58 protein-coding genes and 1 tRNA gene (1 of these 59 running past the window's edge) are annotated in these 55,454 nt (G+C 54.1%); 42 read left to right on the top strand and 17 right to left on the bottom strand.

Annotated elements, in window-relative coordinates; all coding sequences use genetic code 11:
• A protein-coding gene (locus AC2FNV_RS07065) for an OmpW/AlkL family protein (RefSeq protein WP_170608145.1) crosses the window boundary here: on the bottom strand, positions 1-597 show its 5' portion. Its footprint begins 9 nt before the window's first position; 597 of the gene's 606 nt are visible here — the first part of the coding sequence; its start codon is at positions 595-597; its stop codon lies off the left edge, out of view.
• Positions 598-733: 136 nt separating this feature from the next.
• Here AC2FNV_RS07065 and AC2FNV_RS07060 point away from each other — a divergent pair, with 136 nt between their 5' ends.
• The 3 genes from AC2FNV_RS07060 to AC2FNV_RS07050 are packed head-to-tail and all read left to right on the top strand — an operon-like array spanning position 734 to position 4,322.
• The gene (locus tag AC2FNV_RS07060; protein ID WP_170608009.1) at positions 734-2,260 is read left to right on the top strand and encodes an AMP-binding protein; all 1,527 of its coding nucleotides are present in this window, start codon (positions 734-736) and stop codon (positions 2,258-2,260) included.
• Positions 2,257-2,721: a lysozyme inhibitor LprI family protein gene (locus AC2FNV_RS07055; protein ID WP_170608007.1), complete on the top strand. Its 465-nt coding sequence runs from the start codon at positions 2,257-2,259 to the stop codon at positions 2,719-2,721. The genes AC2FNV_RS07060 and AC2FNV_RS07055 overlap by 4 nt, the downstream gene beginning before the upstream one ends.
• Positions 2,718-4,322 (top strand): carboxyl transferase domain-containing protein, encoded by a 1,605-nt coding sequence (locus AC2FNV_RS07050; RefSeq protein ID WP_170608005.1) that lies wholly within the window; start codon positions 2,718-2,720, stop codon positions 4,320-4,322. Before AC2FNV_RS07055 ends, AC2FNV_RS07050 begins: the two co-directional genes overlap by 4 nt.
• Here AC2FNV_RS07050 and AC2FNV_RS07045 read toward each other — a convergent pair.
• Positions 4,257-5,057, bottom strand: a complete 801-nt coding sequence (locus AC2FNV_RS07045; RefSeq protein ID WP_496772820.1) for a class I SAM-dependent methyltransferase — start codon at positions 5,055-5,057, stop codon at positions 4,257-4,259. The two genes, AC2FNV_RS07050 and AC2FNV_RS07045, sit on opposite strands and share 66 nt — an antisense overlap.
• Before the next feature lie 46 nt (positions 5,058-5,103).
• Between AC2FNV_RS07045 and AC2FNV_RS07040 the strand changes: the two genes are divergently transcribed.
• From AC2FNV_RS07040 to AC2FNV_RS06920, 25 genes are all read left to right on the top strand, one after another.
• Positions 5,104-7,035, top strand: coding sequence for an acetyl/propionyl/methylcrotonyl-CoA carboxylase subunit alpha (locus AC2FNV_RS07040; protein WP_170608002.1), 1,932 nt, complete (start codon positions 5,104-5,106; stop codon positions 7,033-7,035).
• A gap of 74 nt (positions 7,036-7,109) precedes the next feature.
• Positions 7,110-7,961 (top strand): hydroxymethylglutaryl-CoA lyase, encoded by an 852-nt coding sequence (locus tag AC2FNV_RS07035; protein WP_170608000.1) that lies wholly within the window; start codon positions 7,110-7,112, stop codon positions 7,959-7,961.
• A gap of 13 nt (positions 7,962-7,974) precedes the next feature.
• Positions 7,975-8,757 carry a crotonase/enoyl-CoA hydratase family protein gene (locus AC2FNV_RS07030; RefSeq protein WP_496772817.1) on the top strand — a complete coding sequence of 261 codons (783 nt, stop codon included), beginning with the start codon at positions 7,975-7,977 and terminating at the stop codon, positions 8,755-8,757.
• Between the two features lie 194 nt (positions 8,758-8,951).
• Positions 8,952-9,317 (top strand): NADH-quinone oxidoreductase subunit A, encoded by a 366-nt coding sequence (locus AC2FNV_RS07025; RefSeq protein ID WP_170607996.1) that lies wholly within the window; start codon positions 8,952-8,954, stop codon positions 9,315-9,317.
• A complete protein-coding gene (locus AC2FNV_RS07020; protein ID WP_120635911.1) occupies positions 9,308-9,841 on the top strand; it encodes a NuoB/complex I 20 kDa subunit family protein in 534 nt (177 codons plus the stop codon). The genes AC2FNV_RS07025 and AC2FNV_RS07020 overlap by 10 nt, the downstream gene beginning before the upstream one ends.
• A gap of 11 nt (positions 9,842-9,852) precedes the next feature.
• Positions 9,853-10,455 carry an NADH-quinone oxidoreductase subunit C gene (locus AC2FNV_RS07015; protein WP_170478955.1) on the top strand — a complete coding sequence of 201 codons (603 nt, stop codon included), beginning with the start codon at positions 9,853-9,855 and terminating at the stop codon, positions 10,453-10,455.
• 3 nt (positions 10,456-10,458) lie between these two features.
• Complete coding sequence (locus AC2FNV_RS07010) at positions 10,459-10,632, top strand: hypothetical protein (RefSeq protein WP_170478957.1); 174 nt, start codon at positions 10,459-10,461, stop codon at positions 10,630-10,632.
• A gap of 129 nt (positions 10,633-10,761) precedes the next feature.
• Entirely contained in the window at positions 10,762-11,985 is a 1,224-nt protein-coding gene (locus AC2FNV_RS07005) for an NADH-quinone oxidoreductase subunit D (protein WP_170479050.1), read from the top strand.
• Positions 11,985-13,088: an NADH-quinone oxidoreductase subunit NuoE gene (nuoE, locus tag AC2FNV_RS07000; protein WP_170607994.1), complete on the top strand. Its 1,104-nt coding sequence runs from the start codon at positions 11,985-11,987 to the stop codon at positions 13,086-13,088. Before AC2FNV_RS07005 ends, nuoE begins: the two co-directional genes overlap by 1 nt.
• Positions 13,089-13,119: 31 nt before the next feature.
• Entirely contained in the window at positions 13,120-13,347 is a 228-nt protein-coding gene (locus AC2FNV_RS06995) for a DUF5337 domain-containing protein (protein WP_170607993.1), read from the top strand.
• A gap of 7 nt (positions 13,348-13,354) precedes the next feature.
• Complete coding sequence (gene nuoF / locus AC2FNV_RS06990; RefSeq protein WP_170607991.1) at positions 13,355-14,653, top strand: NADH-quinone oxidoreductase subunit NuoF; 1,299 nt, start codon at positions 13,355-13,357, stop codon at positions 14,651-14,653.
• 5 nt (positions 14,654-14,658) lie between these two features.
• Complete coding sequence (locus AC2FNV_RS06985; protein WP_170478965.1) at positions 14,659-15,075, top strand: MAPEG family protein; 417 nt, start codon at positions 14,659-14,661, stop codon at positions 15,073-15,075.
• Between the two features lie 514 nt (positions 15,076-15,589).
• Entirely contained in the window at positions 15,590-15,994 is a 405-nt protein-coding gene (locus AC2FNV_RS06980; protein ID WP_170478967.1) for a DUF5333 domain-containing protein, read from the top strand.
• A 3-nt stretch (positions 15,995-15,997) separates the two neighbouring features.
• Positions 15,998-18,019 carry an NADH-quinone oxidoreductase subunit NuoG gene (nuoG, locus tag AC2FNV_RS06975; RefSeq protein ID WP_170607989.1) on the top strand — a complete coding sequence of 674 codons (2,022 nt, stop codon included), beginning with the start codon at positions 15,998-16,000 and terminating at the stop codon, positions 18,017-18,019.
• Positions 18,020-18,070: 51 nt separating this feature from the next.
• Positions 18,071-19,108, top strand: coding sequence for an NADH-quinone oxidoreductase subunit NuoH (nuoH, locus tag AC2FNV_RS06970; protein ID WP_170478970.1), 1,038 nt, complete (start codon positions 18,071-18,073; stop codon positions 19,106-19,108).
• Positions 19,109-19,110: 2 nt separating this feature from the next.
• Entirely contained in the window at positions 19,111-19,605 is a 495-nt protein-coding gene (gene nuoI / locus AC2FNV_RS06965) for an NADH-quinone oxidoreductase subunit NuoI (RefSeq protein ID WP_039524264.1), read from the top strand.
• Positions 19,602-20,012, top strand: a complete 411-nt coding sequence (locus AC2FNV_RS06960; RefSeq protein ID WP_170478972.1) for a carboxymuconolactone decarboxylase family protein — start codon at positions 19,602-19,604, stop codon at positions 20,010-20,012. The genes nuoI and AC2FNV_RS06960 overlap by 4 nt, the downstream gene beginning before the upstream one ends.
• Positions 20,009-20,611, top strand: coding sequence for an NADH-quinone oxidoreductase subunit J (locus AC2FNV_RS06955; protein ID WP_170607987.1), 603 nt, complete (start codon positions 20,009-20,011; stop codon positions 20,609-20,611). Before AC2FNV_RS06960 ends, AC2FNV_RS06955 begins: the two co-directional genes overlap by 4 nt.
• Before the next feature lie 4 nt (positions 20,612-20,615).
• Entirely contained in the window at positions 20,616-20,921 is a 306-nt protein-coding gene (gene nuoK / locus AC2FNV_RS06950) for an NADH-quinone oxidoreductase subunit NuoK (RefSeq protein WP_050602759.1), read from the top strand.
• A 7-nt stretch (positions 20,922-20,928) separates the two neighbouring features.
• Positions 20,929-23,073 carry an NADH-quinone oxidoreductase subunit L gene (gene nuoL, locus AC2FNV_RS06945; RefSeq protein ID WP_170607985.1) on the top strand — a complete coding sequence of 715 codons (2,145 nt, stop codon included), beginning with the start codon at positions 20,929-20,931 and terminating at the stop codon, positions 23,071-23,073.
• Positions 23,073-24,617, top strand: a complete 1,545-nt coding sequence (locus AC2FNV_RS06940) for an NADH-quinone oxidoreductase subunit M (RefSeq protein ID WP_170607984.1) — start codon at positions 23,073-23,075, stop codon at positions 24,615-24,617. Before nuoL ends, AC2FNV_RS06940 begins: the two co-directional genes overlap by 1 nt.
• A 15-nt stretch (positions 24,618-24,632) precedes the next feature.
• Positions 24,633-26,075 carry an NADH-quinone oxidoreductase subunit NuoN gene (gene nuoN, locus AC2FNV_RS06935; protein ID WP_170607982.1) on the top strand — a complete coding sequence of 481 codons (1,443 nt, stop codon included), beginning with the start codon at positions 24,633-24,635 and terminating at the stop codon, positions 26,073-26,075.
• Positions 26,076-26,128: 53 nt separating this feature from the next.
• Complete coding sequence (locus AC2FNV_RS06930) at positions 26,129-26,878, top strand: biotin--[acetyl-CoA-carboxylase] ligase (protein ID WP_170607980.1); 750 nt, start codon at positions 26,129-26,131, stop codon at positions 26,876-26,878.
• A gap of 11 nt (positions 26,879-26,889) precedes the next feature.
• Positions 26,890-27,669 carry a type III pantothenate kinase gene (locus tag AC2FNV_RS06925; protein WP_170607979.1) on the top strand — a complete coding sequence of 260 codons (780 nt, stop codon included), beginning with the start codon at positions 26,890-26,892 and terminating at the stop codon, positions 27,667-27,669.
• A complete protein-coding gene (locus AC2FNV_RS06920) occupies positions 27,666-29,333 on the top strand; it encodes a ribonuclease J (protein WP_170607977.1) in 1,668 nt (555 codons plus the stop codon). The genes AC2FNV_RS06925 and AC2FNV_RS06920 overlap by 4 nt, the downstream gene beginning before the upstream one ends.
• 6 nt (positions 29,334-29,339) lie before the next feature.
• Here AC2FNV_RS06920 and AC2FNV_RS06915 read toward each other — a convergent pair whose 3' ends face one another.
• Positions 29,340-30,041 carry an NUDIX hydrolase gene (locus tag AC2FNV_RS06915; protein ID WP_170478986.1) on the bottom strand — a complete coding sequence of 234 codons (702 nt, stop codon included), beginning with the start codon at positions 30,039-30,041 and terminating at the stop codon, positions 29,340-29,342.
• Positions 30,038-30,436 (bottom strand): DUF983 domain-containing protein, encoded by a 399-nt coding sequence (locus AC2FNV_RS06910; protein WP_170607974.1) that lies wholly within the window; start codon positions 30,434-30,436, stop codon positions 30,038-30,040. The genes AC2FNV_RS06915 and AC2FNV_RS06910 overlap by 4 nt, the downstream gene beginning before the upstream one ends.
• A gap of 222 nt (positions 30,437-30,658) precedes the next feature.
• Between AC2FNV_RS06910 and AC2FNV_RS06905 the strand changes: the two genes are divergently transcribed.
• From AC2FNV_RS06905 to AC2FNV_RS06890, 4 genes are read left to right on the top strand one after another with little or no spacing between them, the layout of a single operon-like run.
• On the top strand, positions 30,659-31,126 hold the full coding sequence (locus AC2FNV_RS06905) for an EF-hand domain-containing protein (RefSeq protein ID WP_170607972.1): 468 nt from the start codon (positions 30,659-30,661) through the stop codon (positions 31,124-31,126).
• 6 nt (positions 31,127-31,132) lie between these two features.
• Complete coding sequence (locus AC2FNV_RS06900) at positions 31,133-31,747, top strand: RNA polymerase sigma factor (RefSeq protein ID WP_496772806.1); 615 nt, start codon at positions 31,133-31,135, stop codon at positions 31,745-31,747.
• Positions 31,740-32,090, top strand: coding sequence for a hypothetical protein (locus tag AC2FNV_RS06895; RefSeq protein ID WP_170607969.1), 351 nt, complete (start codon positions 31,740-31,742; stop codon positions 32,088-32,090). The genes AC2FNV_RS06900 and AC2FNV_RS06895 overlap by 8 nt, the downstream gene beginning before the upstream one ends.
• The gene (locus AC2FNV_RS06890; RefSeq protein WP_170607967.1) at positions 32,087-32,566 is read left to right on the top strand and encodes a periplasmic heavy metal sensor; all 480 of its coding nucleotides are present in this window, start codon (positions 32,087-32,089) and stop codon (positions 32,564-32,566) included. The genes AC2FNV_RS06895 and AC2FNV_RS06890 overlap by 4 nt, the downstream gene beginning before the upstream one ends.
• A 7-nt stretch (positions 32,567-32,573) precedes the next feature.
• On the opposite strand, the gene AC2FNV_RS06885 is transcribed toward AC2FNV_RS06890, so the two are convergent.
• Positions 32,574-33,974: a diguanylate cyclase gene (locus AC2FNV_RS06885; RefSeq protein WP_170607965.1), complete on the bottom strand. Its 1,401-nt coding sequence runs from the start codon at positions 33,972-33,974 to the stop codon at positions 32,574-32,576.
• An 89-nt stretch (positions 33,975-34,063) separates the two neighbouring features.
• Here AC2FNV_RS06885 and AC2FNV_RS06880 point away from each other — a divergent pair, with 89 nt between their 5' ends.
• The 5 genes from AC2FNV_RS06880 (at position 34,064) to AC2FNV_RS06860 (ending at position 38,444) form a co-directional block, all read left to right on the top strand.
• Entirely contained in the window at positions 34,064-34,348 is a 285-nt protein-coding gene (locus tag AC2FNV_RS06880; RefSeq protein WP_170478999.1) for a DUF3572 domain-containing protein, read from the top strand.
• A 14-nt stretch (positions 34,349-34,362) separates the two neighbouring features.
• On the top strand, positions 34,363-35,055 hold the full coding sequence (locus AC2FNV_RS06875; protein ID WP_170607964.1) for an HAD family hydrolase: 693 nt from the start codon (positions 34,363-34,365) through the stop codon (positions 35,053-35,055).
• Between the two features lie 121 nt (positions 35,056-35,176).
• The gene (locus AC2FNV_RS06870) at positions 35,177-36,736 is read left to right on the top strand and encodes a trimethylamine methyltransferase family protein (RefSeq protein ID WP_496772803.1); all 1,560 of its coding nucleotides are present in this window, start codon (positions 35,177-35,179) and stop codon (positions 36,734-36,736) included.
• A gap of 134 nt (positions 36,737-36,870) precedes the next feature.
• On the top strand, positions 36,871-37,458 hold the full coding sequence (locus AC2FNV_RS06865; protein WP_170607960.1) for a heme NO-binding domain-containing protein: 588 nt from the start codon (positions 36,871-36,873) through the stop codon (positions 37,456-37,458).
• Positions 37,455-38,444: a GGDEF domain-containing protein gene (locus AC2FNV_RS06860; protein ID WP_437436829.1), complete on the top strand. Its 990-nt coding sequence runs from the start codon at positions 37,455-37,457 to the stop codon at positions 38,442-38,444. The genes AC2FNV_RS06865 and AC2FNV_RS06860 overlap by 4 nt, the downstream gene beginning before the upstream one ends.
• Positions 38,445-38,514: 70 nt before the next feature.
• Here the strand turns inward: AC2FNV_RS06860 and AC2FNV_RS06855 are convergent, their stop codons facing one another.
• The 8 genes from AC2FNV_RS06855 to AC2FNV_RS06820 all read right to left on the bottom strand — a co-directional run bounded on the left by AC2FNV_RS06855 (position 38,515) and on the right by AC2FNV_RS06820 (position 46,104).
• Positions 38,515-39,210: a CbiX/SirB N-terminal domain-containing protein gene (locus AC2FNV_RS06855; protein ID WP_170607934.1), complete on the bottom strand. Its 696-nt coding sequence runs from the start codon at positions 39,208-39,210 to the stop codon at positions 38,515-38,517.
• A 76-nt stretch (positions 39,211-39,286) separates the two neighbouring features.
• Positions 39,287-40,219 (bottom strand): AEC family transporter, encoded by a 933-nt coding sequence (locus AC2FNV_RS06850; protein WP_170479007.1) that lies wholly within the window; start codon positions 40,217-40,219, stop codon positions 39,287-39,289.
• 43 nt (positions 40,220-40,262) lie between these two features.
• The gene (locus AC2FNV_RS06845) at positions 40,263-41,060 is read right to left on the bottom strand and encodes an MBL fold metallo-hydrolase (RefSeq protein ID WP_170479009.1); all 798 of its coding nucleotides are present in this window, start codon (positions 41,058-41,060) and stop codon (positions 40,263-40,265) included.
• Positions 41,057-41,863: a TatD family hydrolase gene (locus AC2FNV_RS06840; RefSeq protein ID WP_170607933.1), complete on the bottom strand. Its 807-nt coding sequence runs from the start codon at positions 41,861-41,863 to the stop codon at positions 41,057-41,059. The genes AC2FNV_RS06845 and AC2FNV_RS06840 overlap by 4 nt, the downstream gene beginning before the upstream one ends.
• The gene (locus AC2FNV_RS06835; protein WP_170607931.1) at positions 41,860-42,981 is read right to left on the bottom strand and encodes a DNA polymerase III subunit delta'; all 1,122 of its coding nucleotides are present in this window, start codon (positions 42,979-42,981) and stop codon (positions 41,860-41,862) included. Before AC2FNV_RS06835 ends, AC2FNV_RS06840 begins: the two co-directional genes overlap by 4 nt.
• A gap of 10 nt (positions 42,982-42,991) precedes the next feature.
• Positions 42,992-43,615, bottom strand: a complete 624-nt coding sequence (gene tmk, locus AC2FNV_RS06830) for a dTMP kinase (RefSeq protein WP_170479021.1) — start codon at positions 43,613-43,615, stop codon at positions 42,992-42,994.
• Positions 43,612-44,778: a D-alanyl-D-alanine carboxypeptidase family protein gene (locus AC2FNV_RS06825; RefSeq protein WP_170607929.1), complete on the bottom strand. Its 1,167-nt coding sequence runs from the start codon at positions 44,776-44,778 to the stop codon at positions 43,612-43,614. The genes tmk and AC2FNV_RS06825 overlap by 4 nt, the downstream gene beginning before the upstream one ends.
• A gap of 15 nt (positions 44,779-44,793) precedes the next feature.
• The gene (locus AC2FNV_RS06820; RefSeq protein ID WP_170607927.1) at positions 44,794-46,104 is read right to left on the bottom strand and encodes an SPOR domain-containing protein; all 1,311 of its coding nucleotides are present in this window, start codon (positions 46,102-46,104) and stop codon (positions 44,794-44,796) included.
• A 203-nt stretch (positions 46,105-46,307) separates the two neighbouring features.
• On the opposite strand from AC2FNV_RS06820, the gene AC2FNV_RS06815 reads away from it, so the two are divergent.
• A tRNA-Ser gene (locus tag AC2FNV_RS06815) sits at positions 46,308-46,397 on the top strand.
• A 333-nt stretch (positions 46,398-46,730) separates the two neighbouring features.
• On the opposite strand, the gene AC2FNV_RS06810 is transcribed toward AC2FNV_RS06815, so the two are convergent.
• The 3 genes from AC2FNV_RS06810 to AC2FNV_RS06800 are packed head-to-tail and all read right to left on the bottom strand — an operon-like array spanning position 46,731 to position 49,032.
• Positions 46,731-48,386 carry a recombinase family protein gene (locus tag AC2FNV_RS06810; protein ID WP_496772797.1) on the bottom strand — a complete coding sequence of 552 codons (1,656 nt, stop codon included), beginning with the start codon at positions 48,384-48,386 and terminating at the stop codon, positions 46,731-46,733.
• Entirely contained in the window at positions 48,386-48,793 is a 408-nt protein-coding gene (locus AC2FNV_RS06805) for a DUF2924 domain-containing protein (protein ID WP_496772795.1), read from the bottom strand. The genes AC2FNV_RS06810 and AC2FNV_RS06805 overlap by 1 nt, the downstream gene beginning before the upstream one ends.
• The gene (locus tag AC2FNV_RS06800; RefSeq protein ID WP_496772793.1) at positions 48,790-49,032 is read right to left on the bottom strand and encodes a DUF3489 domain-containing protein; all 243 of its coding nucleotides are present in this window, start codon (positions 49,030-49,032) and stop codon (positions 48,790-48,792) included. Before AC2FNV_RS06800 ends, AC2FNV_RS06805 begins: the two co-directional genes overlap by 4 nt.
• Before the next feature lie 338 nt (positions 49,033-49,370).
• On the opposite strand from AC2FNV_RS06800, the gene AC2FNV_RS06795 reads away from it, so the two are divergent.
• Genes AC2FNV_RS06795 through AC2FNV_RS06785 form a run of 3 tightly spaced genes read left to right on the top strand, consistent with a single transcriptional unit; the run spans position 49,371 to position 52,697 of the window.
• Positions 49,371-50,828 (top strand): DNA methyltransferase, encoded by a 1,458-nt coding sequence (locus tag AC2FNV_RS06795; RefSeq protein ID WP_496772791.1) that lies wholly within the window; start codon positions 49,371-49,373, stop codon positions 50,826-50,828.
• The gene (locus AC2FNV_RS06790) at positions 50,828-51,298 is read left to right on the top strand and encodes a DUF5681 domain-containing protein (RefSeq protein WP_496746165.1); all 471 of its coding nucleotides are present in this window, start codon (positions 50,828-50,830) and stop codon (positions 51,296-51,298) included. Before AC2FNV_RS06795 ends, AC2FNV_RS06790 begins: the two co-directional genes overlap by 1 nt.
• Positions 51,273-52,697: a phage terminase large subunit family protein gene (locus tag AC2FNV_RS06785; protein ID WP_496746166.1), complete on the top strand. Its 1,425-nt coding sequence runs from the start codon at positions 51,273-51,275 to the stop codon at positions 52,695-52,697. Before AC2FNV_RS06790 ends, AC2FNV_RS06785 begins: the two co-directional genes overlap by 26 nt.
• 438 nt (positions 52,698-53,135) lie before the next feature.
• On the opposite strand, the gene gntH is transcribed toward AC2FNV_RS06785, so the two are convergent.
• Positions 53,136-54,467 (bottom strand): guanitoxin biosynthesis MBL fold metallo-hydrolase GntH, encoded by a 1,332-nt coding sequence (gene gntH / locus AC2FNV_RS06780; RefSeq protein WP_496772788.1) that lies wholly within the window; start codon positions 54,465-54,467, stop codon positions 53,136-53,138.
• Positions 54,468-54,587: 120 nt separating this feature from the next.
• Between gntH and AC2FNV_RS06775 the strand changes: the two genes are divergently transcribed.
• Positions 54,588-55,160 carry a TetR/AcrR family transcriptional regulator gene (locus tag AC2FNV_RS06775; RefSeq protein ID WP_496772786.1) on the top strand — a complete coding sequence of 191 codons (573 nt, stop codon included), beginning with the start codon at positions 54,588-54,590 and terminating at the stop codon, positions 55,158-55,160.
• Positions 55,161-55,454 lie beyond the last annotated feature (294 nt).

The raw sequence follows: 55,454 nt of genomic DNA, 5'->3' as shown, positions 1-55,454 counted from the left end.
GTGGACGTAGGATACACCGATGAGCCAAGGATCAATTTCGGCTGTACCAATATCGGTGCCATCAAGTTCGACGTCAGTGTCGATGTCAAACCAGCGGACGTTCAGTCGAATTGCACCGCTGTCGGTAACCATATAGTCCAGTCCTGCCTGCAGCGAAACGCCGAAGGAATTGTCGACATTCAGGTCGCCAAGCGGGGAATCTTCATCGTAGAAGATTGTATAATTGAGCCCGGCGCCGACATAAGGCTTCCACGCGCTGTTGGTCGGGAAATGATAGTTCAACGACAGGGTCGGAGGCAGGTGTTTGACGCTGCCAGCGTCGATGCTGCCGCCCAAAGTCACGTCATGCTCAAAAGGCGTGGACGCCAACAACTCGATTCCCAGGTTGTCTTGTATAAAATATTCAACAGTGAATATCGGGCGAGTATCCGAGTCGACGTCGGCATCAAAGCCAGCCAGAGTACCGTTGTCGGATTTGGGGTCGAGGTAACCAATACCCACACCGACTGTCCAATCGCCCTGATTCTGAGCAAGGGCAGGAGCGGCAAACGCGACGAGAGTAGCCGAAAGCGTCAAAGCGGCGAGTTTCTGAGTCATTGTATGGCCTTTGAAATGGTTGATGGCGGCATTTTGCATCAAGCGGGTCGGGCCAACTCTGATCTGTTTCAAGTTCCTTGGGTTTTTTGGCGTTCCACCCAGCGGGCAAGCGCCCAAAAATTAATGAGTCTTTCGCATGCGTACCACTAGCCGCATACCGGGTTTGAACTCAGTAGGAGGCTGGGCGATTCCTGAACGGCTTAACATGTCCCGGCAATGTCTATCGCATCCACGCGATAACGCGGCGATCATTTGTCTGACCGAAAGGGGACAAGAGGAATACACCTACGATCGACTGCACAAGATGACTGACGGCATCGTTCGAACACTTCTGCCAACGGTAAAAGCAGGTGATCGCGTCGGCGTGTTACTCGGCCAGTCCCCTTGGTGCGCAGCTGCGCATCTTGCGATCTGGAAGATCGGTGCCATCTCGGTACCATTATTCAAGCTGTTCAAACATGACGCTTTGGCGACGCGCGTCGGCGACGCAGGCGCGAGAATAGTGCTGACAGATGCAGTAGGGGCTGCTCTGCTGGGCAATCTGGCTGAATCTGTTTTGGTTGATCAGATCGCGCCTTCGGATGAAGACTTTCAGTTTGCAAACACAGGGCCTGAGGACCCTGCGGTATTGATATATACCTCTGGCACAACCGGTCGTCCCAAGGGCGCGTTACATGGGCACCGTGTACTGACGGGTCATCTGCCTGGTGTATCAATCAGCCACAATCATTTGCGAGATGGCGATCGTCTTTGGACCCCGGCAGACTGGGCATGGATCGGTGGGCTTTTCGATGTGCTGATGCCCGGGCTGGCACTTGGCATTCCTGTGGTCGCAGCGAGGCTAGAGAAATTTACACCCGACGCCTGCGCCGATGTGATCGCCCGTGGCGATGTGCGGAACGTGTTCTTTCCTCCAACCGCATTGCGGATGCTGAAGGCGGCGGATCAGGCGATTCCGGGTCTGCGTTCTGTTGCATCGGGCGGGGAACCGCTTGGGGCAGAAATGCTGGCATGGGGCGAGAGGGCTTTCGGTTTAACTATTAATGAGTTCTACGGTCAGACCGAATGCAACATGGTAGTTTCTTCCTGCGCCGTTGATTTCCCGGTGCGTCCCGGGTGTATCGGGAAACCGGTGCCGGGGCACGAGGTTGCGGTTATAGACGCTGACGGCAACGCAACCGACGAAGAAGGTGACGTGGCAATCCGGCGCGGCTCGGCTTCGATGATGTTGGAATACTGGAACCGTGCCGAGGCAACGGTCGAGAAATTTCGTGGTGACTGGCTGATCACCGGTGACCGTGGCGTTTGGGAGGGCGATTATCTTCGTTTCGTTGGTCGCGACGATGATGTGATTACCTCGTCCGGTTACCGGATTGGACCGGCCGAGATCGAGGATTGCCTGCTGACTCATCCTGCTGTGGCAACGGTGGGTGTGGTAGGCAAGCCCGATCCACTGCGAACCGAAATCGTGAAGGCGTATGTTGTTCTGAAACCCGGCGCGGAATCTTCCGCATCGGAACTACAAGAATGGGTTAAAGATCGTTTGGCCCATTACTCTTATCCTCGCGAAGTAGCCTTTTTGAGTTCGTTGCCGATGACGGTAACGGGAAAGGTTATTCGAAAAGAACTCAGAATCTTGGCGGCAGAGGAACAGACCAAATGATACGATCAGCGATGATATTATCTTTATTGCCGACTTTTGTTTCTGCCCAACAAGCCTTTGTGGACAAAGGTTATGTTCAACAGTGTTCTTCTCAAGAATTGGTTGGAAAAAGTTTGCCTGAATGCGTTGGGCAAGCTGCAAACTTATGTCAAACCGTTCCGGGACAAAGTACTACACTCGGAATAACTGAATGTATTCAAGAGGAAACGTTGATCTGGGACGCGTTTCTAAATGAGCAATACCAGCTTCGTAGAGCAGAGCTTGCACAGGAGAGCGCAGAATTGGCGAACCAGCTTCGTGAAGTGCAACGGGCGTGGATCAGTTTTCGGGATGCCGAGTGTGGGTTGCAGTACAGCCTGTGGTCAGGTGGAACAATACGTTCAATCGTCTACGCCGGTTGTGTTTTGAATGAAACAGCCGAACGTGCGCTGGAACTCCGCGATTTGGGAAAGATGCAATGAAACTAACATCTAAAGCCGTACCAACATCAGCGGTCTTCCAAGCGAACCGTGCCGCCCATCTAGATGCGTTGAAGCAGATATCAGAGGCGGCTGAATCGGCCCGAATGGGCGGCGGCGAGAAGTCTCGCGCGCGCCATGAATCGCGGGGAAAAATGCTGCCTCGTCGTCGGGTCGCCAACCTGTTGGATGCCGGATCCCCGTTCCTCGAAATAGGGGCCACTGCAGCGCATGGTATGTACGATGGTGCGGCACCCTGTGCGGGCGTCATCGCCGGTGTTGGACGCGTAGAAGGGCGCGACGTCATGGTGATCTGCAACGATGCAACAGTCAAAGGCGGTACCTACTATCCCCTGACCGTTAAAAAACACCTTCGCGCGCAAGAGATTGCAGAAGAAAACCGTCTGCCGTGCATCTACCTCGTCGATTCTGGGGGCGCCAATCTACCCAATCAGGACGAGGTTTTTCCCGATCGCGATCACTTTGGCCGCATATTTTATAATCAGGCAAGGATGAGCGCCAAAGGTATTGCTCAGATCGCTGTTGTGATGGGTTCATGTACTGCGGGCGGAGCCTATGTGCCAGCAATGTCGGATGTGACGATCATTGTAAGAGAGCAGGGAACGATCTTTCTGGCCGGGCCACCTTTGGTGAAAGCCGCAACTGGCGAGGTCGTATCCGCCGAGGATTTGGGCGGCGGCGATGTTCACACCCGGTTATCCGGTGTAGCGGATTATTTGGCCGAAGACGACACTCATGCTCTGGCGCTGGCCCGCCGTGCAGTGTTGTCACTGAATTTGGGCGAAGGCAGCAAAACAAATTGGGCAAGTCCCGAGGACCCTGCATACGACCCCGAAGAAATTCTTGGCATAGTCCCCTCAGACTTGCGGACGCCTTATGACATACGCGAAGTGATCGCGCGGTTTGTGGACGGGTCGCGTTTTGACGAGTTTAAACCACGGTTCGGTGAGACATTGGTAACCGGCTTTGCTCATGTCAAAGGTTGCCCAGTTGGAATTGTTGCCAACAACGGTGTTTTGTTTTCCGAGTCCGCTCAAAAGGGTGCCCACTTTGTCGAGCTTTGTTCGCAACGCAAAGTTCCCCTTGTGTTCCTGCAGAATATCACCGGTTTCATGGTTGGGCAAAAATATGAAAGCGAGGGTATTGCTCGGCATGGCGCCAAAATGGTGACCGCAGTGGCTACAACTGCGGTTCCCAAAATCACTATGCTTGTCGGCGGGTCGTTTGGCGCTGGTAACTACGGCATGGCTGGCCGCGCCTATCAGCCCAGGTTTCTTTGGACCTGGCCCAATTCGCGCATCTCAGTCATGGGCGGTGAGCAGGCTGCGGGTGTTTTGGCCACGGTCAAGCGAGATGGGATTGAAAGGCAAGGTGGCACCTGGTCCGAAGAAGAAGAAGCTGAATTCAAACGCCCCACTTTGGAAATGTTCGAGGAGCAGTCGCATCCATTGTATGCCTCCGCGCGTCTCTGGGATGACGGCATAATTGACCCGCGAAAAAGCCGCGATGTGCTGGCATTATCGCTGAGAGCAGCATTGAACGCGCCGATCGGGGAGACGCGCTTTGGCGTGTTCAGGATGTGATTCATGACCATTTGTGATTGGTTTGAACCCCGCGAACCTAACGGCACTGCCACCGACAAAGAACTTTACTTTTACTTCAAGCCCCGCGGCTTGGAGCGCGTTCAACACGCTGGAACCTTTGCCAAAGTTTCGTGTGTAGGTGCCGATCATGGCAAAGTCCTGCGCGCCGTTCAAAAAATACCGTTCAACTTGCGGCAAAACGCTGTCCAAATAGATACGGTAAAGAGGTCGCAAATGCCATTCGACGGGATCTGTTGCTTCGATCAAAGAAAATGGCGCTCCCGGTTTGAGGATCCTTTCCAATTGCTGTGCAAAGGTCAGATGTTGCGAAGCGTTGAAAGTCTTAAGACCGAAAGTAGAGATTGCAAAATCGGCAGTCGCACTCGGCAGGTCAGTGGTCAACATATTTGCGCAGTGGTGAGAAATTCGGTCTTCCTTACTTTTGTGAAGGCGGTCTATCGCCTGTTTGTGCATACCAGAGCTTATATCTATGGCGGTGATTTTGCTGATTTTGGGAAATTTGCTGAACAAGTGCGGCCAGACCTCACCAGTTCCGGCCATAAGATCGACACCCGCTGCATTGGTCTCAGGAGGCAATTCAAGTCCTTTTACACAGGCTTTGCGCCAAGCCCTTATCATCCCAAAAGACGCAATTGTGCTCCAGTTTCGGTAGGCACTGGAACAACGATCAAAGACGCCGGCTACGAAGTCGGAATCGTAAATGTTTTCGCTCATAAGTTGAAATTTGAAGCGGTGGGATTCGAATTACAAGGATTCGCTGATGTTCAATAAAATCCTAATTGCCAACCGCGGGGAGATCGCGTGCCGGGTAATGCACACCGCGCAAAAAATGGGAGTCAGTTGTGTCGCTGTTTTTTCGGACGTCGACGCAAATGCCAAACATGTGCAAGTGGCAGACGAGGCCGTGCACATAGGCGGGCCAGCGCCGGCGGATAGTTACCTCAAAGGCGATGCGATTATACAAGCCGCCCTGGATACTGGTGCTCAGGCTATACACCCAGGATATGGGTTCCTTTCCGAAAACCCGGACTTTGTCGAGGCGGTTAAGCTTGCTGGGTTGACCTTTATTGGCCCATCGGCCGATGCAATCCGCAAGATGGGCCTAAAGGACGCCGCTAAAGCTCTGATGGAGAAAGCGGGTGTTCCTGTTGTACCGGGTTATCATGGTGCCAATCAGGACCCTGAGCATTTGACGGGTGCTGCCGAGGCGATTGGCTATCCGGTTTTGATAAAAGCCGTCGCTGGCGGAGGCGGAAAGGGCATGCGGCTGGTCGAGCATCCGAAGGACTTTTCCGAGGCGCTCGAAAGTGCACGTGGTGAGGCTCTGACCGCCTTCGGTAACGACGCTGTGCTGGTCGAGAAGTTTGTAGCCAAGCCCCGGCATATCGAGGTTCAGGTTTTTGGCGACGGTAGCCATGCGGTTCACCTTTTCGAGCGGGATTGCTCCCTTCAGCGGCGCCACCAGAAGGTGATAGAGGAAGCTCCGGCTCCCGGTATGACCGAAGAAATGCGAAGCGCCATGGGACAAGCTGGAGTTCGCGCTGCCGAAGCCATAGGATATAAAGGTGCCGGGACAGTCGAATTCATTGTCGATGCATCAGATGGCCTGCGTCCTGATCGGTTCTGGTTCATGGAGATGAACACACGCCTTCAGGTGGAACATCCTGTAACCGAAGCAATTACAGGGGTCGATTTGGTGGAGTGGCAACTGCGGGTGGCTTCAGGAGAGACTCTGCCCCTGCGCCAAGAAGACCTGTCAATCACTGGGCACGCCTTAGAAGCGCGTTTGTATGCCGAGAACGTGCCAAAGGGATTTCTACCCGCAACGGGAATGCTGACGCATCTAAAGTTTCCCGCAGATTGCAGAGCTGACAGCGGCGTTCGTGCCGGGGACGCAATCAGCCCTTGGTATGATCCGATGATCGCAAAAGTGATAGTTCATGGTCCGACACGCGGGGTGGCTTTGAAAGTGCTGGACCGCGTTTTGCAGGAAACAGAAGTTGCGGGGACAGTAACCAATCTTGCCTTTCTCGGCGCACTGGCGCGACATCAAGAATTTATTAAAGGTGACGTGGACACCGGGTTAATAGGGCGTGATATCGAGTACCTGACCAGTCAAAGTCAGGGATCGGCAAAAATTGGAGTAGCCGCAGCTATGGCGGCGCTTCAACTGTTCGAACCAGGTGACGATGTCGGGTTTACACTGTGGTCGCCTTTGCGCCGTTCGGTTCAATTGGAACAAGACGGACAACAGATTGTGTTCGATGTTCAAGTCAAAGGACCGGATATTCAAGTCTGGAGCGTAAACGACGAAACGGTTGCAGCTGAACGCGTTGATGGCCGTTGGCGTCTGGAGGACACTCCGATGCCGAATGTGGCTGTTTCCGGATCAAAGATCACTGTCTTTTGTGACTACGGCCACAGTTTCGATGTCGTTGACCCGCTTGATCGGGACACTGCCGCCGCCGGTGATACCAACTTGATCGAAGCGCCGATGCCCGGTCTCGTAAAAGCCGTTTTTGTGGAAATGGGTCAAACAGTTAGCAAAGGCGATAGGCTGGTTATTCTAGAGGCTATGAAAATGGAGCATGCTTTGCTCGCCGCGCGAGACGGCGTTGTTGCCGAAGTTTTGTCTTCCGCCGGTGCACAGGTAGAAGCGGGGGCGGCGCTTGTCCGTTTACAAGAGGAATGATCTGTTTCGAAAAGTTTGGCCGTAGTTCTGCTGCCGAGAATTCTGATCAGATTTAATGAAAGAAAGGCTTAGCAATGGCTGAACCGGTCGAGATTTTTGAAGTTGGGCCGCGCGATGGACTTCAGAATGAAAAGCGCCAAATTCCGGTATCCGAGAAAGTGGCATTGGTCGATTGCCTTAGTCAGGCAGGATTTCACCGAATTGAAGTCGCTAGTTTTGTTTCACCAAAATGGGTGCCGCAAATGGCAGGAAGCGCAGAGGTTTTGGCAGGGATTACTCGCAAGGAAGGAGTGCGCTATGCAGCTCTGACACCAAACATGCGCGGGTACGAGGATGCATTGGCGGCTAATGCCGACGAGATCGCAGTGTTTGCCTCAGCGTCCGAAGGATTTTCCAAAGCGAACATCAATGCCACTATCGCGGAATCGATTGAAAGGTTCATTCCTATTGTCGAAGCCGCGAGACACATAGACTTGCCTGTGAGAGGCTATGTGTCCTGCGTTACGGATTGCCCTTATGACGGAAAAACGCCGCCAGATAAAGTCGCAGAGGTCGCGGACCGTTTGTTTTCCCTGGGCTGTTACGAGATCTCATTAGGAGATACGATCGGACAGGGTACTCCGGATTCGGTGGCACAAATGCTGCTGGCCGTGCGGGATCGTGTCCCAGTCACGCGGCTAGCCGGTCATTTTCATAACACCAATGGCAGGGCTATCGACAACATCGATGCTGCACTGACTTTGGGTGTACGGGTCTTCGATGCTGCAGTCGGTGGTTTAGGCGGTTGCCCCTATGCGCCCGGGGCGGCAGGTAATGTCGCGACCGAGGAGGTGGCCGCGCATCTGCACAGGTTAGGGTATCAAACAGGGCTGGACGAAGCAGTTCTGGAAGAAGCAGCGCAAATGGCCCGTGCCATGCGCCAATGATGAAAGGGTTGGAATGTACCAAACAATTTCATTAGCGACCGACGACCGGGGCGTTGCGTCGCTGTCATTGAACCGCCCTGAAAAACATAATGCGATGTCGGCGCAAATGATTGCGGAATTGACTGATGCCGCGATCCAATTGGCGCAAGATCCCGCGGTCCGTGTGGTTGTTCTTGCAAGTACGGGCAAGAGTTTCTGTGCCGGCGGTGATCTAGGATGGATGCAGGAGCAAATGGCGGCAGATGCAAAAACCCGCTTTGCCGAAGCACGCAAACTGGCCGAGATGTTACAGAGCCTCAACGAACTGCCCAAACCTCTGATTGGCGCCCTGCAGGGAAATGCGTTTGGCGGAGGCGTAGGCTTGGCGGCGGTCTGCGACGTTGCTCTTGGTGCAGACAATTTGAAAATGGCCCTGACCGAAACCCGGCTGGGGCTTATACCTGCGACCATCGGCCCCTATGTGATAGCGCGCATGGGCGAAGCGCGTGCAAGACGTGTCTTTATGTCGGCGCGATTGTTTGACGCCGCTGAGGCTGTTGACCTCGGTCTGCTATCCAAGGCTGTGCCATTTGACCACTTGGCAGACGCGGTCGAGGCCGAAGTGGAGCCGTATCTTGCCTGTGCGCCGGGTGCAGTAGCATCGGCCAAATCGTTGATCCGAACGCTGGGACCCAGAATCGACGATAATGTGATCGATCAAACCATCTACGCGCTGGTTGAAAGGTGGGAAACTGACGAAGCCGGCGAAGGGATTGCCGCGTTTTTCGACAAACGGAAACCTAATTGGAATTGCTAGGCTTAGCTAGTTCTTGCAACTTTTTAACTGTGCCTGCGAACCGTGTTAGATACGGGGTTGTTTGGGTTCGAGAATTCGTCCCCTGTGCGTTTGTGTTCGGTTGACCCTATCACCCCACACGGATAGAGAATGTCCAGTCAAACTGCCAATTGACGGCGCACCCATTCGAGGCCTGCGCGGGAAAGGAGCTATTCGTGGAAGACCTGTTGCGAGAATACCTCCCGATTATGGTGTTTCTGGCCGTTGCTATAGGCTTGGGAATCGTACTGATTCTTGCTGCCGTAGTGCTTGCCGTACGCAATCCCGACCCTGAAAAGGTCAGCGCATATGAATGTGGTTTCAATGCGTTCGACGATGCCCGGATGAAGTTCGACGTCCGATTCTATCTGGTTTCGATTCTGTTCATCATCTTTGACCTTGAAATCGCATTTCTTTTCCCCTGGGCCGTAGGGTTCAAGGACATCAGCGATGTTGGCTTCTGGTCCATGATGGTGTTTTTGGCCGTTCTGACCATTGGCTTTGCCTATGAATGGAAGAAAGGGGCGCTGGAATGGGAGTGATGACGGGTGCCAATACCGCTGGTGTTGACAAAGAAGTTGCGACCCAGACCCTGAACGCCGAGTTGCAGGATAAGGGATTTCTGCTGACGTCTACCGAAGACATTATAAATTGGGCACGCACCGGTTCGCTGCACTGGATGACTTTCGGGCTGGCATGTTGCGCGGTCGAGATGATGCATACTTCGATGCCGCGTTACGATGCTGAAAGGTTTGGTATTGCGCCCCGCGCCTCGCCGCGGCAGTCCGATGTTATGATCGTTGCAGGAACGCTGACTAACAAAATGGCTCCGGCTCTGCGCAAGGTATATGATCAGATGCCCGAGCCGCGCTACGTGATCTCGATGGGATCTTGCGCGAATGGCGGTGGATATTATCACTACTCCTACTCGGTCGTTCGTGGTTGCGATCGCATCGTTCCGGTAGATATCTATGTTCCCGGATGTCCCCCGACTGCCGAGGCGTTGCTGTACGGTTTGATGCAGCTGCAACGCAAAATTCGCCGTACCGGCACCATAGTGCGCTGAGGAGAAAGTTGATGAGCGAAGCACTCAACGAACTTGGCACGCATATAGAACTCAAGCGTCCCGATTGTGTTCTGTCCTGGGATGTTACCCATGGGGAGCTGAACATCGATGTCGCCCCGTCAAATCTGGTCGAGTTTGTCGAGCATTTGAAATCCGACCGTAACTGCCAGTTTTCAACTCTGGTGGACATCACCGGGGTGGATTATCCTGAACGCGCCAAGCGGTTTGACGTTGTTTACCATTTTTTGTCGATGTACCGGAACCAACGCGTTCGGCTTCGGGTTTCGATCCGAGAGGAAGACATGGTGCCTTCGATTACCGAAGTTCACCCATCGGCCAATTGGTTCGAGCGCGAAGTTTTTGACATGTTCGGCATTCTGTTTTCAGGGCATCCGGATTTGCGCCGTATTCTGACCGATTATGGTTTTCGCGGATATCCACTGCGCAAGGATTTTCCGACCACCGGCTATACAGAAGTACGATATGACGAGGCGCAAAAGCGTGTCGTATACGAACCTGTTTCTCTTGTGCAGGAATACCGTCAATTCGATTTCATGTCCCCATGGGAGGGTGCGAACTACATTCTTCCGGGAGACGAGAAGCAGGAGTCGTAAATTATGGAGTTTCTGATCTGGCTGGTCATAACCGTGGCAACGATTATCCCGATGATAAAGTTGTTGCCGCATTTCGGAATCCAGAAATTCTGGGTGGTGGTTTGTGTCGTCCCGATTGGAACCTTGGTCCTGCTTTGGGTGATGGCCATGAAGCTGCAAGAAATGGAGCGCCGCTGAGATGCTGGGGGAAATAATTTTCGTGGGTGCGCTGGGCGTATTGCTTGCTGGTGCAGCGGCCAAAGCAGCTGAGTCAAAAAAGGTCCGTGTTCGGGCTGAGGCGAACAAGAAAAAGCGGGGGCGGTAATGATGGACGGCTCTCGATACGATGACGGTAGCGCCGACGCGCTAAGTGGCGAGCAGAAGATTCGCAATTTCAACATCAACTTCGGCCCACAACACCCGGCAGCGCACGGTGTGTTGCGTCTTGTGCTGGAACTGGATGGAGAGATCGTGGAGCGTTGCGATCCGCATATCGGCTTGTTGCACCGTGGCACGGAAAAGCTGATGGAAAGCCGGACCTATCTGCAGAACCTGCCATATTTTGACCGGCTGGATTACGTGGCGCCAATGAATCAGGAACACGCATGGTGCCTGGCCATTGAAAAGTTGACAGGGGTCGAGGTGCCGCGTCGTGGCTCATTGATCCGCGTCCTTTATTCCGAGATCGGGCGCGTACTGAACCACTTGCTAAACGTGACCACTCAGGCAATGGATGTCGGCGCATTGACTCCGCCGCTTTGGGGTTTCGAAGAACGCGAAAAACTGATGGTTTTCTACGAGCGCGCGTGTGGTGCTCGTTTGCATGCTGCTTATTTCCGTCCTGGAGGAGTGCATCAGGACCTGCCGCCGGAACTGCTGGACGATATTGAGACATGGAGCCACGAATTTCCCTCTGTTCTAGACGATATTGATGGCCTGCTGACTGAAAACCGCATCTTCAAACAGCGCAACGCAGATATTGGCGTTGTGACCGAAGACGACATCCAAAAATACGGCTTTTCGGGCGTGATGGTGCGCGGATCGGGCCTGGCATGGGATTTAAGGCGTGCACAGCCTTATGAATGCTACGACGAATTCGAGTTCCAGATTCCCGTTGGCAAGAACGGCGATTGTTATGATCGCTATCTGGTGCGTATGGAAGAAATGCGCCAGTCGCTTCTTATCATTCGTCAGGCAATCGCCAAGATACGCGAATGCCCCGGTGACGTTTTGGCGCGCGGAAAGATCACACCGCCAAAGCGCTCGGATATGAAGACTTCCATGGAGAGCCTGATCCATCACTTCAAACTTTACACTGAAGGCTTCCACGTACCTGCGGGCGAAGTTTATGCCGCTGTCGAAGCACCAAAGGGTGAGTTCGGCGTTTATTTGGTGGCTGACGGCTCCAACAAACCATATCGCGCCAAGCTTCGAGCGCCCGGGTTCCTGCATTTGCAAGCAATGGACCATGTTGCCGGAGGTCACCAGTTGGCCGATGTCGCTGCCATTATCGGCACGATGGATGTCGTATTTGGAGAGATAGACCGCTAATGCTTCGTCGACTGCATCCCGAGCAACCAGATAGCTTTGCCTTCACCGCCGCAAATCGGCAATGGGCCGAAGCGCAGATCACCAAGTACCCTGAAGGGCGTCAAGCCAGTGCGGTTATCCCGCTGCTTTGGCGCGCGCAAGAACAAGAGGGCTGGCTAAGCCGTCCGGCGATCGAGGCCGTCGCCGATATGCTTGGCATGGCCTATATTCGCGTGCTTGAAGTTGCGTCTTTTTACTTCATGTTTCAGCTTCAACCCGTTGGTTCTATTGCGCATATTCAGGTGTGCGGCACGACTTCTTGCATGATATGCGGGGCCGAGGATTTGATCGCTGTTTGCAAGGAAAAGATTTCGGCGAAACCGCATGAACTGTCGGCAGATGGCAAGCTCAGCTGGGAAGAAGTTGAATGTCTTGGTTCCTGCACCAATGCGCCGATGGCTCAGATCGGCAAGGATTACTACGAAGACCTGACGGCCGAAAGTTTTTCCAGCATCATTGAAGATTTGGCGGCGGGTAAGGTTCCGACCCCTGGTCCGCAGAACGGACGCTACGCTGCGGAACCTTTGGGCGGATTGACCAGCCTAATGGAACATGAAGGCGACAAGCCGAAATACAATGCAAGCGTCGCTCTGGCCGCAGATCTGGGCGACACGATCAAAAGAATTGACGGAACTGAAATACCGATCCTTACTCCGTGGCTTGGTAAAGATGGCAAAGCGGCGGCTAACAAGACTTCACCGAAACCGCCAAAGGCGAAGGCTCCGCGGAAGCCTGCTGTAAGACAGGCTGCCGAAGCCAAGGCCAAGGAAACAGATGACCAGCCAGAGATTCTGACGGACGCCCGAAATGGAAAACCTGACAATCTGAAACTTTTGAAGGGCGTAGGTCCCAAATTGGAACAGACCCTAAACGATCTCGGATTTTTCCACTTTGACCAGATAGCGAAATGGACGCCGGAAAACGTCGCATGGGTGGACTCCCGGTTGAAATTCAAGGGTCGGATAGAGCGAGATGGTTGGATTCAGCAAGCGGTCAAACTGGCGGTTGGAGAGGATACAGAATTTGCGAAGCGTGCCAAGAAAGATGGCATTTACGAAGACTGAACAACGGTGCCCATTGAGGCATCAGGGTGAGATGGACAAAGACAAAGAACAGGCAATAGCCCGAAAGGGCCGACATATTGGCGTGGTCATCGCGGTGACTATGCTTTTCTGGCTTGCGATGTCGCTATTTATTGGCCCCGCGATGGAATTGCCGGGGCGTTATGCCTTGCTTTTTGATTTTGCCGCTCTGGCAGGATTCATCTACGCGGGTGTCAATATTTTTCAACTCTGGCGGATGCGTCAGGACAACCAAGGGTAAGCGAGCGATGCTGAAGGATCAGGACAGGATCTTTACCAACGTCTATGGGATGCATGAGCGAACGCTAAAAGGCGCGCAAGCCCGCGGGCATTGGGACGGTACCGCAGGTTTGATCGGCAAGGGACGCGATTGGATCATTCAGACGATGAAAGACTCGGGTCTTCGCGGTCGCGGCGGCGCGGGTTTTCCAACTGGCCTGAAATGGTCATTCATGCCTAAGGAAAGCGACGGGCGCCCTGCTTATCTTGTTGTGAACGCCGACGAATCCGAACCCGGCACCTGTAAAGATCGAGAGATTATGCGCCATGATCCTCACACCCTGATCGAAGGATGCTTGATCGCTTCTTTCGCCATGAATGCGCATACTTGTTACATCTATCTGCGTGGCGAATACATCCGCGAGCGGGAGGCACTGCAGGCTGCGATTGACGAGGCATATGACGCAGGTCTTTTGGGCAAAAACGCCGCCGGATCGGGATGGGATTTCGATCTGTTCCTTCACCACGGTGCTGGAGCTTATATTTGTGGGGAAGAAACCGCGCTGATTGAGAGCCTTGAGGGCAAAAAAGGCATGCCCCGGATGAAACCTCCGTTTCCTGCTGGTGCGGGGCTTTACGGTTGCCCGACCACAGTGAACAACGTGGAGTCGATTGCCGTTGTGCCGACTATCCTGCGGCGTGGTGCTGATTGGTTTGCTGGTTTTGGGCGCCAGAACAACGCCGGAACCAAGCTTTTTGCGATATCTGGCCATGTGAACAACCCCTGCGTTGTCGAAGAAGCTATGTCGATTTCGTTTGAAGAACTGATCGAAACTCATTGCGGCGGCATTCGCGGTGGGTGGGATAATCTGCTGGCCGTAATTCCCGGTGGGTCCTCAGTGCCTTGCGTGCGCGGCGAAAACATGCGCGATGCAATAATGGATTTTGACTATCTTCGCGGCGAGTTGGGTTCGGGACTGGGAACGGCAGCCGTAATTGTGATGGACAAATCCACTGACATCATCAAGGCGATTTGGAGGCTTTCAAAGTTCTACAAGCACGAAAGTTGCGGACAATGCACACCATGTCGGGAAGGCACGGGTTGGATGATGCGGGTTATGGACCGCTTGGTCCGAGGCGAAGCCGAACTCGAAGAAATCGACATGTTGTTTGATGTGACCAAACAGGTAGAAGGTCACACGATCTGTGCCCTTGGCGACGCTGCGGCATGGCCAATTCAAGGCTTGATCCGCAATTTTCGCGAAGAGATCGAAGACCGCATCAAGGCCCAAAAATCAGGCCGTATTGGTGCGATAGCTGCGGAGTAATTCTAATGGAAGTATTTGCTGAATATTCCCACGCGATTGCCTCTTTGGTGATCTTTACATTGATCGTCCTTTTCATGTCGCCTTTCACGGCGTTGGCCAAGCAAGGAAAGGGGCTGGCTCCTGGAGGCACGCCCGAGCAGGATTATTCTGATAAGGCGTATCGACTGAACCGAGCCTATTTGAACGGGACTGAAACCTTACCTGCGTTCCTGACCGTTACGGTCGCCGCGATTCTTTTGGGCGCAAGCCCCTTTTGGGTGAACTTGCTGGCTTCGGTCGCTCTAGTGGCTCGGATTGTAATGCTGGTCATCCACTTGCGCGGTATTGGCAAACCGAATGCGGGTCCGAGGTCGATATTTTATGTTCTGGGTTGGGCATGCATGTTCATTCTGGGACTTATTGCGCTGGTAGCTGCATTCTGATGAACAGTGAAGCGGGACATAGGTTGAAGGTATGGCGCTATGGCGCTTTTGGCACGAGGAAACCCTGGGTTTCCTTACGTGTTCTTCTTTCTGCCTTCCTTTGTTTGGCTATTTTGTCCGGATGTGGAGCAAAATCGTCAAACAATCGTGTCCTGTTTGATGGAATATATTTTCGTGCCAACGCCCGTTCGGTAGACAAACGAGCGTCGCCTGCAGATTTCACTGTTACCGTGAATGGCGTCGGTGCCTCGCTAGATGGTGCTCGTGAGGCTGGGCGCTATGAGGGAATTAGGTTTTGTATTCGGAATTTTGGGTCTTCCAAAATCGAATGGAAAGTGGGGCCTGACTCCGAACCGCAAACGCTGCGCATCGAAAACGACAAACTGACATTTGCGGGAAAGTGTCAGCGGCCATGATCGAGAAAGGTTTTCAAAATAGGTTGGCTATGAAGGTGTTATTGCATAGCACTCGGTTCAGGCTTCGTTCTGTTTTGCACAGAACGAAAGGAAAGCCTATGTCCATTCTGAAAATGCTCCCATTGATAATAGCTGCTAGTGTTCCGGTCGCGGCCGAGGCAAAACCACCTTTGCGCGAAGTGAAAGAAATAGACAACGAACTCTACTACATCGCAGTTGCAAACGAAATTTCTGAATATTGCGAGTCAATCAGCGGACGCCGCCTGAAAGCGATTGGTGTGATGTGGGGGTTGAAATCCAAAGCAAACAGTCTGGGTTACTCGGATCAGGAAATTCGCGCTTACGTGGAATCGGATTCTGAAAAAGACAGAATGCGCGCCAAAGGTGAGGCATATCTGGCTCAGAATGGTGTGTCCTATGATAACCCGAAAACCTTCTGTTCCCTGGGTCGGAAGGAAATTGAAAGAAACAGCGCCATTGGCGTTTATTTGAGGGCGAACTAGACCATGTCTGACCTTCGCAAGATCAACATCGATGGACAGGAAATTGAAGTCGATGGGGCCATGACCTTGATTCAGGCCTGCGAGCAAGCGGGAATTGAAGTGCCCCGGTTTTGCTATCACGAGCGATTGTCGATTGCTGGCAATTGCCGGATGTGCCTTGTTGAGGTTGTGGGCGGCCCGCCAAAACCAGCGGCATCATGCGCGATGCAGGTTCGCGATCTGCGTCCGGGTCCGGAAGGACAGCCGCCGGTGGTCAAAACGAACTCTCCGATGGTAAAGAAAGCCCGTGAAGGGGTTATGGAGTTCCTGCTGATCAACCATCCGCTCGACTGCCCGATCTGCGATCAGGGCGGAGAGTGCGACCTACAGGACCAAGCGATGGCCTACGGCGTCTCTGGCTCGCGATTCAAAGAAGCCAAGCGAGCGGTGGATGATCTGGATCTTGGTCCGCTCGTTGGAACGGCGATGACACGGTGTATCTCTTGCACTCGTTGTGTGCGTTTCACAACCGAAGTCGCTGGGATCACTCAGATGGGTCAGACCGGGCGAGGTGAAGATGCGGAAATCACTTCATATTTGAACCAAACGCTTCAATCGAATTTGCAGGGCAACATAATCGACTTGTGTCCAGTCGGTGCGTTGACGTCAAAGCCATACGCCTTTACCGCCCGCCCGTGGGAACTGACCAAAACTGAATCCATTGATGTGATGGATGCAGTGGGTTCCAACATTCGCGTAGACGCCAAGGGTCGCGAGGTCATGCGGTTCCTACCCCGAAACCACGATGGGGTTAACGAGGAATGGATCAGTGACAAAACGCGGTTTGTGTGGGACGGCCTGAGGCGTCAAAGGCTGGACAAACCGTATGTGCGAGAAAACGGTAAACTACGTCCGGCGACCTGGACCGAGGCGCTGACCAAAGCCGCAAACGCTCTGAAAGGCGCTGAAAAGCCCGCCGGGATAGTCGGTGATTTGGCTCCAACAGAAGCTGCGTTTGCACTGAAGCAACTTATCGAAGGGCAGGGCGGTGTTGTCGAATGCCGTACTGATGGAGCCGAGCTGCCTGCTGGCAACCGCGGAGCGTATGTAGGAACTGCTGCGATTGAAGAAATTGACACAGCCGAACGCATTTTGCTGATCGGGACGAACCCCAGGGACGAAGCTCCGGTTCTCAATGCCCGCATTCGCAAAGCTTGGACCCACGGGGCCGAAGTGGCTTTGATCGGGCCTGCCGTCGATCTGACCTATGATTATCACCACATGGGCGAAGACCGTGCCGCGTTGCAAAAGGTTGTCGACATGAGCGGTGACGACGAAATCAAGGCCAAGCGGTCCTTGATCATTGTTGGCCAGGGCGCCTTGCAAGAGGCTGATGGTAACGCCGTTCTGGCAGCTGCTCAGACAGTTGCAGAAAATACAGAAAGCCGTCTGTTGGTGCTTCACATAGCGGCGTCGCGAGTCGGTGCGATGGACGTGGATGCGACCAACGAAAATGGTATGGAAGCAATAAGTTCGGCTGACGTGATTTACAATCTGGGTGCCGACGAGGTTGAGATCAGTGAAGGCGCATTTGTCATTTATCAGGGCAGCCATGGCGATAGGGGCGCACACCGCGCTGACGTGATCCTTCCGGGTGCCGCATACACTGAAGAAAACGCGTTGTTCGTAAATTCTGAAGGCCGCCCGCAACTGGCCATGCGGGCAGGATTCGCGCCAGGTGAGGCCAAGGAGAATTGGGCGATTCTTCGGGCTCTGTCGGCAGAACTGGACGCAACCTTGCCATTCGACACTTTGGCGCAGTTGAGAACTGCGTTGATCGAAGCTGTCCCACATTTGGCTCAGGTAGACGAAGTGATCGAAAATAAGGTGCAGCATTTAAAGCCGGCGAAGCTTGGCAAGGCCACCTTCCGTTATGCAATCAAGGATTTCTATCTGACGAACCCGATTGCGCGCGCTTCACAACTGATGGCTGAACTCTCAGCGCAGGCTAAGGCGCTCAAGACAGACAGGATCGCCGCAGAATGAAAAAAAATGCCGATCAAAATGTAATTCCGACGATCCATGGTGTGAGGACAAATGGCTGATTTCTTTAACACCCCCGGCGGAATAGCCATAATTATTCTCGCGCAAGTGCTTGCCGTTGTAGCCTTTGTGATGATCTCGCTGTTGTTCCTTGTCTACGGTGATCGCAAGATCTGGGCAGCTGTCCAGATGCGACGCGGCCCCAATGTGGTTGGCGCGTATGGCCTTCTGCAATCTGTGGCCGATGCATTGAAATATGTCGTCAAAGAAGTGGTCATTCCAGCGGGAGCAGACCGTACGGTATTCATCCTTGCTCCGCTGACCTCTTTCGTTTTGGCCATGATCGCCTGGGCCGTAATCCCGTTTAACGATGGCTGGGTGCTATCGGATATAAATGTGGCCATTCTCTACGTTTTTGCCGTCTCATCACTCGAAGTTTATGGCGTGATAATGGGCGGTTGGGCGTCGAACTCAAAGTATCCGTTCCTTGGTTCACTTAGGTCTGCCGCACAGATGATTTCCTACGAGGTCTCAATTGGCCTGATCATCATAGGTGTGATTATCTCAACCGGTTCGATGAACTTTGGCGAGATCGTGCATGCGCAGGATGGTAGGTTCGGTTTCTTTAGCTGGTACTGGCTGCCGCACTTTCCCATGGTCTTTTTGTTCTTCATTTCGGCATTGGCGGAAACCAACCGGCCTCCGTTCGACCTGCCCGAGGCAGAGTCGGAATTGGTCGCCGGTTATCAGGTCGAATACTCGGCGACACCATTCCTGCTGTTCATGGCCGGCGAATACATCGCGATCTTCTTGATGTGCGCACTGACCACGCTGCTATTCTTTGGTGGCTGGCTGTCGCCAGTCCCGGGCTTGCCGGACGGCGTGTTGTGGATGGTCGGCAAGATGGCGTTCTTCTTCTTCCTCTTCGCAATGGTCAAGGCGATTACACCTCGCTACCGCTATGACCAACTGATGCGCCTGGGCTGGAAGGTGTTTCTGCCATTTTCGCTGGCATGGGTGGTTTTCGTGGCTTTCGCAGCGAAATTCGACTGGTTCTGGGGCGCGTTTGCCCGTTGGAGCGTAGGAGGCTGAGCATGACACAAATCGACTACACTCGCGCCGCCAAATACTTCCTGCTGCAAGACTTCTGGGTCGGCATGAAGCTGGGGCTGAAATATTTCTTCGCGCCCAAGGCGACCGTGAACTACCCGCACGAAAAAGGTCCTCTGTCGCCGCGCTTCCGGGGTGAACACGCCCTGCGCCGCTATCCGAATGGTGAAGAACGCTGCATCGCCTGCAAACTGTGCGAGGCGATCTGCCCGGCGCAAGCCATCACCATCGACGCCGAACCGCGCGAGGACGGCAGCCGCCGTACCACGCGCTATGATATCGACATGACCAAGTGCATCTACTGCGGATTCTGCCAAGAAGCCTGCCCAGTCGATGCCATCGTCGAAGGCCCGAACTTTGAATTCGCCACCGAAACGCGGGAAGAGCTGTTCTACGACAAGGAAAAACTGCTGGATAATGGCGAACGCTGGGAAGCCGAGATCGCCCGCAATCTGGAAATGGACGCGCCGTACCGATGAGCGACAGCCCGACAAATCCGTTTGAGCTGATGATGAAGCAGGCTCAGGACATGGCCAAGGCGATGAACCCGGCGATGGAGAATTTCTCGCCCAAAGGGTTCGAGGCGCTGTGGCCGACAATGCCCAAAGAAGTCATGGAGATGATGTTTGGAAACACCGTCAACACCGACGGCTTGGACGCCAAGACCCGTCTTCTGTTGACGTTGGCGGGGTTAACATGTCAGGGCGCACAAGCGGACACTGCCGTACGCCAGACTGTGCGCCACGCGCTTGAAGCCGGGGCCAGGAATCAAGAGATCGTGGAAACGATCGGACAGATGTCGGTCTTTGCCGGCATCCCGGCCATGACTCGCGCCTTGGATTTGGCGCAAGAGGTCATGGGCGGCAACGAGGATAAGGATCAATGACCGTCTTTGCCTTTTATCTGTTTGCCATCAGCGCTATCGCCGGAGGGTTGTTCACAGTAATCAGCCGCCAGCCGGTGCATTCGGTGCTGTGGCTGATCCTTTCCTTCCTGTCCGCGGCGGGGCTGTTCGTACTGCTGGGGGCCGAGTTCGTGGCGATGCTGCTGATCATCGTCTACGTGGGCGCGGTCGCGGTTCTGTTCCTGTTCGTGGTGATGATGCTGGACGTCGACTTTGCCGAATTGAAGGCCGAGATGGCACGATACATGCCACTGGCCCTGCTGATTGGTTTGGTCATCCTGATGCAGTTCGTCATGGCATTTGGCGCCTGGGACAGTGCCCAGGGCGCGGCGGCCAATCTTGCGCAGCCAGTTCCGGCGGATCGCCATAACACCGAAGCGCTGGGGGTCATTCTTTACGACCAATATTTTCTTCTGTTCCAATTGGCGGGCTTGATCCTGCTGGTAGCCATGATCGGGGCGATCGTGCTGACGCTGCGCCACCGTCAGGATATCAAGCGTCAGGACATCGTCGGCCAAATGATGCGCGATCCGGCCAAGGCAATGGAATTGAAAGACGTGAAACCGGGGCAGGGGCTGTGAAAAGATGATCGGACTTGAACACTATCTTACGGTCGCGGCGACGCTGTTCGTTATCGGCATCTTCGGTCTCTTCCTGAACCGCAAGAACGTCATCATCCTGCTGATGAGCATCGAGTTGATGCTGTTGGCGGTGAATATCAACCTCGTGGCGTTTTCCAGCTTCCTCGGCGATCTGGTCGGGCAGGTGTTTACTCTGTTCGTGCTAACCGTCGCGGCGGCCGAGGCGGCGATTGGTCTGGCTATTCTGGTCTGTTTTTTCCGTAACCGTGGATCGATCGCGGTTGAAGACGTCAATATGATGAAGGGCTAAGAGAACTATGGAAACCACCATCCTCTTTGCCCCGCTTGTGGGCGCGCTAATTTGCGGGTTCGGCTGGAAGTTCATCGGCGAGAAAGCCGCCATGTGGACCGCCACGGGCCTGCTGTTTCTGGCATGTTTGCTAAGCTGGATTGTGTTCCTGTCATTCGACGGCCAAACGCAGCATATTGAAATCCTGCGTTGGATTGAAAGCGGATCGCTCTCGACAAGCTGGGCAATACGCTTGGACAGGCTGACGGCAATTATGCTGATTGTGGTGACGACTGTTTCGGCGCTCGTGCATCTATACTCTTTTGGTTACATGGATCACGATCCGCAATGGCGCGAAGGCGAAAGCTATAAGCCGCGTTTCTTTGCCTATCTGTCATTCTTTACTTTTGCGATGCTGATGCTGGTGACTGCGGACAATCTTGTCCAGATGTTCTTTGGCTGGGAAGGCGTCGGCGTGGCATCCTATCTTTTGATCGGCTTTTATTACCGCAAACCATCAGCCAACGCAGCCGCGATGAAGGCCTTTATCGTGAACCGTGTAGGTGACTTTGGCTTTGCGTTGGGAATATTCGCGATCTTCTTCCTGACTGACAGTATTAACTTTTCAGACGTATTCGCGTCGGCTCCTAAGCTGGCTGAGACGCAGTTGTCTTTCCTTTGGGGAGAATGGACTGCGGTCGAGGTTATCTGCGTGCTTCTGTTCATCGGAGCGATGGGAAAATCGGCACAATTGATCCTGCACACATGGTTGCCGGACGCCATGGAAGGCCCCACGCCGGTTTCTGCGCTCATCCATGCCGCGACCATGGTTACTGCCGGTGTTTTTCTGGTTTGCCGCATGTCACCGCTTATGGAGTTCGCGCCGGGTGCGACTGGATTTGTAACATTCCTAGGAGCGTCGACGGCATTCTTTGCCGCCACCGTGGGCTTGGTACAAACCGACATCAAACGCGTGATTGCGTATTCGACCTGTTCCCAGTTGGGCTACATGTTCGTGGCAGCGGGTGTCGGGATGTATTCGGCCGCGATGTTCCACTTGTTGACACACGCCTTTTTCAAGGCGCTACTTTTTCTCGGGGCAGGATCTGTGATCCACGCCATGCATCACGAGCAAGAGATGACTGAGTACGGCGGGTTGCGTAAGAAAATCCCTTACACCTTCTGGGCAATGATGATCGGAACATTGGCGATCACCGGTGTTGGCATCCCGCTTACTCATATCGGTTTCGCCGGTTTTCTGTCCAAAGATGCAATTATCGAGAGCGCGTTTGCAGGCGGAACAGGATACGCGTTCTGGATGCTGGTTATTGCGGCGGTATTCACTTCATTCTACAGCTGGCGCCTGATTTTTCTTACTTTTTATGGGGAACCGCGAGGCGACAAGCATACTCATGAGCATGCGCATGAAAGTCCTATGACCATGTTGGTCCCGCTAGGCGCTCTGTCATTGGGTGCGGTATTTGCCGGGATGATCTGGTACAGCAACTTCTTTGGTCATGCCGATAAGGTGGGTAAGTTTTATGGTATCCCCGTCGCCGAGGCGGCCGAACACGGCGATGCAGCTCATGCGGACTCTGGGCATGCCGATGACGACCATGGTGACAGTACGACCACCGATGAAGGCCATGATAACGACGCCGCGCATGATAAACCGGAAGGACACAGCGGGGATCACCACTACGCTTTTGTTGGAGAACCAGGAGAAGGCGCGCTTTATATCGCACCTGACAATCACGTTCTGGACGAAGCACATGCGGCCCCCAAGTGGGTTAAGGTATCACCATTTGTCGCTATGCTGCTGGGCTTTGTGGTGGCTTACTGGTTCTACATGGTGAACACTTCACTACCGGCGCGTCTGGCCGCGAACCAACGACCGTTGTACCTGTTCCTGTTGAACAAGTGGTATTTTGACGAAATCTACGATGTCGTCTTTGTAAAACCCACCGTCGCTCTTGGGCGTTTCCTGTGGAAACGCGGTGACGGCAACACCATCGACGGATTCCTGAATGGAGTAGCAATGGGCGTCGTACCCTTCTTTACGCGCCTCGCGGGCAAGGCGCAGACCGGTTACATCTTTACTTACGCCTTCTGGATGGTTCTGGGTATCGCGGCTCTTGTCACCTGGATGTCGATCGGCGGAGGCGCGAACTAATGGACAATATCCTTTCCATTGTCACGTTTATCCCAGCAATCGCAGCAGGTATTCTGGCGCTGTTCCTTCATGGCGAAGATGTGGCTGCGCAGCGAAATGCGAAATGGGTGGCTTTGGTCGCGACGACCGTGACCTTTCTGGTCTCGATCGGTATCTACACGGGCTTTGATCCGTCCAACACTGGCTTTCAGATGGTGGAAGAAGGTCAGTGGCTTATGGGCCTAAAGTACAAAATGGGCGTGGATGGTATCAGCGTTCTTTTCGTATTGCTGACCACTTTTATCATGCCGTTGACCATTCTCGCCAGTTGGGAGGTCACAACCCGCGTCAAAGAGTACATGATTGCTTTCTTGCTATTGGAAACCCTGATGCTGGGCGTTTTCATGGCGTTGGATCTGGTGCTGTTCTACTTGTTCTTCGAAGCGGGCCTGATCCCCATGTTCCTGATCATCGGCATATGGGGCGGGAAAGATCGTATTTATGCCAGCTTTAAATTCTTCCTCTATACATTCCTCGGTTCGGTTCTGATGCTGGTTGCGATGGTAGCCATGTATGCAGATGCGGGTACCACTGATATCGAAGCTCTCATGAGCCATCAGTTCTCCTCTGACGGGTTCAGTGTGCTGGGAATTTATGTAGTTGGCGGCCTGCAAACGCTGATGTTCCTGGCATTCTTTGCTTCATTTGCAGTGAAGATGCCAATGTGGCCAGTGCACACATGGTTGCCGGACGCACACGTTCAAGCACCTACCGCCGGGTCGGTGGTGCTGGCTGCGATCCTGTTGAAAATGGGTGGCTATGGCTTTTTGCGGTTCAGCCTGCCGATGTTCCCAGTAGGGTCGGCGGTGATGACCGATCTTGTGCTATGGATGTCTGCGATTGCAGTGGTTTACACCTCGTTGGTGGCGCTGGTGCAGGAGGATATGAAAAAGCTTATCGCTTATTCATCGGTCGCGCATATGGGTTTTGTGACCATGGGTATTTTTGCTGCGAACCAGCAAGGGATCGATGGCGCAATCTTCCAGATGCTGAGCCATGGGTTCATTTCCGCCGCATTGTTCTTGTGCGTCGGAGTAATTTACGACCGTATGCACACCCGCGATATCGAGGCATATGGCGGCCTGGTAATCCGGATGCCTGCCTATGCGCTGGTGTTCATGATGTTCACCATGGCTAACGTCGGTCTGCCAGGTACCAGCGGGTTCATCGGCGAGTTCCTGACGCTCATGGGCGCTTTTCAAGTGAATACTTGGGTAACTGCGGTGGCTGCTACAGGTGTGATTTTCTCAGCTGGATATGCGTTGTGGCTTTACCGTCGAGTTGTGTTCGGCGATTTGATAAAGGAAAGCCTGAAATCGATCACGGACATGAGCGCGCGAGAGAGACTTGTTTTCGCCCCGCTGATCATCATGACCATCCTTTTGGGCGTGTATCCTTCATTGGTGACCGATGTGATCGGGGATACGACTGCAGCGTTGATTTCGAATTATGACACGGCCTTGGCCGCGGCTGAGGCGGCGACCCAGACGGCCGCCTCGCATTAAGGGAGCTTTGGAAACATGATCCAAGCTGATCTAACGATAATTTTGCCGGAAGTTGTACTTGCGGTATATGCGATGGCCGCTCTGATTGGGGCTGTTTATACCACCAAAGACGGACTAGCGCCGGCGCTTATATGGGTCACGGCCGGAATGATGGCGGCTCTGTCTTTCTGGATCGCGACAAACGGCGACGGCACAAACATCGCGTTCAATGGCATGTTCGTAGATGACGGATTTTCCAGGTTTGCAAAGGTGGCGATTCTGTTGTCTGCCGCTGCTGTTTTGGTCATGAGTCAGGACTACATGACGCGCCGCGGTTTGCTCAGGTTCGAATACCCACTTCTGGTTGCATTGGCTGCGGTCGGTATGATGATGATGGTCAGCGCTGGCGATCTGATGTCATTGTACATGGGGCTTGAGCTGCAATCTCTGTCCCTCTACGTAGTCGCCGCGCTGCGCAGGGACAGCGCCAAATCAACTGAGGCCGGATTGAAGTACTTCGTATTGGGTGCCTTAAGCTCCGGTCTTCTGCTGTACGGGGCATCACTGGTCTACGGCTTTACCGGAACAACCTTGTTTTCTGGCATCATCCAAACTGTCCATCATGAAGACGTTTCAATTGGTCTGCTGTTTGGATTGATCTTTTTGATTTCTGGCCTTGCCTTCAAAGTTTCCGCTGTGCCGTTCCATATGTGGACTCCTGATGTTTATGAAGGATCACCAACTCCAATCACCGCCTTTTTTGCAACCGCACCAAAAGTTGCAGCAATGGCATTGTTCGCTCGGGTTTTGCACGATGCCTTTGGGGGCGTGGTTAAAGATTGGCAGCAAGTGATTGTTCTGTTGTCCGTCCTATCCATGCTTTTGGGTGCCGTTGCGGCGATTGGTCAGCGCGACATCAAACGCCTGATGGCGTTCTCGTCCATTGCTCACATGGGTTACGCGCTTATCGGATTGGCGGCAGGAACGGTGTTGGGCATAAAAGCGATGTTAATGTATCTGGCCATTTACGTGACGATGAATATCGGAACCTTCGCCTTTATTCTAATGATGGAACGAGACGGGAAACCGGTCACAAACATCGACGCCTTGAAGCAATATTCCAAACGGGATCCGGGCAAAGCATTGGCGGTACTGATATTGATGTTCAGCCTAGCCGGCGTGCCGCCTATGCTGGGTTTCTTTGCAAAGTTTGGCGTTTGGCAGGCTGGTGTCGAGGCGGGGCTAATTGGCCTTGTGATCGTTTCCGCCATCGCATCGGTGATTGGCGCATTCTACTATCTGCGGATCGTTTTCTACATGTATTTCGGGTCCGATAATGACGAACCGATTGAAACCCACTCATCGCCTGTTTTGTGGGGCGCGCTGATGGGATCGGCTGCACTGATGCTGATCGGAGTTTTTTACCAGTTTGGTATTGAAGGTGCAGCGGCAGCCGCTGCGGCCACGCTTGTCAATTGAATGTTCAGCCAAGAAAGACGCAGGGCCTGGCTGTATAGCTGGGCCTTTTTGACATGAGCGATTGGCCTCAGGGATATGGTCTGCATGTTCTGCAGGAAGTTGACAGCACTCTGAACGAAGCGGCCCGAATTGCGTCTTCCGCTCAAGGCCCTGTTTGGATAATGGCACATAACCAAACTGCGGCCCGCGGTCGAAGAGGGCGCGCCTGGGCCAATCCACAAGGAAATTTGGCTGCGACTTTGTTAATGAGACCGCAAGGCAATCCGGAACAAGCCGCCTTGCGCAGCTTTGTCGCCGCCCTTGCATTGTTTGACGCTTGTGTGGCTGTAACAGGACGGGCATCGGGATTTTCACTAAAATGGCCCAACGATGTTTTGCTGAATGGCGGAAAACTAGCAGGCATCTTACTGGAAAGCACAGGTCAAGCGAACCAAGTGACCCATCTGGCGATCGGTATTGGAGTAAACCTGTCGCAAGCCCCCGGAGCCGATAAGGTCGAGCCTGATGCGTTGCGGCCTGTTTCTCTGCTGTCTGAAACTGGTACTAACGTTACCCCGGAAGATTTCCTGTCCGAGCTTGCCGTCGCATACGCGAAATACGAAACCCAGTTTTCTATCTATGGGTTTGAGCCGATCCGGGCTGCCTGGCTGTCTCGTGCGGCCCGCTTGGGGGAAGTTATTTCGGCGCGTACGACGGCTTCGGAAACAGTTGGAACTTTTGAAACGGTGGACGCGGGCGGTAACCTTGTCCTAAACACCGCCAGAGGTCGCGTCAGCATACCTGCGGCGGATGTATATTTCTGAAGGAGACGCAGATGCTCTTGGCAATTGACTGCGGCAATACCAATACGGTTTTCTCGATTTGGGATGGCGAGAAGTTTCTGTGTACGCTTCGCACCTCGACCCACCATGCCCGCACTGCAGACGCCTATTTCACTTGGTATTCCACCCTTGTGAAACACTACGGTATTGAGGCTGACATCTCCAACGTGATCATCGCGTCGACGGTTCCGCGTGTGGTTTTTAACTTGCGCGTCTTTGCCGACCGGTTCTTTGGATGCAGACCTTTGGTGGTTGGTAAGCCGGATTGCTTGTTGCCGGTAAACCCCCGGGTGGACGAGGGAACAATCCCAGGGCCAGACCGTCTTGCAAACGCCGCTGCAGCGTTTGACCGCCACGGTGGAAATGTGGTTGTGGTCGATTTTGGAACTGCCACGAACTTTGATGTCGTTGCAGCGGACGGGGCATATGTCGGCGGGATAATTGCGCCAGGGGTCAATCTAAGTCTTGAAGCCTTACATCAAGGCGCGGCAGCGTTGCCTCATATCGACATTACCAGACCTGAAAAAGTGATTGGGACCAACACTGTTGGTTGCATTCAATCCGGGGTGTATTGGGGGTATTCCGGGCTTATTGAAGGATTGATATCGCGCATTAAAGCTGAGTTTGGGATGCCGATGAAGGTCATAGGGACAGGTGGTCTCGCGCCATTGTTTGATCAGGCCGATGTTGGCTTTGATGTGATTGAAGACGATTTGACGATGCACGGACTGACCGTGATCCATAGTTATAATAAGGATAATGGCTCAACATGAGCAGTGAAAGACTGATTTATCTGCCGCTCGGCGGTGCAGGCGAAATTGGCATGAATGCATATGTCTACGGTTATGGAAAGCCGGGGCAAGAACGGCTGATCCTAGTGGACTTGGGGGTCGCCTTTCCGGATATGGATTCTTCTCCGGGCGTTGACCTGATTTTTGCGGATATCACGTGGCTCAAAGAACGTGCGGATCAATTGGAGGCGATATTTGTCACACATGCGCACGAAGACCACGTGGGCGCTGTAGCCTTGTGTTATGCAGATCTTGGTGTGCCAATTTACGCTCGTCCCTTCACCGCAAATATAGCCCGGCGCAAAATGGAGGATCAGGGCCACCCGACCGAGGCAGTGCATACCGTGTCTGCTTGGCCAGAACAGACCAAGGTGGGACCATTCAATATTGGTTTTTTACCGGTGTCGCACTCGATCCCTGAAAGCGCTGGCCTTGTAATAGACACTCCGGCTGGTCGCGTGGTTCATTCAGGTGATTTTAAGCTGGATTCGAAACCGGTCGTGGGCGAGCCGTTTGAGGAAACCCTTTGGGCTGAGGTGGCGAAACCCGGGGTAAGGGCTTTGGTCTGTGACAGCACCAATGTGTTTTCCGACCATCCTGGTCGTTCGGAATCAGAGGTTGGTCCCGAGATCGCCAAGCTGGTTCAGGATGCTGACGGCATGGTAATCGCGACAACTTTTGCTTCGAACGTGGCACGGGTAAAAACTTTGGCCGAAGCGGGTCAGAAGGCCGGTCGATCGGTGGTGTTGCTTGGGCGCGCCATGCGACGGATGATCGAAGCCGCAACTGAGACAGGAATATTATCCGATTTTCCCCGCGTAATCAGCGCTGAAGAGGCGGCCGACGTCCCCCGTCAGAATTTGATGCTTATCGTCACTGGCAGTCAGGGCGAAAGAAGAGCCGCCAGTGCGCAGCTGGCCCGCGGGAAGTATCGTGGCTTGGAAGTCAAAGAGGGTGATCTGTTTCTGTTTTCCTCAAAAACAATTCCTGGCAACGAGAAGGGTGTAATCCGCATAATCAATCAACTCAGCGAAAAAGGCGTTGATGTCGTCGACGACAGTTCTGGTCTTTACCACGTTTCAGGGCATGCAAACCGACCAGACCTTGAGAGGATTCATGCTCTTATGGACCCGCAGATGGTTATCCCTATGCACGGTGAACATCGGCATTTACGCGAACATGCCAAGCTGGCTAAGGTTGGCGGACGGACTGGTGTTCTTGCCGTGAACGGAACCATTCTGGACCTGACTGGGAACGCACCTACAGTTGTTGATTACGTTGAAACAGGTCGAACCTATCTGGATGGTACCGTAAAAATTGGTGCTTTGGATGGTGTTGTGCGCGATCGCATCCGCATGGCATTGAATGGCCATGTGACAGTCACAGTCATTTTTGACGAGGACGACGAGCCACTGGGCGAACCATGGTGCGATGCAATAGGTTTACCCGAAATCGGCGCGTCGAATGCGGCTTTGACCGAAATACTGGAAGAGGATCTAAATCAGTTTTTGATGCGTGCTGAGGTCAAAACCTTGCGCGATGATGAAAAACTAGAGGAAGCTTTAAGGCGGATTGTTCGTCAAAGCGCGCGGGTCGAGCTTGGCAAAAAACCCGAAGTGACTGTGGTGATAAGCCGAATGAGATGACGCTATTCAGTCGTGTTGCGGCATCGAGAAACCTTTTAGCTGCAAAAACAGGCTAGCCTCTTCGTTATTCAAAAAGAACGGAACGCTGTCTGGTGGATTGCGGTCCTTGGCGCGTTCAGCAATCTCTGCCAGTACGACCTCGGTTATGAACGGCAGATCAAACTCGCGCGCTTGTCGGATTTTTACCCACTGCAAATGCGATAGCTCGTCTGAGGCATGCGTAAAATCGTCAAGATCCCCCTGAATCGCCTCGGAATCCACCAGAAAAAAACGGGCGTCGAACCGGCGCGGCCGACCTGGGGGTGTGACTGCGCGAAAAACAAACTGCAGTGCATCGGCAGAAGGTCGAAACCCCATGTTTGCAAAGGCTTGCCAATCCTTTGGAGGCTTATCCGGCCACGAACCCGGTTGGCCGAGAACAAGGCCAGTTTCCTCCCAAAGCTCGCGAATTGCGGCAGTGGCCAGGGCATTCTCCAAGCCCTTTTCGGACCTATGGGACAATCGGTTCCGACAAATCTCCGGCAAAGGAGCCGATAGCGGAATATCCGCATCCTCAGGGTCGACGGCACCACCTGGAAAAACGAACTTATTTGGCATAAACGCCGCGGCCGCTCCGCGTTGACCCATCAGGATCGACGGGTCGTCGAACCGGTCCCGTAACACGATTACGGTAGAAGCATTCCGGATCGCGGATTTATCCAAACTCATGCAGATGTTCCGAACCCGTGCATCCGGCGCGCCCATTGATAGGCAACTACAACCCCTTTGAGCCGTGGAAGCAGATACAGCGACAAGGCAACACAGCCAATTGAAAAAGCGATGGCCATTGTCCACGGTTCGGGACGCCAATGTACATAAGAAATGTGCAGTGCCGGGGCAAGCAGATGGCCGACGATCAGAATCGTCAGATAAGCAGGGCCGTCGTCTGCCCGATGGTGAAACAGCTCTTGCCCGCAATGGGTGCATTCATCGCTGACCTTTAGGTAGCTGTGTAATAGTCTACCTTCACCGCAATTGGGGCATTTACCGCGAAAACCTCGGATCAGCGCGGGGCGTGTCGGGCGGTCATCCTCGGCTGTCATGTTAATAGTGTGATCTGTCATAATGATACTCGCGCATTCAGTTGTTCGGGATATTGCGCATTATCGAGCCGTTGGAAAAGGGGGTGCGTCGCTTTGCGGCGGTCGCCTCAAAATAGCATCCAGAGCCGACAACCTAAATGATGCACTTGAGATCCCAAAAAAGTTCGACGGAAATTCGTTCCCTCAGCGTTTTAAAATGTATCAACAATGGCATTGGGCCTGCAAAAGCAAAGGAAATCTGAAATGAAACCTGCAACCATTATTTCAGCAATTGTTCTCTCCGCTGTGGCTGTCACCGGTACAGCTGTACTTGCTAAAGGGTCAAAAGACCGGCAACAGCCGACATTTCAAGAATTGGATGCGAACGGGGATGGCCAAATAACACAAGCTGAAATTGATACACATCGTATGCAACGATTTACTGATGCCGATAGCAACGGCGATGGGCAGTTGAGCTTGGACGAGATGCAAGCCGCTGCGCAGGCCAAGGCTAACGACCGTGTACAGAAGATGTTCGAACGGCAGGATGCAAACAATGATGGTTTTCTCAGCACAGATGAGTTGCCGAAACCGCGCCGTGGCGCAAAAATGTTCGAACGTATCGATGCTGATGGCAACGGTTCGATTTCGGAACAGGAATATGCGGATGCAAAAGATAGAATGGGCCGCAAGCACAAGCGTATGCGCGACAACGACACTGACAGCAACTGATGCAGGATGGAGGATCTGACCTCGTACCTGAATAGGTCGCAAGTCGGGTCCGCTGTTGGACCTGAGCCCAGCGACGAGTCATTGCTGGGCCAGTTCGCCAATGGCGATGCGATGGCGGCGCGCCTTTTGACTGATCGTCTGGGGCCGCGCAGTTTTTCGGTGGCTCTTCGAATGCTAGGTAATCGATCCGAAGCCGAAGACGTAACGCAAGAAGCCATGATGCGCCTTTGGCTAATGGCACCCGAATGGGTGCCGGGGCAAGCGAAGGTCTCCACTTGGTTATACCGCGTGACTATGAATCTGTGCATCGATCAACGGCGACGAAAACGGCCTGAAACTGTTGAAAACGCTCCGGAAGTTCAGGACATCTCTGCCAGTGTTGTGGATCAGATACAAGATGAGGCACGCTCGGATGCGCTGCAGAACGCGCTTGAGCAGTTGCCAGAGCGACAGCAGCAAGCCGTGATTTTACGGCATATCGAAGAGTTGTCTAATCCCGAAATCGCCGGGATCATGGACATCTCGGTAGAGGCGGTCGAGAGTTTGACCGCAAGGGGAAAAAGATCACTCGCCACAATACTGGCCAAGCGGCGTGACGAACTGGGGTACGAAAATGGCTGATGATAATGAGTTGGAAAATCTGTTTGCCCAGGCCCGTCAGGAAAGCTCTGGGATGCCCGATGATTTGGCGGTTCGGATCGAAACCGACGCTGAATTGGTTCGGTTAAAAAGGCTGAAAGCGGCGAAGCGACCTGAATTACGCGCGTGGGGAAAGGTAATTGAAGGTATCGGCGGGCTAAGAGTTCTGGGGGGGCTGGCAGCCGCGTGTGCAGCGGGGATCTGGATCGGCTTTTTTGCTCCTGCCTTTCTACCTGATCCAGCCAACCTCTTCCTGCCGCAAGAAGCGACGTTTTTGATGGCTGAACTCAATTTGGACACCGAGTATCTGGAGGGCACGGAATGAGTGAAATCCCCGTATCAAAGCGCCGATGGATGCCGATCCTCTTAGCGGTCTCATTGGCTGTGAACCTGTTGGTTGTTGGTATCATTCTCGGAACGGCCCTGAGGATAAAGGGAGGAGAGCAGGCAAGGGTGCCGCCCGGCTTTGGGCTAGCGTTGTACCACGCATTGCCAAAAGAGGACCGAAAGGTGCTTAGGGGCGAATTGGCTACATTGCGCAGCAAAGGGTCAGAACGGCGTTCGAAGGATTTTCAAGAACTGCGTAAGGCTTTGCTGCAAGTCCCGTTTGAGCCGGAGATTGTTCAAGGGCTTTTGGATCAACAGGTTCAGGCCACTGCAGATTTGCAGGAGTCTTTGCATCAGGAGTGGCTGACTCAAGTCTCCGAAATGACCGATAGTGAACGACAGATTTATGCCGAACGTCTGGAAGAGGTAATCAAGCGTGGCCGCCATCGAAATGGAAAGCCCAAGAAAAACTGAAGGTTAACTACGCGGCATCTGGCCTAATCTGCACTTGATTGCGACCGGCTTTCTTTGCGGCGTACAGTGCTATATCCGCAGATTTTAATAAATCACCAGCCAGAAATGGACTACCACTTCGATTTAAGCTCCATGGTTCGCACAACCTTAGGCCAATACTGATTGTGACTGGGATCGATAACTGGGAGTCCGGCAATCGAAACGGCTCCGCACATATGCGGTCGCATATCAAGTCTGCTGTTTCCAATGCGTTTTCTTGCGGAACATCGGGAATACATATCAAGAATTCTTCACCACCGATCCTCGCGACAAACCCAGCTTTTTCGACGGTGCGCTGCAGTCGGCCTGCCACTTCGGTCAACACGAGGTCGCCGACACTATGTCCAAACCTGTCGTTGATCGACTTAAAGTGGTCAAGATCTGCGACCATTACGGCGAAACTACGCCCTGAATTCAAGGATTTGCGCGCGATTTGGTCAAGCGCGGACATGGCAAAACGGCGATTGTGAAGCCCTGTCAATGCGTCAGTCAGCGAGTCGGTCAGCCCCTTGCGTAATGATGCGCGCAGCTTGTCGTCTGTCTGCTTGCGGGCTATGTGCCGTTTCAATCGTAGGACAATCTCGTCTGTCTCGAAACCGCCCTGGCACACGGCGTCAGCTCCCCAATCCAACGCTTCGGCAGCCAAGTCCGCATTATCACCCTGCATCACTCCGATCAGCGCCGAATGGCGCGTTGTCGCCCTGGATCGTAAGTCCGACAGAATTGTTTGTCCGGCTGCTCCGGGTCCAAGTTCTACAACAATCGCGTCAGGGGCTGGGGCGGAAAGTATACCCTTCAGGTTGGGTAATGTGTGCGTTGATATGGAGTTGGGCATTTGCTTGGACAAAGCCTTACGCCATGTCGAGTTGGTGCGAGTGCTGTGCGCAAGTAACGCCACCAAACCTGCGGGGGGAGGCTTATAAAAGGCGGTTTGCGGTTCTGCAAATCCAATAGACTTGGGTTCATCATTGATCCGCAACTCTTGTTGTTTCCCACGTATGCGAAGAAGGCTACGGACATGTGCAAGCAGTAGGGTGTCTTTGAAAGGGTATGCCAGGACGTCATCCAAACCGTCGGCTAGCGCCTGAATTCGCGCGGCTTTGTCGTTTTGCTGGGTTATGGCGACAACGGGAATATCTGCAAGAGTTGGATCGCCGGCCAACAGTTTCTTTACGTCCGCTGCTTTGCCGTCTGGCAAAGTTTGCGCCGCCAGAACAAGGTCGGGCTGGCTTCGGCGTAACAAAGTCGGCAGTCCCCTTAGCCTTTCACCTTGAACGACATGATACCAAGCAGCAGTCAACTGCACCTTGAGCATAATGCGGTTGGTAGAGACCCCGTCGAGGACAAGTATCGTGCCTTGCACAGACATTGGCGTTCACCGTTAGATTGCATGCGTTGCCAAAGTCTTTATGAGTCTGGTTAACAAACCCTTTCCAAGCTCAATAACGAGGCGAGTTTATGTCGATCTCTAAGAACTCCGCGGAAACACTGGCCCTGAATGCACTGAGCTGGCTGGTGGGTAACGAAGAGCTTCTGCCGATATTTTTAGGCGCAACAGGAGCCTCGGAACAGGATCTGCGTAACCGAGTTGGAGAGACCGAGTTTTTGGTGTCAGTGCTTGATTTTCTGTTGTTGGATGATTCCTGGGTGGTCTCATATTGTGACGCTAATTCAGAAAGTTATGATCTTCCTGCACAAGCTCGATCCGTCTTGGCGGGCGAATCGGCAATGCACTGGACTTGACAGGAGAGCGTGGCGTGCGAGTTGAGGCGCTCATTTTCGACAAAGACGGTACTCTTTTTGATTTTGCGGCCACTTGGGGTGCTTTCGGTCGCGCAGTACTACTGCGCCTTTCTGAAGGAGATACCAGTCAGGCTGCCAAATTGGGTAAGGTAGTAGGTTTTGACTTTGCGCAGGGCTGTTATCAAGGCGACAGTGTTGTTATTGCCGGAACAGTCAGCGAAGTTGCAGACGCCCTGATACCACATCTGAAGGGCTATGATCATTCTGAACTTGTCGGTATTTTGAATCGAGAGTCCGCGCTGGCCGAGCAGGTACCAGCAGTACCCCTTGGCCCGTTTCTGAGTAATTTGCGTCAGACCGGACTAAAACTTGGGGTTGCTACAAATGACGGAGAAATGCCTGCTGTGCAGCATTTGCGGTCTATGGGCATACGAGACTATTTTGATTTTGTCGCTGGATACGACAGCGGGCACGGATTTAAACCGGGGCCGGGGCAATTGCTTGCTTTTGCCAATCACGTGAAGATCAATCCTTCACAAATCGCTATGGTGGGCGACAGCCGTCACGATCTTGAGGCAGGCAGGGCCGCGGGAATGACCACAATCGGTGTGTTGACTGGCGTGGCTCCGGCTGAAGCTTTGGAACCCTTGGCAGATGTAGTTCTGCCCGATATCGGACACATCGCCGGATGGTTGTCGAGCAAGTGACGACATTAGGGGGAAAATAGCATAATAGGGCCACAAAACCGACATCTGTTGTCGCTGACAGAACGGCCATTTGTCGGCACTTCAGGGCTTGCTTGAACAAAGCAGACCCTCGGAGGACCCAATGGCAGAAACCAGGACATCCCGACGCCGCAGTGGTGGACGCGCAGGAGCCGCCGCGAGGCGTGGCAGCGCAGTTATTGACCAGATGCCATGGAACCCGCCAGTTAACACAGATCGTCCAACCGAACCGCTTGGCCCAGAAGGAATCGAAGCCATTCACGACGGTGCAATGCGCATTCTCGAAGAGATTGGAATCGAGTTCTACAACGAAGAAGCCATTGGTATTCTTCGCGAAGCAGGGTGCACAATCAAGGACTCGAACGTTCGAATGGGGCGTGATTTTGTAATGGAAATGGTGGCTAAAGCTCCATCCAGTTTCACCATTACACCGCGCAACCCAGACCACCAAATCACTATTGGCGGTAGAAATCTGCTTTTCGGGAACGTGTCCTCCCCACCGAATTACTGGGACATGGAGATAGGTAAGAAAGTTCCAGGCACCCGTAGAATGTGCCAGGATTTGCTGAAGCTGACTCAATTTTTCAACTGTATTCATTTCGCAGGAGGTTACCCGGTTGAGCCGGTGGACATCCACGCGAGTGTTCGGCACCTGGACGTGCTCTACGATAAACTTACCCTGACCGACAAAGCCATGCATGCCTATTCACTGGGCAAAGAGCGGGTCGAAGATGTCATGGAAATGGTGCGAATTGCCAGCGGCCTAAGCCACGAAGAATTCGAGGCTTCGCCGCGCATGTACACGAATATCAACTCTACCTCTCCGTTAAAGCACGATCACCCAATGATCGACGGTTGTTTGCGCCTAGCGCGACGTGGGCAAGCGATTGTGGTGACCCCATTCACATTGGCCGGGGCAATGGCGCCTGTTACCATGGCCGGAGCTGTTGCACAGTCCTTAGCCGAAGCATTATGCGCTATAGCTCTGTTCCAATATGTCCGGCCGGGAATTCCATGTGTAATCGGTACATTTACGTCGAACGTAGACATGAAATCGGGTGCTCCTGCATTTGGGACGCCGGAATATATGCGATCGACCCAGATGACCGGTCAGATGGCCCGTTTTTACAACCTGCCGATGCGCTCGTCGGGGGTATGCGCTGCAAATGTACCGGACGGACAATCGATCTGGGAAACTTCAAACTCTTTATGGGTGGCAGTGCAATCAGGCACCAACATGGTCTATCACGCGGCCGGTTGGCTTGAAGGCGGCCTTATAGCGAGTCCTGAGAAGTTCGTCATGGATTGCGAAATTTTGCAGCATATTCAACGCTATATGCAGCCAGAGCTGGTCGCGACCGGACCTGACGATATCGCCTTAGATGCCATTCGCGATGTTGGCAATGACGGGCACTTTTTTGGGATTCAACACACGCAGGACAGATATTCTACCGCCTTCTACCAGCCATTTCTTAGCGATTGGAAGAATTATGAGGCCTGGGACGCGGCCGGTGGTATCTGGACTGCTGAGAGGGCGCATAGAATGTTCAAGGAAATCGTGGGCAGTTTTGAAGCCCCACCCATGGAAGAAGCTATCCGAGAAGAACTGGCTGAGTTTGTGGAACGCCGAAAAGCGGAAGGTGGCGCACCTACAGACTTTTAAGCCGATTCTCTTTGTTTGCCCTGTTTGTGTCACAGGCAAACTGACTGGCATTGTAGTGAATAACTGGCCAACTTTGGCAGTTTGTTAAGTTTTCTGCCGTCAGATCATGCAGTACGCGAAACCTGAGGCTTAAAATGCACGGTCTGATCAACAGGGCGATTCAATCATTCGTCTGTGCCACTTATGGGTGGTCCTGCTGGCAACGTGCGACCGAGAAAGCAAATCTCGGGTTTGTCGAATTCGAGCCTATGCTGATATACGATGCAGATGTGTCGACACGAGTACTGGACGCGTTGTGTGCCGAGCTGAGTCGACCTCAATCAGAATTTCTTGAAGACCTTGGAACTTACTTGGTATCGCACCCGAATATTGAAGGTCTGCGCCGTTTGCTACGCTTTGGCGGCGTGACATATGTTGAGTTCCTGCATTCTTTGGATGACCTTTCGGATCGGGCCCGTCTGGCTTTATCCGATCTAGACTTGCCTGTGTTGGAACTGCGCGAGCAATCTTCGACGGAATATACTTTGCGCTGCTCACCAGGGTTGCCCGGATATTCCAGTGTCATGACGGGGGTGTTGCGCGCCATGGCCGATGATTACGGTGCTTTGGTCATGCTTTCCAATGATGAGGGTCTGGGCGCAAACGATGTAATCTCGATAATTTTGGTGGAAAGTGCCTTTTCTGAAGGCCGACGATTCGACCTTGGGGCCCGAGCGCAATGACACCAATGTCGGATCTGGTTGAGTTGCTGGAAACTCTGTGTCCGATGTTTGTCATTGTCGACGAAACAGGACAAATTCAAAGCGTCGGTCACACGTTGCAGAAGTTGCGTCCAGATCAGCCGATGGCTGAGCGAAATTTTCTTGATATCTTCGAACTCATTCGTCCTAAATCAATAACAACGGTTTCGGGTCTTATGGTGGCTTCTTGCGGCCGGTTGCAACTTAGATTTCGCGATGAACCGCGAACAACGCTCAAGGGGCTAGTCGCTCCGCTGCGGAACCGTTCAGGCGCGGTCATCAATCTGTCCTTCGGTATATCTATCCTAGACGCTGTACGGGACTATGCTCTGACAAGCGCTGATTTTTCCGGGGCTGATCTGGCAATCGAATTACTTTACCTCGTAGAGGCGAAATCAGCCGCGATGGAAGCGTCCCGGTCTCTGAATTTGCGATTGCAGGGCGCCATGTTGGAAGCCGAAGAACAGGCCTATACGGATACGCTTACGGGTCTCAAAAATCGGCGGGCTATGGATCACATGCTGGATCAGCTCATACAATCGCAATCAAGCTTCGCGCTGATGCACCTTGATTTGGATTTCTTTAAGTCAGTAAATGATCGTCTCGGTCATGCAGCTGGTGACCACGTGCTGCAACAGGCGGCGCGAATTATGATGGAAGAAACACGCAGCGACGACACCGTCGCGCGTATTGGGGGCGATGAGTTCGTTCTGATTTTCAAAGGATTGAAAGATCGCAAAACACTGACCGGCATTGCCGAAAGACTAATCGCCAGACTGCGCGAGCCGATCGCATTCGACAACACGGAATGTATTATATCAGCCAACATCGGAACGGCCCTGTCGACGCAATTCAAAACACAGGAATGGGCAAAGGTCCTGAATGCTGCCGATCAGGCGTTGTATGAGGCTAAGAAAAATGGCAGTTCCCGCCACGTTTTCTATGAAGAACCAGCGAAAGCCAATTGAACTCAATTCTCTTGGTAATTGAGTGGAGCAAGGAGACCGATAACCGCGGTTATCGGAATACTTTCCTTCGTTATTCAGCTGATAACTGGTTTAACCTGTCAGCAATGTGCTGTTGAACTCTCGGCAATTCTCCGACAACGGGCATTACATGACCATTGAAACCAGCACGCGCCAGTTCTTGTGGAACGTCTTCAAGAACATGCCCGCCAGTGCAGGCAAAGAACGGAAGGCAGATCGATTTGCTTTCGGTTCCGGCAGCGGCCTCGGCGATCGAAGGTGGCTGTTCGACAAAGCCAGTTCGGATCGATTTGAAAGACCCAAAACTTTTCAGGCGCGATGCGAACTCCTGCGCCACCTTTCCCGGGTTTTGGCTCCGGCCCGACCCATGTGCCGCGATTACCAAATCAACCTCTACCGCCGTCCATTTATTCAGCTCCAAGAACTTGTGAAGCGCGTCCCAGACCAATGCCGGCAATTCTGGATCGACCCCCAATGGATCAAGCACGCTAACATTTCGGGATCCGATCCTTTTGGGTAGGGCGTTGTTCACAAACCAACCCTTGGCCATAAACAACGGATAAATTGTCGCTCCATCGGGAAGTTCATCCAAGCAGTTTTCCAACGCATTCGGAGCGGCGAGCGTGGCAGAATGGACAGAAATATCAGGAGTCAAAACACCGACCGACCGTGCAAACTCGGCCAGTGAAACTTCGGCTGGGGTTGGGTCCGATGGCTGACCATGAGCGACAATGACGGCGTGTGGCATTCGTTAGTTCCGAAAACTGTTCGAGGGGAAGATGTCGCGTTAGCGGGCAGAGTCAATCCGAACAACGAAAAAACGCTTAACCCAAAAGTATCAGCCACATCCAAACGGAAAGAATCGAAACCGCCGTACCCACCAAAACCGATGAAGCGGCTACACGTTTTGCTCGGCCATACATATTGGCAAAAATGTATGCGTTAAATCCAGGAGCCATAGCCGCGTTTAAGACACCGGAGCGGAACAGATCTTGTGGTAACGACAGTGATGTCCCGAACACCCAAACCAGGCTTGGATGCAAAAGCAGCGAAACACTGCAGACAAAAGCGATCGTGCGCAGGTCACCTTCGGGCCGATACATGACCAGAACGCCGCCCAACGCAAACAACGCACCCGGCAAAGCGGCCCTGGTAATCAAGCCCAAAGCTTCATCCAATGTAGCAGGCACTGTAATTCCGGAGAGGTTGACTATGAATCCAAGACCGATCCCCAAGATCAGCGCGTTTTTGAACATGGCAGACAGCACAGATTTAACCATTCGGGCACTGCCGTGACCACGGTTGCGGATCACCTCCATCACCGTAATGCCAACGAGGTAGCAAAACGGAGAGTGAAAGGCGATTATTGCATAATTCCCTGTCAGGTTGTCAGGACCATAAGCACGTTCGGTAATCGGCAAGCCCAAAAGAACGGAATTCGAGAAAAGGCAACAAAACCCGATTGCAACGCAGTCTTCCCATTCCCGGCCAAAAATAAAGCGTGCTCCAAGCATTCCAGCGACAAAGCACAGACCAGCTGCCGTATAAAAGCTTGCTAAAAGCTTGGGATTGAAACTTGTGCTAAGATCGATGTTTGCGATGGCAAGAAACAACAGGCAGGGGATTGCGAAGCCTTGTGTAAACTTCATCAGTCCATCGATGTGGATTTCGCGAAAATACCCGAAATACGTCGCGGCGTAACCCGCTCCGATTACTAGAAAAACCGGTAGGACAACATCGATCAGACTTTGGAACATTAAGTCGTCCTGACTGCGTCTGGCGGCGAATACACTTTCGAGCCTAAACCGGTTGCCGGATCACCATACCGTCATAGGCGGGTGTGATGTAATCCGGAGTTTCCGCCTCGACCGTGGCATAATCCAGATCGATATGCATATTCGTCAATACAGCGTGCTTTGGCCGCAGCTCGTCTATCCAGCCAAGTGTTCTGTCCAAATGGGCATGGGTCGGATGTGGTGATCGTCGCAATGCATCGATGATTAGGTAATCCAGCCCAGCAAGTTCTGAACGTGTGTCGTTATGAAATTCTGCGACATCAGGCAAGTAAGCCAGATCCTTGATGCGAAAGCCGAGCGCATCGATTGATCCGTGATTTACGCGGAAAGGGCTGAATGGAATAGCTCCTCCGGGCCCGTCTATCTGAAAAGGTCCATCAATGGTTTTTAGTTCAAGGATCGGTGGGTACGGCGAACCTTCGGGTTGAACGAAAGCATATCCAAACCGCCCCAACAGATCGTTCTGAGTGTCCCCATCTGCCCAAACTGGAACGCGCGACTTCATGTTGAATACGATCATACGAAGGTCGTCGATTCCGTTCGTATGGTCCGCATGGGAATGGGTATATACGACGCCATCCAGCCGACCGGTGCCAGTATCCAGCAGCTGACTGCGCATGTCCGGAGAGGTGTCGATTAAGACCGAAGTCGTTCCCTCTGGGCTGTCTCTTTCGACAAGCAGCGAACAACGTCGCCGGGTATTTTTTGGATTCTTTGGGTCGCATTCTCCCCAATGCCCGCCCAGTCGAGGTACGCCCCCGGACGACCCGCAGCCTAAGATAGTAAATCGTAATTCACTCATGCCGCAGCCTTGTATCGGGCGGCCTTAGCGAAAAGCCGGTCGAAATTACTCTGTGTCTGAGCCGCAAAATCCGCGTACGAAACACCAAATACCTCGGCAGCGTTTCGCGCCGTGTAAGCTGTGTATGCCGGTTCGTTCCGCTTTCCACGGTAAGGTGGCGGGGCCAGGTAAGGAGCATCGGTTTCTACCAGAATCCGTTCAATTGGGGCGGCGGCAAAAATGTCTCGTAGCGCTTGGCTTTTTGGAAAAGCAGTAATACCGGACATAGACAGGTAGAAACCCAAATCCAACGCTGTCTTGGCAAGGCTTGCAGTGGATGAAAAGCAATGCATCACACAGGTATAGGGCGCATTACGAAATTCTTCGGATAGAATGCGCGCCATGTCATCGTCAGCGTCACGGGAGTGGATGATCAAAGGCAAACCGGTGCGCTGTGCGGCTGCGATATGAATACGCAGTGACTGTTTTTGCACAGCGGCCGAGTCAGCAGTGTAGTGATAATCCAGTCCGCTTTCCCCAATTCCAACCATCTTGGGATGGTGTGAAATTTCAACCAATTCGTCGACACTGACCAATGGCTCTTCTGCAGCGCTCATAGGGTGAGTGCCTGCAGCGTAGAAGATCTGCGCGTGGGCTTCGGCAATGGATCGGACTTTTGGTTCATTTTGCAACTTGGTGCAGATCGTCACCATGCGGGTAACACCCGCTTCGACCGCACGAGAGATTACTTCATCAAGCTTCCCTTCAAAATCAGGGAAATCCAGATGGCAATGGCTGTCGGTAATTTGGGGGGTATCGCTCATCTGTTTTGGCCGGCGGTTTCCTGTATCTTGAACACCGTATCTAGGACCAAAGCGGTGGGGTCAAGGTTCACGGCCTGCCCGTGTCGCATACGGGCGGTGACGGTGGCTGCGACCTCGGCCCATTTTCTGGCCTGTTGCGGCGTACCAGATAGCCGGACAAGTATTTCCGCCTCATTCGGGGCGGCCTCTGGTATTGGGGAGGCGCCCGTTGCTCCGGTTAATGCCAAGCGGGACAGAGCAACGTCGATGAGGTTAAGCAGCAGTTCAAACTGTTCCTTCGCACCACGCTGTGCTGCTGCTTCGGCCAAGGCGAGGGCGCGCTGACGATCCAATCGGGGAAGCGATTCCAATATGCGAGTTAATTCCGCATAAATCTCTAGACCGCCGAGGTTAATCAATCGTACTGCATTTCCGACAGAACCTTCAGCCAGTGCTGCCAAATGATCAGCCTGGTCAGGCATTTCTGCACCAGCCTGCGTCAAAGCAAGCCGCATATCCTCAGGGCTAAGCGGTTTCAATCGCAGAGTGCGGCAGCGCGATCTAATCGTCGGCAATAACCGCGATGGCTGGTGAGAAATCAAAAGAAGGGTCGTACGTGCCGGCGGCTCTTCGAGCATTTTTAAAAGGGCATTGGCGGCGCTGACGTTCATCTCGTCTGCCGAATCTACGATGACAACCCTCCGCCCGCCGTCTGCGGATGTCATTCCGAAGAACCGGCTAAGTTTTCGAATGTCGTCGACAACGATTTCGGAACGCAACCGGCCTTGTTCGTTCACAGTTCGGGTGATGGCTGCCAGTCCGGGCTCTGCCCCAGCAAGAATGCGATGCGAAACCGGGTGATCAGGATCGATATCCAGTGTGTGCACTGGCGGGGGTGCGCCGAAAAGCCCGTCATCATCTCGTGGCGGGGTTGCGAGAAGAAATTTTGCAATGCGCCAGGCAAGCGTTGCCTTACCCGTCCCACGTGGCCCCGTCAGCAACCAGCCATGGTGTAGCCGGTCTGAGTTGAATGCTGCCAGAAATTCCTGCTCCGCCGCGACCTGACCGAACAGTTGCTTAGTCTCACGCGGATGCGGTGCTCCGGTTGCCTGATCTGGGGCTAGGGCATCTTCGGTCATAGATCTTTCGTCACAAAACTCTTGAGACGATATCTTTCACATCGGCAGCGACGCTGTCTACGTCCCTATTGCCATCGATCACCTTGAACCTGTCGGAAAATTCTTTTGCCAACTCAAGAAACCCCGTCCGCATTCGACGCTGCAGCTCTGGTCCGAAGTCTTCGAATCTTTCTTCCGCGCCTTGACGGCTTTTGGCACGATTAAGGCCCATGTCCGGATCCATATCGATGAGTAGGGTAAGGTCGGGTTCACGCCCAATCATAAGGTCGTGCAGCTGATCGACTAGTCCACGCAGATCGCCGCGAGACAGGCCCTGATACATCCGGGTGCTGTCTGCGAACCGATCGCAAATAACTACCTTTCCAGCGGACAGCGCGGGTTCAATTGTACGTTCAAGATGGTCCCGGCGTGCGGCAGTAAACAGAAGGATTTCAGTTTCAGCTGACCAACGGTCAGGGTCCCCCTGCAGGACAAGATTTCGGATTTCTTCTGCGCCGTCTGATCCGCCAGGTTCGCGTGTCAACACGACCTCGCGACCTTCATTGCGCAAAAAGTCGGCCAGCATGCGCGCTTGAGTCGACTTGCCCGAACCATCGATGCCTTCAAAGGTAAGAAACAAACCTTGTCGCGTCACAATTGCCCCAGCGGCGTATCAATGAACTCTTTCAGAACAATACCGCCTACGGCCATCATACGGACGACAAATCCACCCTGATCCACACTATTTGCTGCGAACAAGGGGCGCCGAATTTCCGGCAATCCTTCGGGTTTTATAACTAGCTCAGCTAACTGCTGGCCTTGAACCACCGGTGTATTGATTGGTCCGTCATAGACAATTTCGGCTTCAACATTTTCATTTCCAAGCACAGGAAACAACAGTGTTAGATCTTCTTGTGGAACCAATCCTACGGTCTTTTCCGCCCCCATCCAAAGCTTGGCTTGGGCTATCGGTTCTTCGGCTTTGGCAACTGTCCTCTCGACAAAATTTCGAAACGACCAGTTAACCACGGCCTCAGCCTCCTCTGCGCGACGTGCCGTACTGTCGAGACCGGAAAGCACAAAAATAACCCTTCGGTCACCTTGTTTTGCTGATCCGACAAGACCATACCCAGCCTCTTGCGTATGGCCGGTTTTCAGACCATCCGCGCCAATATCCAGCTTCAGCAGCGGGTTCCTGTTTCGAGCGTTGGATGGAGCGCGCCCGTCAAATTCGTAAACTTCCTCAGCGAACAGAGGGTAGTATTCAGGGAAATCCGAAATTAAACGATCCGCTAAAACCGCCAAATCATGAACTGACATCATGTGCTCAGCCGCCGGCCAGCCATTCGAATTCGCAAAATTCGAATTGTCCATACCCATTTGCTTGGCGCGTTGGGTCATAAAACGGGCAAAACCTGCTTCGGTTCCATCAGGGCTGAGAGCCTCGGCAATGACCACGCAGGCATCATTACCAGATAATACAATGATTCCACGCAGCAAATCTTCAACTCGAACACGATCTTGCGTGTTCAGGAACATGGTCGAACCGCCATAGCTCATTGCGTGTTCCGACACGGGTAGAGTTTCATCCAGTGTGAGACGTCCGTCACGCAGAGCTTCAAAAGCCACATACAGCGTCATGAGTTTCGACATCGACGCCGGCGGCAACGGCAGGTCCGCCTCTTTTGATAGCAATACCGTGCCCGTTTTCTGATCCATTACGAAAGCTGCACGGGCCGTAGTATCAAACGCATGGGCGGGCAGGGCCAGCAATGCTAGGCCAAGTGACAAAGTCGTCGATCGTATCGCTCGCAACATCCTGGCCTCCTGATCTTAGTTGCTTGCAGTGAATGCGTCTGTGAAACCAAGGTCTTTGACATCTGACAGAATAGCTTTGCGCTGGGCTTTGCTATCCGCCGGGCCGACCACAACGCGCCAGACCGTATCGTCATCTGTTTTAAGCTCGCGAACCTGGGCGTCCATTCCATTACGGCGAATTTTCTCAGCGGCACTTTTGGCGTTGGCTTCAACGCCAAAAGTGCCGACTTGGACGAAAGGCTTAGAGAGGGAATTTGATGTCGCAGTTGTTTCAGCAGCAGTAGCTGTTGTTTCGGCCACTGTCGGTTCGCTGGCCTCAATGGCCGCAGCCGCACCCGCTATTGGATCAAGTGGCGTCTCTGTGATTTCGTTGGGATCTTGCTTTTGCCACCATTTTCTCTGGTTCGGGTTCTCTGCGGGCGGCTTGACTTCGGGGTCTGCCAGCGCTGCTGTCTGGTTTGCCGACTCGGTGGGTCGGTCCACTGCATCCCCACTTGCAGTCGCTGATCCGGAGGCCACGTCGGTTTCTTCAACGGGTTTCTTCTGCCACCATTTCCGCTTTTCCGCTGTTTCTGTCAGAGTTTCTGCGTCAGGTTCCGCGGCAGCGGCGGTTTGTTTTGGCGCTGTTTCAGTATCGGTTTCTGCCCCGTCAGAGCCAGAAACGACCGCGCCAGCAGCAGCGCCGGCTGCCACGGCTGTCGCTCCAGCCTGGTCCGTTGGCTTTTTCTGCCACCACTTTCGCTTGGATGTCGTGGCCTCAGTGTCTTCAGAAGTTGCTGAATCGTTTTCGGCTACTTCTGTTTCGGCGCTCCCATCGACTTTCGGTTTTTCTTCTGCTGGCGCAACTTCCTTTTGTTCGCGCCGCAATGCCACAACTTTTAAGTTGCTGGGCGAACCAGCCAACATGCCCAATTCATTCGCTGCCGACGATGACACCTGGAGCGCCGGTCCGGGAAGATTTCGTTCTCTGCGGAAAAGGGCACCAGTAACCGTTTTATTGTTGGTGGTATTTTTGATCACGACACGCTCTGGTTGGTCCACGTCAGGATGTGCAACCCAAATGCCACCTAATGACGGGCGTCCATCCCATAATCCGGACTCGGTAACCTGAAACACATCCGGGGCTTCGACGTCGCGCTGCGAACCCGACGCAGGCTGCGGAAACAACTCGACTGTTTGGTCATTCTCAGCAGCATCAGTTTCGTCGCCCGACGCTGCCGCGCCCTGCAAATCAAAACCTTCTTCACAACCGGAAAGTGCTAATAAAACGGCAGTAAGAACCGCAAGCCGCTGCGGTCCAAAGCGTGTACCCTTCGCTCGCTTCATTTTTTCATCCCTTGCCTGACTTGGCCATTCTGGCCGCGCCTCTCCGCTGGTTGGCTGGTTCTGGTGCCAGTCTCAATGCGGTCTCTTCACCGATGATAACCTGTGGAAGGCGTCATGGAAAGACATCTGCTGCAACTTAGGCAAGATTTCCCGCTTTATGGGTTGCCTCTGGCCGCAACTGGCCTTAGACCCGGCTTCCAAGCGGGGAGGTGGCAGAGTGGTCGAATGCGGCGGTCTTGAAAACCGTTGAACGTGAGAGCGTTCCCAGGGTTCGAATCCCTGTCTCCCCGCCACACACCCAATTCATCGTAAGACATTAATGTGAGTTCCGGATTTTGTCCCGTTATTCCGGGGACTTGCGCCGTGTTCCAACGAGCGGGGACGCCACCCGGAGACGGTATTTCTCGTATTCCCCGCTGCGTCTCTGCACGGCTTAAACCGGGGGTCGGTTTTGCCCCGGAATTTCCCTGCCAGCAGGGAATTTACAGGGAATTTTCTCCTGTTGGCGCCCTTTGAGCTGTCTCTGGCGCAGATATTTCTCACTGGATCAATGGGTTAGGGTGCAATTCCCTGGGGTGTCGAGCAGGGAATTTGCAGGGAAATCTGCACGAGGGGTTCAGGCGTGATCAGGAAAACCCGTAAAGCCGGTCCTGAAGGTCCCAATCGAGCGGAACAGGTCGGTCCAGAATGCGTTTCAATGTGAGCTCTGACGGCTGTGTGCCATCACGGATCGCAGCCTGGATCTTCGGTGAAAGAAAGGCGAGCTGGCCGCGGGTGCGAATGAACACTGTCTGATGACCGGCATTGTGTGCGACGGATTTAATTGGATCACCATTTCGCAGGCCCGCCGCCCAGTGATGCGCGTCCGCAAGCGTGCGCAGAAGGATTCGGTCCGGTTTTGGAGCCGGGGCGCCGATTGCCAGTTTCGCCTCGACGCCCCGTCGGCGCAGATGAAACGGCGCGGTGATCTCCAGCAGGTCTGGGGAAAGATCGGTCTTCGATATTCTGAGAACGCCGGCGAGCGTTGCTGTATCCAGTTTGAGCGTGATGGTCTTTGCGACGATACCGCGGATCAGCAGGCGACGCAGGAGATCTGGTGCTTTTGTGCCCAGTTTCGACACCAGCGCATTGGCGCGATCTTCCAGCGCTGGGTCGTTGCGCAGATCCGGCGTTGCGCGCAACTTGTGTTGTTCTGCCGCCTGTTCGAGATGTGCGGCGATCGCAGAGGCCACCGCTGACTCCAACTTGCGTCCAGGCAGGCGCCAACCGGTGGGATCGGGTCCGTTGCTGATCAGCCGGTTGGAGACATAATAGGGATGGCGTTTACCAGCCTTGATGCAGTGGGTCGGGGTTAACCGGTCACCGGTCTCATCCCGGAGCTTGCCGGTGAGCGGAGCGGCGTCCGTCTCGGTCTTGCGACCCCGCCGGCGCCGCGATGCCGCCTGCAGCTTCTCCTGGACCCTCTGCCACAGGTCGGGACCGATGACGGCAGGGTGCCGCCCGGGCCAGGTCTTCTCCTTGTGGCGGATCCGGCCGAGGTAGACCGGGTTCGTGAGGATCTTGTGAATCTGGCCAGTGGACAGAGGACCACCGCCCTGTTCCCGACCCGAACGGAACTGATGACGCTTGGAGCGCAACCCCATACGAGCGGCCACGCGTTCGACATCCGTGATCTTGCCGTGGTGGTCGTAGAGTTCGAACAGTGCTCGGATCGTCTTGGCCTCCATAGCATTGACGACAAGCGCCCGGACCTGTTTGTCGGGATGCGGATCATAGCCCAGCGGCGGCACACCTCCCATCCACATACCCAGCTTCTTCGACGCTGCGATCTTGTCCCGGATTCGCTCAGCGGTGACCTCGCGCTCAAACTGGGCAAAAGACAGCAGCACGTTGAGCGTGAGCCGCCCCATGGAAGATGCGGTGTTGAAGGCCTGGGTCACTGAAACAAACGAACAGCCTGAGGCCTCAAAGCGTTCGACCAGACGGGCGAAGTCGGCCAGTGAGCGCGTCAAGCGGTCGATCTTGTAGACCACCACCATGCCGATGCGGCCCGCGTCGATCTCAGACAGCAGTTGGGTCAGGGCAGAACGATCGAGGGTTCCGCCCGACACTCCGCCATCGTCAAAGCGGGTCCGGGCCAGCACCCAGCCTTCGTGCTTCTGGCTGGCGACATAAGCCGAACACGCTTCGTACTGTGCATCGAGCGAATTGAAGTCCTGGTCCAGACCGTCTTCTGAAGACTTACGGGTATAGATTGCGCAGCGGATCTTCGAAGGGGCCATCAGCGCCCGTCCTTCAAGCCGAAGAAACGGGGGCCCGACCACCGGGCCCCGGTGATAGCACGCGCCGCAGCAGAGAGGGATCGATACACCTCGCCATTCCAACGATACCCGTGATCCAGAACGTCAACAGCGTGGGTCACGCCGTTCCACTCGCGCAGCAGGCGCCCGCCGGGCTTGAGTGTCGGTGACGACGGCGTTGGAGCTGCCGCGACGCGGCGGTTGAGATCGGTGTCAAATCCCTTGGGCAATCCACCATACCTGCGCGCCTGGACTTCGAAGGCGAGGAAGCGGCGCAGAAAGGACTGGCTGAGCCCCTTGGGGACAGGGGGGCCAAAGAGCGTGTTCCAGGCGGCGATCAGCGCCGCACGGTCCATCGCTTCGATCTCGCTGATTGTGGGATCGGTCATGTCGCGGTCGGCTCCGCGGTGATCTTGTAGGTTGCGGTTCCACCATCGGCATCGGGCGGCAGGCGGTCGATCTTGTAACCGGCCTTGCGCAGGGTGCTGAGCGCGGCGCGCACCGAATGGGGTTGCCATCCGGTGGCTTTCTGCAAGGCAATCAGATCGGCGCCAGCCTTGCGGGTCAGCATGCGGCGTACGAGCGCCGACTTGGTCTCAGGCTTCGATTTGGTTGTGAGATTTGGCATCCTGGTTTCCTCGGTTTTACGGGCCGGCACCCTGCCGGTCCTACCGAAGTACGCCCGGACCCCGGGCGTGAGACCAATGACGCTCTGTTCGGAACAGAAGTCCAGTCGAAAGAGCGCGCGGGCTTATTCCCCTTCTAAGCGTTTGTCAACCAACGATAATTATCCTTGACGCAGGGGGTTCTTTGGCGCAATGTGATGCCAACCCGTCGCAGAAGGATGCTTGCGACCACCGACCCGTAACCCAAGAGGTGCGCAGAGTGTCGGCTGGTGTAACAGCTCCCAGCGATGTATCCCCAGCCTTTCTCTCGTGCCTCGGCCCAAGCCAAGGAGGCGCGGCTGTGAAAGATCAGGAAAACTCCAAGCCCGACGCAGCAGATGTCGGCAATCAAGCGACTGCAGGTCCGTCAGGCGACCCGCAGGTTGTGCTCCAGAACGACCCTTTTCGTGAATTCCTGTTTATTTGGATCGCGGTCAACCTTATCGACGCGGCGCCTCGACGTGTGCGTCGCGGGCTTAAGGATCAGGAAGATGCAGTTCTGCGAGCGATCGAGAGGTTCGGGTTCCGGATCCCGATCCTGGTGCGAAGCAAACCGGGAGGTCAGCGCTACGAGGTGATTGATGGACACGTCCGCCTTGCGGCGGCCCGCCGCCTGGAGGCAGGCAAAGTACCTTGCATCCTTGTCGACGATCTGCCCGATGTCGAAATCCGTCGTCTCACCCTGTCGCTCAACAAACTGCAAGAGACCGGCGTGTGGGATGCCGAGGGTCTGCGTCTTGAGATCAACGAGATCATCGAGATAAGCGGTGAGATCGAGATCCCCGGGTTTGCCATTCCGGAAATCGAAGCCATTCAGTTTGGCACGGGTGAGACCGACCAACCAGACTCCGACGATGATATCTCCGGGTTCGCGGGGGCCCAGACAAAACCCGTCAGCCAATCCGGGGATAAGTGGCGCCTCGGAGATCACGTTATTTTTTGCGGATCGGCGCGGGATGGGGACAGGCTGGCGGCCGTGCTCGATGGCGCTCTGGCCGATGTTGTGTTCGCAGATCCGCCCTATAACGTGAAAATAAACGGCCATGTGCGCGGGGCAGAGCAAGGCTTTGAAGAGTTTGCCGAAGCCTCCGGTGAGATGAGCCGTGAGGTGTTCACGGACTTCCTTTTTGAATCCCTCGGCAACGCTTCGACCGTTCTGCGACCGGGCGGTGTCTTGTTCGCGTGCATCGACTGGCGCCATGTCGGCGAGATGGAGGCAGCGTTGCGCCGGCTCGGTCTCGAACCGGTTAACTTCTGTGTCTGGGTCAAATCCAACCCTGGCATGGGCAGCCTCTACCGCTCCCAGCACGAGCTGGTCTTTGTGGCACGGAAACCGGGGCAGGGACATCTCAACAACGTACAACTCGGCGCATATGGGCGGAACCGCTCGAACGTCTGGCACTACGCTGGGGCGACCGGCGGTGCCAAAGATACCGATGATGACTTTGGGGTACATCCAACGGTCAAGCCAATCCGATTGGTCATGGATGCGTTGCTGGATGTGACCGCACCCGGGGATCTGGTCGTCGATCCGTTCCTTGGATCCGGCACGACGCTGCTCGCGGCTGAGCGCACGCGCCGACGTTGCGTCGGTGTCGAGATTGAACCGGGATATGTCGATCTGGCCATTCGCCGATGGCAGCAGATGACTGGTGGCACTGCTGTGCATGCAGAGACCGGTGAGCGCTTCGACGAGAGCGTGGCGCGAGGTGACAACAGCATCGCGCCTGAAACTGTGTCCCAACCGGAGGACTTCTGATGAGCAGTTCAAACGGGAGTAAAAAGTCTGAATATGAGGTCGGTTACGGCAAGCCCCCCAAACACGCGCAATGGCAACCGGGCCAGTCCGGCAATCCAACCGGCAAAAAGAAGAAGGACGAGTCCTTGCTCGAAAAGGTTAAAAAGCTCGGGGGTGAAGAAATTGTCGTTCACAAGGGCGGACAAAAACAAGTCATCAGCAATCTTGACGCAGTGGCGCATGCGCTGCTCGCCAAAGCGCAATCCGGTCATATACCAGCGATCAAGATTTTGATCGATCTCAGCGGTGAGGAGGCTGTCATGGCGGCCGGCGCTATGGGGTACGACATCACCCCGGCCGATCTCGCTGTTCTTGAGATAGAGGCAGATTGGCAGGCGCTTTTGGAAAAAGCGAAACTTGACGCGGCAGCGGCCGTCGACGAGGCGGAGGAAGGGAGCATCGAAGATGACGAACCAGATACAGCCGGCTGACGCTCTGATCGCCCGCTATCGCACGAACCTCCTGGCCTACGTCTGCCGTGCTTTTGCGGAACTGCGGCCGGGCGTCGCGTTGCATATGGGCCACCACCTGCGCGCCATCTGTTACGATCTGGAATTGATCGAACGTGGAGAGATCAGGCGGCTTCTGATCCTGATGCCACCCCGACATCTGAAGTCGGTTTGTGCGAGCATTGTGTTCCCGGCATGGGTCCTGGGTCGGAACCCCGCGGCGCGCATCCTCTGCATGAGCTATGGCATCGACCTGGCACGGAGATTTAGCCGCGACAGTCGCCTGATTTTGAAATCTGAGCTCAGTCGCGCCGTTTTCCCTGAGCTTTCGCTCGATCCCAAGCGCATCTCACTTGATGAAATCTGCACAACGCAAAACGGGTTTAGGCGCGCCACGTCCTTCGGCGGTCCGATCACCGGGCAGGGCGGGGACATCATCATTGCCGACGATGTCAGCAAGGCTGAGGAGGTTGCCTCCGAGGCGCATCGGGACAAGGTATATGACTGGTTTAACGGCACTGTCATGACGCGCTTCGACAACCCCAAGAATGGCGCTGCTGTCCTCGTGGCTCAGAGGTTGCACGAGGATGATCTTCCTGGCCGTCTCATCGCTGACGGTGGATGGCACGTGTTGGAGCTTCCGGCCATTGCAACTGAGGACAAACTGATCCCAATTCAAAATGATGTGAATTGGGATCGCAAGAAGGGCACGGCACTCTTGCCCGATCACATGGATTTACCTGAGCTCGAACAGAAACGCCGTGAAATCGGTTCGCGGGCGTTTGAGGCCCAGTACCAACAACGGCCTGTCCCAGCCGGCGGCAACATCATTCGGCCGGAGTGGTTCGGCGCTGCGCCCGCCAGCCTCCGCCGAGCAGATTATGAGGCTGTTGTCCAGAGCTGGGACCCGGCCTTTGTCCCAGGGGAGTCGAATGATTACTCTGTCTGTATTACCCTTGGACTCATCGCCAATTATATCGACATTCTGGATGTTCATCGCGCTCAGTACCTCCAGCCCGACCTGTTGCGTGCGGCAGTCAAGCTCGAGCAATTGTGGAAGCCCAATCTGATTGTTGTAGAGGGAGATGGAGCGGGACAGGGTGTCTTTACGCATCTGAACCAGCGTTATCCGCAGCTTGTCAGAGGCCTGAAGACGGGTGGAAAAGGCAAAGATCAGCGGATGTCCCTTCATTCGCCCACCATTGAGCGCGGTGAGGTTCGTATTCCTTCGTCGGCACGGTTCCGGGAAATCTTCCTCGCCGAGTGTGCGGCTTTCCCAAACGGCAAATACGACGATCAGGTCGACAGCCTTTCCCAAGCGCTCTTTGCGATCAGCCTCCGGCTCCCACAGCTTCGGCATTGCTCAAGATATAAGGGGTAAGGGCGAAGTCGGGGCATAAATGGTCTAGCGCAGGATCCTATCGACTTCCGGATTTTCCGACTGCTTGGGGTGTGCCTGACACTTGGCCACAACTTCTGGCAACCACAGGGGTATGGGTACGTATTGCGGATCTTGATACAAGCGTGGCTTCAGAACCCCTTGTGTCTGCTTTGGCAGCGAAAGCCGTCATCCGACAGTTTTTGTCAGATGACCGCCTTGAGCCCAGAACGGCCGCTCAATCAGGCTTTGGCAGCTGCGCTGCAGCGAATGGCCGCTCAAATCCCAAGCTACGCGCTGTCCTTCTCCAAGAATACTAGACGCTTTACAGACCTAGCGACGATTAGATTGAAGGCGTCTGATTGCCCTCTTTTCCACTTAAGCAATATACTGAGGGAAACGCCAAATCCAGCGCTACCCTCCGCAAATAAGATTGGCTGATTATTGGTCGGCTGGATATGGGAAATCTCGCCCTAGGACCTCGCTCGCCTCCTCGTAGACGCCTCGCAAAACGTCATCGACACCGTCCCAGCGACCTCCAGCAATGAAATCAGAATTTGTCTGGTTTTCCACAGGTACTCCTGTCGCATCAGCATAGTTTTGTCGGTCGTTTTCGCCAGGAAGCTCAGCGGGGCCAGAGAGCGGTGGCGCCCATACCGCCTCTTCTACAACTGCCATCCGCTCGGTGATTTCGTCCTTGGTCACGTTCCAGACCATGAAGTCTTCGGCGAGGCTCAAGGGGCCGTCATAGGTTGTCCGGATGCGCTCGTAGACCGCAGCCGTGGTGTCAAAATCTTTAAAAAAGTGATAGGCGACCGCCATGCGCGGCTGAACTTCCTGCATCACCTTGCCGAAGGCTTCAGGTGCGGTATGAATTTGTGTGCCGACCACCAAGGCTTGCTCGGGCGTGAACTTCAATTTACCGACGAGATCAGGGACCGCAATAAAGCACTCGTGGATCGCGATATCCGCATCCTTTGCGTATTCAAGGAACCATTTGTTCGGGTAAGTGTCAGAACCATACACGAACTTTAGATCGTTCCATTCAAGGCTGAAACTAACCGCGCCGTCGGTCGCGTGGATCGCCGGAAAGCTTCGGATCGTGACCCCGTTTTCCTCATAGATTATAGCATTCTCGCCAAGATGATCGAACTCCGTGACTTCAAGCTGGAAGCCCCGCCAATCGATCATTCCAACGCGACCAGCAAGGTCCCAAGTGTACATCTGCTTCATGCCTTCGATGGCATGCGCCGTGCCGAGTTCAGGGATCGGTCCACTCGGTCCCCAGACTTTCAGCGAGGTCTGTCGGCCCATGATCGCGCCACCGATGAACATATCACCGAGAGATCCGAAATGGTCAGCGTGCAAATGCCCGATGAAAATCTTGTCAAGGTAAGTATACGGGATTTGCAGCGAAGAGATCCGTTCCGCTGAACCGGAGCCAATGTCAAAGAGGAACTTGTCGCCATTGCCTAGCTCCACAAGGAAACAAGCTGCGGCTTGTTTCATTCGTTGGGTCGGCATTCCGGTGCCGCAGGCGATCACGCGCATCTCGTCGGGCGCAAGGTCTTCCGTGTTCGGATAGTACGTTTCGCGTGGGCGATCTCGAACCATCGTGGGCGAGACCTCGGGTTCGTCAGCAGTGGTTTCCTGCGCGTACGCGGCCGAAATTAACTCGATTTCATTTGTGCCGTTGGTGTAAACCGCCGTCAGAATGCCCGTGCTTAGCGCACCTCCTAGAACCCCAAGAATCATTGCATTTCGGGTTTTCATTTCTGGTGCCCTCCCATTCTCCGCGGCATGTAACATCGGCATCAATCGCGCCTTGGAAAAATGCTAACATAGCTATACTATTGCGTCTAGATAATCGCGTACAATTGAGTTGAATTACCGATGAGAGAAAAAAACAAAGTCTCACGCGGCTTCTCAAAGAATGACTGGCTTGAAGCGGCCCTCGAAATGATGGGCGAAGGCAGCCTGGCCGATCTAACAATCGAGAAATTGGCTAAGCGATTGAATGTTGCCAAAAGTGGTTTCTACTGGCACTTCAGAACTCGCCAAGCATTGCTAGACGCCCTCCTGGAGTATTGGGCGGAAGACCTGACTCAGATTATTACTGAGAACAACGAGCTGCTGTCGATGGAGCCGAAGGCCCGGTTGCTTAAGACAGCAGAGGCAATTCTTCGCTACGATCTCGCAAGGCACGAACTCGCTGTTCGGCATGCAGCCGAGAAGGACGCTAGGATCGCGGCAATCGTTAAGCGTGTCACCAACTTTCGGCTCGATTTCGTCCGGCAGGCGTTGGCAGAGTTGGGCTTCGAGGGCGACGACTTGGAAATGCGAGCGATGCTTTTTGTCGGCTATCACACTTGGGAGCACGCGACATTCAAGGCCATGAACAAAGAGCGTCGCAAGGAACTAATTCAAATCCGTATCGATCTCCTAACAAACAGTTCGAATACCTGACTTAGATCGCTACTCTTAGTCTACTTTTACGGTTTACCTCAGTCCAATAGATATTGGCCAATGGACACGCCTAATCACAAACCGGTCAACACAGGCTAACCGAAAAAACGACTACAAAGTCCGCTGTGCGTTCATTCAATTGTGAGTCTGGCGCTGCATTGCAGCTAACGGCCGCTTAGTCCCGTGTGGATGGCTCCTGCAAAGCAAGACATTTTTGTGAGGGGTGTGTGGTCAGAAGCGGTCTTGTGTCCGGCCTGTTTGCGCGGTGCGTCTGACCGCTGGCCCTGATGGGTT

It is taken from the genome of Ruegeria sp. BHSA163 (assembly GCF_059613365.1).
Note: the sequence above shows the minus strand (reverse complement) of the source record. Positions and strands in the feature narration are given on the sequence as shown.

Bases quoted from the DNA above. Each gene is read 5' to 3' on its own strand.
- AC2FNV_RS07060 (WP_170608009.1), top strand. From the start codon at position 734: ATGCGTACCACTAGCCGCATACCGGGTTTGAACTCAGTAGGAGGCTGG.
- AC2FNV_RS07055 (WP_170608007.1), top strand. From the start codon at position 2,257: ATGATACGATCAGCGATGATATTATCTTTATTGCCGACTTTTGTTTCT.
- AC2FNV_RS07050 (WP_170608005.1), top strand. From the start codon at position 2,718: ATGAAACTAACATCTAAAGCCGTACCAACATCAGCGGTCTTCCAAGCG.
- AC2FNV_RS07045 (WP_496772820.1), bottom strand. From the start codon at position 5,057: ATGAGCGAAAACATTTACGATTCCGACTTCGTAGCCGGCGTCTTTGAT.
- AC2FNV_RS07040 (WP_170608002.1), top strand. From the start codon at position 5,104: ATGTTCAATAAAATCCTAATTGCCAACCGCGGGGAGATCGCGTGCCGG.
- AC2FNV_RS07035 (WP_170608000.1), top strand. From the start codon at position 7,110: ATGGCTGAACCGGTCGAGATTTTTGAAGTTGGGCCGCGCGATGGACTT.
- AC2FNV_RS07030 (WP_496772817.1), top strand. From the start codon at position 7,975: ATGTACCAAACAATTTCATTAGCGACCGACGACCGGGGCGTTGCGTCG.
- AC2FNV_RS07020 (WP_120635911.1), top strand. From the start codon at position 9,308: ATGGGAGTGATGACGGGTGCCAATACCGCTGGTGTTGACAAAGAAGTT.
- AC2FNV_RS07015 (WP_170478955.1), top strand. From the start codon at position 9,853: ATGAGCGAAGCACTCAACGAACTTGGCACGCATATAGAACTCAAGCGT.
- AC2FNV_RS07010 (WP_170478957.1), top strand. From the start codon at position 10,459: ATGGAGTTTCTGATCTGGCTGGTCATAACCGTGGCAACGATTATCCCG.
- AC2FNV_RS07005 (WP_170479050.1), top strand. From the start codon at position 10,762: ATGGACGGCTCTCGATACGATGACGGTAGCGCCGACGCGCTAAGTGGC.
- nuoE (WP_170607994.1), top strand. From the start codon at position 11,985: ATGCTTCGTCGACTGCATCCCGAGCAACCAGATAGCTTTGCCTTCACC.
- AC2FNV_RS06995 (WP_170607993.1), top strand. From the start codon at position 13,120: ATGGACAAAGACAAAGAACAGGCAATAGCCCGAAAGGGCCGACATATT.
- nuoF (WP_170607991.1), top strand. From the start codon at position 13,355: ATGCTGAAGGATCAGGACAGGATCTTTACCAACGTCTATGGGATGCAT.
- AC2FNV_RS06985 (WP_170478965.1), top strand. From the start codon at position 14,659: ATGGAAGTATTTGCTGAATATTCCCACGCGATTGCCTCTTTGGTGATC.
- AC2FNV_RS06980 (WP_170478967.1), top strand. From the start codon at position 15,590: ATGTCCATTCTGAAAATGCTCCCATTGATAATAGCTGCTAGTGTTCCG.
- nuoG (WP_170607989.1), top strand. From the start codon at position 15,998: ATGTCTGACCTTCGCAAGATCAACATCGATGGACAGGAAATTGAAGTC.
- nuoH (WP_170478970.1), top strand. From the start codon at position 18,071: ATGGCTGATTTCTTTAACACCCCCGGCGGAATAGCCATAATTATTCTC.
- nuoI (WP_039524264.1), top strand. From the start codon at position 19,111: ATGACACAAATCGACTACACTCGCGCCGCCAAATACTTCCTGCTGCAA.
- AC2FNV_RS06960 (WP_170478972.1), top strand. From the start codon at position 19,602: ATGAGCGACAGCCCGACAAATCCGTTTGAGCTGATGATGAAGCAGGCT.
- AC2FNV_RS06955 (WP_170607987.1), top strand. From the start codon at position 20,009: ATGACCGTCTTTGCCTTTTATCTGTTTGCCATCAGCGCTATCGCCGGA.
- nuoK (WP_050602759.1), top strand. From the start codon at position 20,616: ATGATCGGACTTGAACACTATCTTACGGTCGCGGCGACGCTGTTCGTT.
- nuoL (WP_170607985.1), top strand. From the start codon at position 20,929: ATGGAAACCACCATCCTCTTTGCCCCGCTTGTGGGCGCGCTAATTTGC.
- AC2FNV_RS06940 (WP_170607984.1), top strand. From the start codon at position 23,073: ATGGACAATATCCTTTCCATTGTCACGTTTATCCCAGCAATCGCAGCA.
- nuoN (WP_170607982.1), top strand. From the start codon at position 24,633: ATGATCCAAGCTGATCTAACGATAATTTTGCCGGAAGTTGTACTTGCG.
- AC2FNV_RS06930 (WP_170607980.1), top strand. From the start codon at position 26,129: ATGAGCGATTGGCCTCAGGGATATGGTCTGCATGTTCTGCAGGAAGTT.
- AC2FNV_RS06925 (WP_170607979.1), top strand. From the start codon at position 26,890: ATGCTCTTGGCAATTGACTGCGGCAATACCAATACGGTTTTCTCGATT.
- AC2FNV_RS06920 (WP_170607977.1), top strand. From the start codon at position 27,666: ATGAGCAGTGAAAGACTGATTTATCTGCCGCTCGGCGGTGCAGGCGAA.
- AC2FNV_RS06915 (WP_170478986.1), bottom strand. From the start codon at position 30,041: ATGAGTTTGGATAAATCCGCGATCCGGAATGCTTCTACCGTAATCGTG.
- AC2FNV_RS06910 (WP_170607974.1), bottom strand. From the start codon at position 30,436: ATGACAGATCACACTATTAACATGACAGCCGAGGATGACCGCCCGACA.
- AC2FNV_RS06905 (WP_170607972.1), top strand. From the start codon at position 30,659: ATGAAACCTGCAACCATTATTTCAGCAATTGTTCTCTCCGCTGTGGCT.
- AC2FNV_RS06900 (WP_496772806.1), top strand. From the start codon at position 31,133: ATGGAGGATCTGACCTCGTACCTGAATAGGTCGCAAGTCGGGTCCGCT.
- AC2FNV_RS06895 (WP_170607969.1), top strand. From the start codon at position 31,740: ATGGCTGATGATAATGAGTTGGAAAATCTGTTTGCCCAGGCCCGTCAG.
- AC2FNV_RS06890 (WP_170607967.1), top strand. From the start codon at position 32,087: ATGAGTGAAATCCCCGTATCAAAGCGCCGATGGATGCCGATCCTCTTA.
- AC2FNV_RS06885 (WP_170607965.1), bottom strand. From the start codon at position 33,974: ATGTCTGTGCAAGGCACGATACTTGTCCTCGACGGGGTCTCTACCAAC.
- AC2FNV_RS06880 (WP_170478999.1), top strand. From the start codon at position 34,064: ATGTCGATCTCTAAGAACTCCGCGGAAACACTGGCCCTGAATGCACTG.
- AC2FNV_RS06870 (WP_496772803.1), top strand. From the start codon at position 35,177: ATGGCAGAAACCAGGACATCCCGACGCCGCAGTGGTGGACGCGCAGGA.
- AC2FNV_RS06865 (WP_170607960.1), top strand. From the start codon at position 36,871: ATGCACGGTCTGATCAACAGGGCGATTCAATCATTCGTCTGTGCCACT.
- AC2FNV_RS06860 (WP_437436829.1), top strand. From the start codon at position 37,455: ATGACACCAATGTCGGATCTGGTTGAGTTGCTGGAAACTCTGTGTCCG.
- AC2FNV_RS06855 (WP_170607934.1), bottom strand. From the start codon at position 39,210: ATGCCACACGCCGTCATTGTCGCTCATGGTCAGCCATCGGACCCAACC.
- AC2FNV_RS06850 (WP_170479007.1), bottom strand. From the start codon at position 40,219: ATGTTCCAAAGTCTGATCGATGTTGTCCTACCGGTTTTTCTAGTAATC.
- AC2FNV_RS06845 (WP_170479009.1), bottom strand. From the start codon at position 41,060: ATGAGTGAATTACGATTTACTATCTTAGGCTGCGGGTCGTCCGGGGGC.
- AC2FNV_RS06840 (WP_170607933.1), bottom strand. From the start codon at position 41,863: ATGAGCGATACCCCCCAAATTACCGACAGCCATTGCCATCTGGATTTC.
- AC2FNV_RS06835 (WP_170607931.1), bottom strand. From the start codon at position 42,981: ATGACCGAAGATGCCCTAGCCCCAGATCAGGCAACCGGAGCACCGCAT.
- AC2FNV_RS06825 (WP_170607929.1), bottom strand. From the start codon at position 44,778: ATGTTGCGAGCGATACGATCGACGACTTTGTCACTTGGCCTAGCATTG.
- AC2FNV_RS06820 (WP_170607927.1), bottom strand. From the start codon at position 46,104: ATGAAGCGAGCGAAGGGTACACGCTTTGGACCGCAGCGGCTTGCGGTT.
- AC2FNV_RS06810 (WP_496772797.1), bottom strand. From the start codon at position 48,386: ATGGCCCCTTCGAAGATCCGCTGCGCAATCTATACCCGTAAGTCTTCA.
- AC2FNV_RS06805 (WP_496772795.1), bottom strand. From the start codon at position 48,793: ATGACCGATCCCACAATCAGCGAGATCGAAGCGATGGACCGTGCGGCG.
- AC2FNV_RS06800 (WP_496772793.1), bottom strand. From the start codon at position 49,032: ATGCCAAATCTCACAACCAAATCGAAGCCTGAGACCAAGTCGGCGCTC.
- AC2FNV_RS06790 (WP_496746165.1), top strand. From the start codon at position 50,828: ATGAGCAGTTCAAACGGGAGTAAAAAGTCTGAATATGAGGTCGGTTAC.
- AC2FNV_RS06785 (WP_496746166.1), top strand. From the start codon at position 51,273: ATGACGAACCAGATACAGCCGGCTGACGCTCTGATCGCCCGCTATCGC.
- gntH (WP_496772788.1), bottom strand. From the start codon at position 54,467: ATGAAAACCCGAAATGCAATGATTCTTGGGGTTCTAGGAGGTGCGCTA.
- AC2FNV_RS06775 (WP_496772786.1), top strand. From the start codon at position 54,588: ATGAGAGAAAAAAACAAAGTCTCACGCGGCTTCTCAAAGAATGACTGG.